This is a genomic window from Pontimicrobium aquaticum (genome assembly GCF_005047595.1).
Taxonomy (GTDB): Bacteria; Bacteroidota; Bacteroidia; order Flavobacteriales; family Flavobacteriaceae; genus Pontimicrobium; species Pontimicrobium aquaticum.
On the sequence record NZ_SUPL01000004.1, the window covers coordinates 346,029 to 402,144 of the forward strand.

General features: G+C 31.9%; 53 protein-coding genes and 1 rRNA gene (1 of these 54 running past the window's edge). 29 read left to right on the plus strand and 25 right to left on the minus strand.

Going from position 1 to position 56,116, the window contains the following annotated elements; all coding sequences use genetic code 11:
* The 13 genes from E5167_RS09445 to E5167_RS09505 all read right to left on the minus strand — a co-directional run.
* Positions 1–1,454, minus strand: the 5' portion of a protein-coding gene (locus tag E5167_RS09445; protein ID WP_136843393.1) for a sensor histidine kinase. It extends 112 nt beyond the left edge of the window; the window shows 1,454 of its 1,566 coding nt (coding positions 1–1,454); its start codon is at positions 1,452–1,454; its stop codon lies beyond the left edge, outside the window.
* A gap of 70 nt (positions 1,455–1,524) precedes the next feature.
* Positions 1,525–2,121 (minus strand): dephospho-CoA kinase, encoded by a 597-nt coding sequence (gene coaE / locus E5167_RS09450; RefSeq protein WP_136843395.1) that lies wholly within the window; start codon positions 2,119–2,121, stop codon positions 1,525–1,527.
* Positions 2,122–2,127: 6 nt separating this feature from the next.
* Positions 2,128–3,081 (minus strand): CdaR family protein, encoded by a 954-nt coding sequence (locus E5167_RS09455; protein ID WP_136843397.1) that lies wholly within the window; start codon positions 3,079–3,081, stop codon positions 2,128–2,130.
* Positions 3,082–4,089: a glycosyltransferase gene (locus E5167_RS09460; protein ID WP_136843398.1), complete on the minus strand. Its 1,008-nt coding sequence runs from the start codon at positions 4,087–4,089 to the stop codon at positions 3,082–3,084. It abuts the gene before it with no gap.
* Positions 4,090–4,191: 102 nt separating this feature from the next.
* A complete protein-coding gene (locus E5167_RS09465) occupies positions 4,192–5,772 on the minus strand; it encodes a T9SS-dependent choice-of-anchor J family protein (protein WP_136843399.1) in 1,581 nt (526 codons plus the stop codon).
* Between the two features lie 231 nt (positions 5,773–6,003).
* Positions 6,004–6,822, minus strand: coding sequence for an enoyl-ACP reductase FabI (locus E5167_RS09470; RefSeq protein WP_136843401.1), 819 nt, complete (start codon positions 6,820–6,822; stop codon positions 6,004–6,006).
* Positions 6,823–6,867: 45 nt separating this feature from the next.
* Positions 6,868–8,520 (minus strand): DNA repair protein RecN, encoded by a 1,653-nt coding sequence (recN, locus tag E5167_RS09475; RefSeq protein ID WP_136843403.1) that lies wholly within the window; start codon positions 8,518–8,520, stop codon positions 6,868–6,870.
* A 79-nt stretch (positions 8,521–8,599) separates the two neighbouring features.
* Positions 8,600–9,487 carry a type IX secretion system protein PorD gene (porD, locus tag E5167_RS09480; protein ID WP_136843405.1) on the minus strand — a complete coding sequence of 296 codons (888 nt, stop codon included), beginning with the start codon at positions 9,485–9,487 and terminating at the stop codon, positions 8,600–8,602.
* Entirely contained in the window at positions 9,480–10,691 is a 1,212-nt protein-coding gene (gene coaBC, locus E5167_RS09485; protein ID WP_136843407.1) for a bifunctional phosphopantothenoylcysteine decarboxylase/phosphopantothenate--cysteine ligase CoaBC, read from the minus strand. Before coaBC ends, porD begins: the two co-directional genes overlap by 8 nt.
* A gap of 6 nt (positions 10,692–10,697) precedes the next feature.
* Positions 10,698–11,027 carry a DNA-directed RNA polymerase subunit omega gene (locus E5167_RS09490; RefSeq protein ID WP_136843408.1) on the minus strand — a complete coding sequence of 110 codons (330 nt, stop codon included), beginning with the start codon at positions 11,025–11,027 and terminating at the stop codon, positions 10,698–10,700.
* 10 nt (positions 11,028–11,037) lie between these two features.
* Complete coding sequence (locus tag E5167_RS09495; RefSeq protein WP_136843410.1) at positions 11,038–11,850, minus strand: outer membrane protein assembly factor BamD; 813 nt, start codon at positions 11,848–11,850, stop codon at positions 11,038–11,040.
* A gap of 124 nt (positions 11,851–11,974) precedes the next feature.
* Positions 11,975–12,850 (minus strand): 4-hydroxy-tetrahydrodipicolinate synthase, encoded by an 876-nt coding sequence (gene dapA, locus E5167_RS09500; RefSeq protein WP_136843412.1) that lies wholly within the window; start codon positions 12,848–12,850, stop codon positions 11,975–11,977.
* Entirely contained in the window at positions 12,850–13,368 is a 519-nt protein-coding gene (locus tag E5167_RS09505; protein WP_136843414.1) for a DUF6913 domain-containing protein, read from the minus strand. The genes dapA and E5167_RS09505 overlap by 1 nt, the downstream gene beginning before the upstream one ends.
* A 132-nt stretch (positions 13,369–13,500) precedes the next feature.
* Here E5167_RS09505 and E5167_RS09510 point away from each other — a divergent pair, with 132 nt between their 5' ends.
* Positions 13,501–14,256: a 5'-nucleotidase C-terminal domain-containing protein gene (locus tag E5167_RS09510; protein ID WP_136843416.1), complete on the plus strand. Its 756-nt coding sequence runs from the start codon at positions 13,501–13,503 to the stop codon at positions 14,254–14,256.
* Between the two features lie 9 nt (positions 14,257–14,265).
* Positions 14,266–15,180: a bifunctional metallophosphatase/5'-nucleotidase gene (locus tag E5167_RS09515; protein ID WP_136843418.1), complete on the plus strand. Its 915-nt coding sequence runs from the start codon at positions 14,266–14,268 to the stop codon at positions 15,178–15,180.
* Positions 15,181–15,189: 9 nt separating this feature from the next.
* On the opposite strand, the gene E5167_RS09520 is transcribed toward E5167_RS09515, so the two are convergent.
* Together E5167_RS09520 and ligA are read right to left on the minus strand one after the other, a co-directional pair.
* A complete protein-coding gene (locus tag E5167_RS09520) occupies positions 15,190–15,972 on the minus strand; it encodes a hypothetical protein (RefSeq protein WP_136843420.1) in 783 nt (260 codons plus the stop codon).
* Positions 15,973–16,070: 98 nt separating this feature from the next.
* Positions 16,071–18,065 carry an NAD-dependent DNA ligase LigA gene (gene ligA, locus E5167_RS09525; protein WP_136843422.1) on the minus strand — a complete coding sequence of 665 codons (1,995 nt, stop codon included), beginning with the start codon at positions 18,063–18,065 and terminating at the stop codon, positions 16,071–16,073.
* A 96-nt stretch (positions 18,066–18,161) separates the two neighbouring features.
* Between ligA and E5167_RS09530 the strand changes: the two genes are divergently transcribed.
* The 3 genes from E5167_RS09530 to E5167_RS09540 are packed head-to-tail and all read left to right on the plus strand — an operon-like array spanning position 18,162 to position 23,542.
* A complete protein-coding gene (locus E5167_RS09530; RefSeq protein ID WP_239021972.1) occupies positions 18,162–20,426 on the plus strand; it encodes a beta-N-acetylhexosaminidase in 2,265 nt (754 codons plus the stop codon).
* 1 nt (position 20,427) lies between these two features.
* Entirely contained in the window at positions 20,428–21,117 is a 690-nt protein-coding gene (locus E5167_RS09535; RefSeq protein ID WP_136843426.1) for a copper homeostasis protein CutC, read from the plus strand.
* A 49-nt stretch (positions 21,118–21,166) separates the two neighbouring features.
* Positions 21,167–23,542 (plus strand): beta-mannosidase, encoded by a 2,376-nt coding sequence (locus E5167_RS09540; RefSeq protein WP_239021973.1) that lies wholly within the window; start codon positions 21,167–21,169, stop codon positions 23,540–23,542.
* Here the strand turns inward: E5167_RS09540 and E5167_RS09545 are convergent.
* The 3 genes from E5167_RS09545 to E5167_RS09555 are packed head-to-tail and all read right to left on the minus strand — an operon-like array spanning position 23,539 to position 25,459.
* Entirely contained in the window at positions 23,539–24,129 is a 591-nt protein-coding gene (locus E5167_RS09545; protein WP_136843430.1) for an LOG family protein, read from the minus strand. The two genes, E5167_RS09540 and E5167_RS09545, sit on opposite strands and share 4 nt — an antisense overlap.
* Positions 24,126–24,983 (minus strand): peptide chain release factor N(5)-glutamine methyltransferase, encoded by an 858-nt coding sequence (prmC, locus tag E5167_RS09550; RefSeq protein ID WP_136843432.1) that lies wholly within the window; start codon positions 24,981–24,983, stop codon positions 24,126–24,128. Before prmC ends, E5167_RS09545 begins: the two co-directional genes overlap by 4 nt.
* Complete coding sequence (locus E5167_RS09555; RefSeq protein ID WP_136843434.1) at positions 24,980–25,459, minus strand: GNAT family N-acetyltransferase; 480 nt, start codon at positions 25,457–25,459, stop codon at positions 24,980–24,982. Before E5167_RS09555 ends, prmC begins: the two co-directional genes overlap by 4 nt.
* 371 nt (positions 25,460–25,830) lie before the next feature.
* Between E5167_RS09555 and ribD the strand changes: the two genes are divergently transcribed.
* Genes ribD through E5167_RS09575 form a run of 4 tightly spaced genes read left to right on the plus strand, consistent with a single transcriptional unit; the run spans position 25,831 to position 28,900 of the window.
* Complete coding sequence (gene ribD, locus E5167_RS09560; RefSeq protein ID WP_136843436.1) at positions 25,831–26,814, plus strand: bifunctional diaminohydroxyphosphoribosylaminopyrimidine deaminase/5-amino-6-(5-phosphoribosylamino)uracil reductase RibD; 984 nt, start codon at positions 25,831–25,833, stop codon at positions 26,812–26,814.
* Positions 26,801–27,424, plus strand: coding sequence for an HAD family hydrolase (locus tag E5167_RS09565; protein ID WP_136843438.1), 624 nt, complete (start codon positions 26,801–26,803; stop codon positions 27,422–27,424). Before ribD ends, E5167_RS09565 begins: the two co-directional genes overlap by 14 nt.
* On the plus strand, positions 27,421–28,284 hold the full coding sequence (locus tag E5167_RS09570) for an EamA family transporter (protein ID WP_136843440.1): 864 nt from the start codon (positions 27,421–27,423) through the stop codon (positions 28,282–28,284). Before E5167_RS09565 ends, E5167_RS09570 begins: the two co-directional genes overlap by 4 nt.
* 1 nt (position 28,285) lies before the next feature.
* On the plus strand, positions 28,286–28,900 hold the full coding sequence (locus E5167_RS09575) for an IMPACT family protein (protein WP_136843441.1): 615 nt from the start codon (positions 28,286–28,288) through the stop codon (positions 28,898–28,900).
* Here the strand turns inward: E5167_RS09575 and E5167_RS09580 are convergent.
* On the minus strand, positions 28,897–29,295 hold the full coding sequence (locus tag E5167_RS09580; protein WP_136843443.1) for an acyl-CoA thioesterase: 399 nt from the start codon (positions 29,293–29,295) through the stop codon (positions 28,897–28,899). The genes E5167_RS09575 and E5167_RS09580 overlap by 4 nt on opposite strands.
* A gap of 205 nt (positions 29,296–29,500) precedes the next feature.
* Between E5167_RS09580 and dnaA the strand changes: the two genes are divergently transcribed.
* From dnaA to E5167_RS09605, 5 genes are read left to right on the plus strand one after another with little or no spacing between them, the layout of a single operon-like run.
* A complete protein-coding gene (dnaA, locus tag E5167_RS09585) occupies positions 29,501–30,928 on the plus strand; it encodes a chromosomal replication initiator protein DnaA (RefSeq protein WP_136843445.1) in 1,428 nt (475 codons plus the stop codon).
* A gap of 14 nt (positions 30,929–30,942) precedes the next feature.
* Positions 30,943–31,395: a low molecular weight protein-tyrosine-phosphatase gene (locus E5167_RS09590; protein WP_136843447.1), complete on the plus strand. Its 453-nt coding sequence runs from the start codon at positions 30,943–30,945 to the stop codon at positions 31,393–31,395.
* A gap of 53 nt (positions 31,396–31,448) precedes the next feature.
* Positions 31,449–32,936 (plus strand): PQQ-dependent sugar dehydrogenase, encoded by a 1,488-nt coding sequence (locus tag E5167_RS09595; RefSeq protein WP_136843449.1) that lies wholly within the window; start codon positions 31,449–31,451, stop codon positions 32,934–32,936.
* Positions 32,937–32,991: 55 nt separating this feature from the next.
* Positions 32,992–34,797 (plus strand): PQQ-dependent sugar dehydrogenase, encoded by a 1,806-nt coding sequence (locus tag E5167_RS09600; protein ID WP_136843451.1) that lies wholly within the window; start codon positions 32,992–32,994, stop codon positions 34,795–34,797.
* Positions 34,798–34,801: 4 nt separating this feature from the next.
* Positions 34,802–35,518, plus strand: coding sequence for an SAM-dependent methyltransferase (locus tag E5167_RS09605; protein ID WP_136843453.1), 717 nt, complete (start codon positions 34,802–34,804; stop codon positions 35,516–35,518).
* Here E5167_RS09605 and E5167_RS09610 read toward each other — a convergent pair.
* The 5 genes from E5167_RS09610 to dapF form a co-directional block, all read right to left on the minus strand.
* A complete protein-coding gene (locus E5167_RS09610) occupies positions 35,515–36,171 on the minus strand; it encodes a peptidoglycan-binding protein LysM (protein WP_136843455.1) in 657 nt (218 codons plus the stop codon). The two genes, E5167_RS09605 and E5167_RS09610, sit on opposite strands and share 4 nt — an antisense overlap.
* A gap of 111 nt (positions 36,172–36,282) precedes the next feature.
* Positions 36,283–37,191 (minus strand): DUF2279 domain-containing protein, encoded by a 909-nt coding sequence (locus E5167_RS09615; RefSeq protein WP_136843457.1) that lies wholly within the window; start codon positions 37,189–37,191, stop codon positions 36,283–36,285.
* 3 nt (positions 37,192–37,194) lie between these two features.
* A complete protein-coding gene (gene mltG, locus E5167_RS09620; protein ID WP_136843459.1) occupies positions 37,195–38,238 on the minus strand; it encodes an endolytic transglycosylase MltG in 1,044 nt (347 codons plus the stop codon).
* Entirely contained in the window at positions 38,238–38,762 is a 525-nt protein-coding gene (locus tag E5167_RS09625) for a GNAT family N-acetyltransferase (RefSeq protein WP_136843461.1), read from the minus strand. The genes mltG and E5167_RS09625 overlap by 1 nt, the downstream gene beginning before the upstream one ends.
* Positions 38,756–39,535: a diaminopimelate epimerase gene (gene dapF / locus E5167_RS09630; protein WP_136843463.1), complete on the minus strand. Its 780-nt coding sequence runs from the start codon at positions 39,533–39,535 to the stop codon at positions 38,756–38,758. The genes E5167_RS09625 and dapF overlap by 7 nt, the downstream gene beginning before the upstream one ends.
* A gap of 159 nt (positions 39,536–39,694) precedes the next feature.
* Between dapF and E5167_RS09635 the strand changes: the two genes are divergently transcribed.
* The 15 genes from E5167_RS09635 to E5167_RS09705 all read left to right on the plus strand — a co-directional run bounded on the left by E5167_RS09635 (position 39,695) and on the right by E5167_RS09705 (position 55,844).
* A complete protein-coding gene (locus tag E5167_RS09635; RefSeq protein ID WP_136843465.1) occupies positions 39,695–41,104 on the plus strand; it encodes a trypsin-like peptidase domain-containing protein in 1,410 nt (469 codons plus the stop codon).
* A 140-nt stretch (positions 41,105–41,244) separates the two neighbouring features.
* Positions 41,245–42,693 (plus strand): glyceraldehyde-3-phosphate dehydrogenase, encoded by a 1,449-nt coding sequence (locus E5167_RS09640; RefSeq protein WP_136843467.1) that lies wholly within the window; start codon positions 41,245–41,247, stop codon positions 42,691–42,693.
* 114 nt (positions 42,694–42,807) lie between these two features.
* Positions 42,808–43,416 (plus strand): tRNA (guanine-N1)-methyltransferase, encoded by a 609-nt coding sequence (locus tag E5167_RS09645; RefSeq protein ID WP_136843475.1) that lies wholly within the window; start codon positions 42,808–42,810, stop codon positions 43,414–43,416.
* An 82-nt stretch (positions 43,417–43,498) separates the two neighbouring features.
* Positions 43,499–43,936 (plus strand): GNAT family N-acetyltransferase, encoded by a 438-nt coding sequence (locus tag E5167_RS09650; RefSeq protein ID WP_136843478.1) that lies wholly within the window; start codon positions 43,499–43,501, stop codon positions 43,934–43,936.
* 46 nt (positions 43,937–43,982) lie between these two features.
* A complete protein-coding gene (gene nhaA, locus E5167_RS09655; RefSeq protein ID WP_136843480.1) occupies positions 43,983–45,278 on the plus strand; it encodes a Na+/H+ antiporter NhaA in 1,296 nt (431 codons plus the stop codon).
* Positions 45,279–45,358: 80 nt separating this feature from the next.
* On the plus strand, positions 45,359–45,667 hold the full coding sequence (locus E5167_RS09660; RefSeq protein ID WP_136843482.1) for a hypothetical protein: 309 nt from the start codon (positions 45,359–45,361) through the stop codon (positions 45,665–45,667).
* A 26-nt stretch (positions 45,668–45,693) separates the two neighbouring features.
* Positions 45,694–46,323 carry a S41 family peptidase gene (locus E5167_RS09665; RefSeq protein WP_262709582.1) on the plus strand — a complete coding sequence of 210 codons (630 nt, stop codon included), beginning with the start codon at positions 45,694–45,696 and terminating at the stop codon, positions 46,321–46,323.
* 50 nt (positions 46,324–46,373) lie between these two features.
* Positions 46,374–47,051, plus strand: coding sequence for a tRNA (guanosine(37)-N1)-methyltransferase TrmD (gene trmD, locus E5167_RS09670; protein WP_136843485.1), 678 nt, complete (start codon positions 46,374–46,376; stop codon positions 47,049–47,051).
* Positions 47,052–47,417: 366 nt separating this feature from the next.
* On the plus strand, positions 47,418–47,768 hold the full coding sequence (gene rplS / locus E5167_RS09675) for a 50S ribosomal protein L19 (RefSeq protein ID WP_136843487.1): 351 nt from the start codon (positions 47,418–47,420) through the stop codon (positions 47,766–47,768).
* 706 nt (positions 47,769–48,474) lie between these two features.
* Positions 48,475–49,044 carry a pentapeptide repeat-containing protein gene (locus tag E5167_RS09680; protein ID WP_136843489.1) on the plus strand — a complete coding sequence of 190 codons (570 nt, stop codon included), beginning with the start codon at positions 48,475–48,477 and terminating at the stop codon, positions 49,042–49,044.
* 200 nt (positions 49,045–49,244) lie between these two features.
* Positions 49,245–51,458 carry an NADP-dependent isocitrate dehydrogenase gene (locus E5167_RS09685; protein ID WP_136843491.1) on the plus strand — a complete coding sequence of 738 codons (2,214 nt, stop codon included), beginning with the start codon at positions 49,245–49,247 and terminating at the stop codon, positions 51,456–51,458.
* A gap of 111 nt (positions 51,459–51,569) precedes the next feature.
* Positions 51,570–53,945 (plus strand): TonB-dependent receptor, encoded by a 2,376-nt coding sequence (locus tag E5167_RS09690; RefSeq protein ID WP_136843493.1) that lies wholly within the window; start codon positions 51,570–51,572, stop codon positions 53,943–53,945.
* A 4-nt stretch (positions 53,946–53,949) separates the two neighbouring features.
* On the plus strand, positions 53,950–54,762 hold the full coding sequence (locus tag E5167_RS09695) for a DUF4249 domain-containing protein (RefSeq protein ID WP_136843495.1): 813 nt from the start codon (positions 53,950–53,952) through the stop codon (positions 54,760–54,762).
* 28 nt (positions 54,763–54,790) lie between these two features.
* A complete protein-coding gene (gene murQ / locus E5167_RS09700; protein ID WP_136843497.1) occupies positions 54,791–55,609 on the plus strand; it encodes an N-acetylmuramic acid 6-phosphate etherase in 819 nt (272 codons plus the stop codon).
* Complete coding sequence (locus tag E5167_RS09705; protein WP_136843499.1) at positions 55,599–55,844, plus strand: DUF6095 family protein; 246 nt, start codon at positions 55,599–55,601, stop codon at positions 55,842–55,844. The genes murQ and E5167_RS09705 overlap by 11 nt, the downstream gene beginning before the upstream one ends.
* Before the next feature lie 170 nt (positions 55,845–56,014).
* Here the strand turns inward: E5167_RS09705 and rrf are convergent.
* A 5S ribosomal RNA gene (gene rrf, locus E5167_RS09710) occupies positions 56,015–56,116 on the minus strand; the annotation flags it as partial.

Below are 56,116 nucleotides of genomic sequence, written 5' to 3' on the forward strand. Positions count from 1 at the left end.
AAACCATGACCTTTTACATTATGTACATCACCTGTGTGCTCTCTATAAAATTTTTCGAACACCCTTTTTTGAACGGATTTTGACATTCCGTTACCTTGATCTTGTATTTTTAATAAAATGTTGTTTCCAACATTTTCTGTATATATATCTATTTTAGGTTCGTCGTTAGAATACTTAACAGCATTGTCTAACATATTTACTATAACGTTAGTAAAGTGAGTTTCATTGGCTAACACATCACAATTTGGAGCTTCAAAATGTGTTTTAACATAACCATTTCTATTTTCTACAATCAATTCAATATGTGCTATAGCATCTGTTACTAAATCATGCAGCTTAACTCTTTCTTTACTAATATTTAGTTCGTTTTTTTCAAGTTTAGATATTCTTAGCACATTTTCAACTTGTGCATGCATTCGTTTATTTTCATCTTTAATCATTCCTAAGTAACGTTTTACCTTATCTTGATCGTTAATGATTTTAGGATTCCTAATAGCATCTAAAGCTAAATTTATAGTTGCTATTGGTGTTTTAAACTCATGGGTCATATTATTAATAAAATCGGTCTTAATCTGTGATATTTGACGTTGTTTTATTAACTGATATAGCGCGCTTGAATATGCAATGATGATAATAACTGTAAATATTATTGCTAGCAGTGTCATGCCTATTATTGATGACAAAATAAATTTATTTCTTTCAGGAAAATTAATATACAAGGTATATTCGCTTTCATCATTGTTATCTAAAAATATTGGAACACCTAATTTAGCTTGTTGCAATTCAAAATTATCCGACTGCACTTTTGTAGCTAGATCTTTATGATAAATAGAAAATTCAAAATCTATGTCGATATTGTTTTCTAACAGCTTTTTGCTAAGTAATTCGTTTATAGTGCTTTTTGATACTCGCAAATGAATTGGCGTGTTTTTAGCTTCCTCTCTATATTGAGCTTCAAAAGTGGCCATTTGTAATTTATTCAAAGAATAAATACTATTTATTGTTTCATCTGGTGCTATAGCTAAATCATTATCCAAATCTGTATTCTTAAATACTTGCTTGGTGGTAATTCCTGTATACTTACTAAAAGTTAAACTATCTAAACCTATGTCAATGAACGAAGGGATTTTAAAATTTTCTTCTAAAACTCCTGTGTTATATACTATAATTTGATTGGCACTTTCGTTTTGCTTGTAAACTAAAATACTTCTTAAATCTGTTGAATCTGGAACAGTTCCTTGAGCTAATAATTTTTTTAACTCATCAACATATTTTTCATATTCTAGCTTTACAACTTTGTCGGATGTGTAAGTGAGTGCTTTTTTTACATTAAATGTAAATTGCTCCTCTTCATTCTTAAACGTGTTATTAATAAAATAGGCTTGTACAAAAATAATTCCAACAAGCGATAAACTCATTAATATTACCAACAAGACGAATAGTTTCTTACCCATCACTCAAAATTAACATTTTAACATTTAGATAGAATACCATTTAACCTTACATTAACACAAATGTTAAAATTTACTTAGCACAAATAGTATTTAGTATTTTTTTATGGGTTTTTTCCACCTCTTTTCGAGTTTTTAACAAGGTAGTGTTATTTATAACAAATTGAGATAATGGCTTTTTCTTTTCGTCGGACCATTGGTTACTTATAATTGCTTTTACTTTCTCTTTTGTAGAATTATCTCTTTTTATAACACGTTGTATTCTAACTTCCTCATTTGCCACTACTAATATAATGGCATCATGGTTTAAATAACTATTATTTTCAAATAATATTGCAGCTTCTTTTATAACATAAGGCGCTTCTTGTTTAGCAAGCCAACGCTTAAAATGTGATGCTACTTTTGGATGAACAATAGCATTCATTTTCTCTAACAAGTTTTTGTTATTGAATATTTTTTGAGCAATAAAATGTTTGTTTAATATACCATCTATATATGCCTCCTCACCAAATAATTTTATAAGCTTTCTTTTAATTACTTTAGACTTATTCATTAATTTCTTAGCCTCAATATCTGCAATGTAAACTGGCACACCTAACTCTAAAAACATATTTGCAACAGTAGTTTTGCCGCTTCCAATCCCTCCTGTTAGACCAATAACTTTACTCATAGCTGTTTACTTAATAATAACAAACTCTATTTGTTTTACATTTAATTTTGCATATTTAATATTATCTGGTTGCTTTATAATTTCTGGAATTAAATGTGTATTGTTTTTTATCGTGTTGAAATCGCACTGCACTATAAAATTATTAGTAGAGATATTGTTAAAATTGCTTAAGCTGGTATAAAAAACTAGCGGAACAGATTTAGGGTAAAAGTTTATTTTAATATGTTCTGGAACATTAATAATATTAACAGGTACATTAAGTGTGCCTTCTGTAAACTTCTCTACTGTTCCGCTTACTTTAACTGTAGATTTTGACACCATTAAATTGTTACTATTAGGTATATCTAATTCAATTATTTCACTAAAAGATGTATTGACATTTTCTAATTTTACATTTTTAGTTTGAATTTGAGTTATTGAATCAATCATTATTTTAGGTCCAATAATTTTTACAGAATCTGGTTCTAACTTATAAGAGTTAATAACATCATACCCTGTTGAATATTTAATATTAGACAATAATTTTACAGGCACTTTTTTGATTGCATTTACATCATAACGAAATGCAATAGTGTCTGGAGTAATGTTCTCTACTCTAATATTTGTGTCAAATTGATTTATTATGTTTGGCAACCCATTAGATTCAATCCATTTATAATGCGTTCCTGTTTTATCTAATAAGCTAAAATCAATATCTATTGTTGGTTGCTTGAAATAATATTTAATATGCTTGAAACCATAAGTATTAAGTACAATATTCATTGTAGTATTAGAGTCGCTTAAAATAACATGGTTTTCAGGTACATTAATCTTATTTATTGTAAACACAAAACTGTGAGTATATCTCTGTGATAACTTTGAAAGCACTGAAAACAAAAAAGCAAGTATTAAAAACAGAAAAAACACATTGAGTCTTTTACTTTTTATATGTGAAATAATATTTTGTTTAAAAACTTTCATTTAAGATTTAAAAAATAAATTTGGAAATAACATTTCAGCATTCTTTTTAGAAAACATTAGTTTTAATGTTGAAGTTAAAAATCCTTTGCCATAACCATAAAACTGAATTCCTATTGCTAGAAGCGACAATAAAGCAACAACTATATTTTTAGTGCTTATAATGGCCAGTGTAAAACTTAAAGCGAAATATGCAAAAACCAAGTAAATTGGCAATGTTACATTGAAAAATAATGCAATTATTGATAGAACAAACCCTATACAAAATAAGCTAGGAAACCAATAAGTAATTTTTTTTGTATCAGGATGCCATACATTCAAAATAGGTCTTACAGAGCCAAATTTATAAACTTGTTTATAAAATTTAGACCACGATATTCTACGCTTATGATAGACAAATGCTTCTTGAATAAGCTTAGTTTCAAAACCAAGTTTCCATAGTCTTATAGACAAATCTGGGTCTTCGCCTGGGTGAATTCTTCCAAAGCCTTTAGTAGCCTCAAAAGCTTTTTTAGAAAGTCCCATATTAAAACTACGAGGTTGAAATTTATTAATACTAAATGCTTTTCCTCGAATACCTCCTGTGGTAATAAAAGATGTCATAGCAAAATTAATGGCCTTTTGTATATTACTAAAGGAACTATGAGCTGCATCTGGACCACCAAAACAATCTACATAGCTATTGTTTAAGCTCTCTAATACTTTTTGTAAATATTGATTAGGTAGAACACAATCGGAATCTAAAATTATAAAATAATTGCCTTTTGCTCGTTTCATTCCATAATTTCTAGAATCTCCTGGTCCAGAGTTTTCTTTAAAGTAATATGAAATATTTAATTGATGTGTATAGTTTTCTACTACAGCTTTAGAGGTGATTTTCGAACCATCTTCTATAATGACAATTTCAAAATCTTTTTCGCCATCTAAGGCAATAAAACTTTCCAGAAGTTCTTTAGCTTCTTCTGGTCTATTAAAAATTGGAATTATAAATGATATATCGCTTGCAGTCATATATGTGCAAAGGTAATTAAAGCAGTAAAATTAAATCACTAAATTTTGCATATAAAAAAAGCCTCGTAAAACGAGGCTTTAATATTATATTAAAAAAATATACTATCTTTTTATAATTTGTTTTGTTTCAGTTACACCATCAATGGTAACCTTTACAAAATAAGATCCTGTTTGTAACGCAGACATATTTACTTCTGCTTTATTGTTATTAGGAGCTTGACGTAATACTTCTTGTCCTAACATGTTATAAACTGAGATCTTTTGAATATTGTCTTGAGCTCTTAAGTTTAGCTTGTCTTGTACTGGGTTTGGATAAAATTTAAACTCAGCTAAGTCGTTATCATCTTCAACTGACAATGATTGATCAGACCAAATTCTAATAGTAAAACTTCCATCAGTTGGAGGTGCAGTTTGATATTGATACACTCTAACAAAATAAGTATCTCCAATAGTAAGACCTGTTCGAGTTAATACCTCTGTATCATTTCCAAACACATCATCTGCACAAGCTATACTTAGTGCGCTTAAAGTACCGCAAGTATCATCTGTAGTGGAAAACAGCTCAACAACACCATCAAAAGGTGTAAATACAGTAATGTTAACACTTTCTGTCCTAGCCACAAAACTATACCATACGTCATCATTTGGATCTCCTGCAAAACAATTTTCTGCAATTCCAGAGTCTGAAGCTCCACTAATACTTCCATTAACTATATTTACAGGATCTCCTAAAACTTCTTGTACTATAACTTCAGCTCCTGAACAATCATCATTTGTTCCTTGAGTAATAAAAGTAAAAGGTCCTGTCCATATACTTTTATCTCCACCACCACAATCTGCTCTTACATAAGCAGCATAAGTATTACCTGAAGTTAATGATGTAAACGAATATGGATTACTAGAAGTAGAAGTTATTGTTCCATCTACATCATGAGTTTCTCCTGTAGTTAAATTAACTAATTCAACATCCCATTGTGTTTCTGTTCCTTCTGGACCTTTAATCCATGAGAAATCAGCACTTGTTGACATTATATTAGAAATACTTCCATATGATGGCTCAACACAAGTCGGAGTTTCTCTTACTAATACTTCATCTATATACCACTCTATATCAATTGTTCCTCTATATCTAAATGCAATATAAACACTAGAATTACCATTTGCTGCTGATAAATCTTCTACTCTCTGTTTCCAGACAAAATCATCAGGTCCAGTAGCCCAACTATTAGGTGTATTTCCAAGATCAACCCATTGAGCTTCATTAAAATTAATTCCATCATGAGTTGTTGAGTAATAAACATGGAATTGATTAGAAGTAAGAAAATCACCAGACCTAGTTGTTTCGTAAAATCTAATTTCCGGATTTGATGCAGAAGTAAAATCCATTGAAGGTGATATCAACCATTTATCTTTAGCGTCAGGACTACCAGCATCTTCTGCATGAGTAAGATTAAATAGCTCATTATAAAAAGCAGAATATGTTCCGACAAGTGGTGTAAATGTCTTACCACTATTAGTATATTCATCCTGTTGTTGCCATGGGTATCCTCCCACATCACCAGATCCAGCTTCATCTGTCCAGCCTGATGGTGGGACACTAGTTTCAAAACCTTCATTTAGGTATTCTTGTCCATAAAATAAAGATGTCCACATAAGTAGGACTAGTAAAGTAATTTTTTTCATGCTATTACAATTTTGTTAAGTTTATATTTATTTGATTAAGGTAAATCAAGTGCATATTACTATAAAATTTAGAAGGAATAGAATATTAATCGTTAAACGATGAAAAAATTAGTTAAACCGATTAGTAACACACTTTTATTCGATGAAAATCAAATGGTTAAATGATGTTTATAACACAAAAAAAAGACCTTGAATATCAAGGCCTTTAATAAAAATTATTTTATTACAATTTTACTCGTCTCCAATAAAAGTATCCATGACAGCATCACTCACTCCCATATTGCTAAAGCCACCATCATTAAATAAGTTTTGCAAGGTTACACGCTTTGTTAAATCACTAAACAAAGTTACTGTGTAATTAGCGCAATCTAAAGCAGTTGCATTACCAAGTGGTGACATTTTATCGGCATAAGCTATAAAGCCATCAAAACCTTTCACACCTTTTCCTGCTGTTGTAGGTGTTGGTGATTGCGAAATTGTGTTGACACGCACTTTTTTATCACGCCCAAAAAAGTATCCAAAACTACGTGCTATACTTTCTAAATAGGCTTTATTATCTGCCATATCATTATAATCTGGAAATACACGTTGTGCTGCCATATATGTTAGTGCCACGATGCTTCCCCATTCGTTCATAGCATCATTTTTATACAATGTATGCATCACTTTATGGAACGACATAGCAGATACGTCTGTTCCTTTTTGAGTCCAGTCGTAATTTTGATCGGTATATGCTCTTCCTTTTCTAACGTTTACAGACATCCCAATAGAATGCAGCACAAAATCTATTTTACCACCAAGTACTTCCATTGATTTTTCAACCAAGTTTTGTAAATCTTCAAGTGATGTTGCGTCGGCTGGGATAATTTCAGATCCTGTTTTTTCAGCTAAATCGTTAATTTGTCCCATACGCATTGCGATTGGCGCGTTGGTTAAGACAAATGTTCCTCCTTCTTCGTGAACTCTTTCGGCGGTTTTCCAAGCAATTGAATTAGGGTCTAATGCTCCAAATATTATTCCTCGTTTTCCTTTTAATAAATTGTAAGACATATATAAATGTTTTTCTTTAGTTAGTTTGAGATAGCAAAGATACTATTAATTCAATAATTGTTTTGCATGTGCTATAGCAGAAGTTGACATTTCTTTACCTCCTAGCATTTGTGCAATTTCTACAATGCGTTCTTCTGTATTTAGTTTTACCATTTGTGTAATGGTTTTATTATTTAAATCTTCTTTAAAAACTTTAAAATGCGTGTCGCCTTTTGCTGCAATTTGTGGCAAATGTGTTATGGTAAAGACTTGCATAGACTTACTCATTTGCTGCATGATTATTGCCATTTTATTCGAAATTTCTCCAGAAACCCCTGTATCTATTTCATCAAACATAATAGATGGAAGCTGTACATATTTTGCTAAAATAGATTTTACAGCCAACATAATTCTTGATAATTCACCACCTGATGCTGCCTTCTTTAAAGGCTTAAACTCTCCTCCTTTATTAGCCGTAAATAAAAAATTTAGTTTATCATTTCCATTACTATAAAATGTATCTTGTTGAAATACTGAAATATTAAATTTAGCATTTGGCATTCCAAGTTCGGCTAAGATCGTTTCTAATTGTTTTGTTAGTTCTGGTATTACTTTACTTCTATTTTTATGTAACTCTTTAGCTAATTTGTTAAGCTGCTCTTCTAAATCTTTTTTTAAATTTTCTTTTTCAAAGATTGTATCGTCAATAGTTTGGGTTGCTAAAACTTTATTAGACAGTTCTGTTTTAATATCTATTAATTCAACAATATTAGAAGCTGAATGCTTCAACAGCAAATTATGAATCTTTTGAAGTTTTGTGTTGACCTCTTCTAGTCTATTTGGATTAGCTTCCAGGTTGTCTTGTGCTTTCTCTATATCGCCTACAACATCATCTAGCTCAATTAATACACTATTTACTCTATTAAATAACTCTGAGTAAGTTTTAGATAATTTAGAGAGCTTCTGTAAGCTGTTTTTAAGTTGCGTTAAATTGCTTAGTATTCCTATTTGTTCGTCGTTTAATAATTGATTCGATAAAAGTAGTTCCTCTTTTATTTCTTCTACATTATTTAAAGACTCATATTCATTTTCTAATTCTTCAAGCTCTCCAGAAACCAATTTAGCCTCTTCCAACTCATTGAATAAAAACAAATTATAATCATATTCCTTTACCGCTTCTGCTTTCTGGTTTTTTAATAGTTCCAGCGTTTTTTCAACTTGATTATAAGATACTAAAGTGGTATTATACGCCTCTAACAACTTAGTGTTTTTTGCTAAGGCATCAATAATTTGAAACTGAAAATCATCATTGGTTAACTCTAAAGTTTGATGTTGTGAATGAATATCGATTAAATAATTTCCAAGCTGAGTTAAAGTATTTAATGTTACTGGCGAGTCGTTAATAAACGCTCTTGATTTTCCTGAAGGCAAAATTTCTCTCCTAATAATTGTTTCTGCTTCATAATCTAAATCTTCGTTTTTAAAAAAAGATTTTAAATTGTAGTTTACAATATCAAAAGTGGCCTCAACGATACATTTTTTTGAGGTATTTTTTACACTGCTTAAATCTGCTCGCTTTCCTAAAATTAAAGATAATCCTCCTAAAAGAATAGATTTACCTGCTCCAGTTTCACCTGTTATAATGCTCAAACCATTATTGAAAGATATTTGTAAATCTTCAATTAATGCATAATTTTTTATGGATAGGTTGGTAAGCAAATGTATTTACTTTAAAATTTAAACGATACATTTCTATAGCATAGAAACGATATGTAAATGTAAGATAAAATGTGCTAGTTTAATAACTAATATTGCGCCATTTATTTGAATGGTTTGGAGCCATTTTTGTCAATGAAGCCACCAAATCGGTAATGCTTATACTTGGGCCATCGGTAAAAATTTCTTCTATTTCGTTAGCTTTAGCATCAAAAAACACTCTCATAATAAAAGAACTTGGTCGTCTCCTATTGATGGCTTCAAGATTATGAAGCGCATCAGAAATTTTTTGTTTGGCATTTTTCTGGTTTAAATGCATGGTATCTAAACCTCCAATATGATAGTTGTATAACGTACTTCTAAATTCTTTATAGGTTGGTGATAGTAAATTATCTATTAACACAAATCTAGACTGTAAACCATCTTCAGGTTTCCAACCTTTAAAATTACTTTGCTGCGAGTAACTTAAAATAGTTCTAGCTTGTTGATAATATTGATCTCCTCCATTTAATGCAAAAGAATCAGCATCCATACCCAAAATAACATTTATATGAAACGCCAACACAGAAACTAAATTAGATTGAAACTGATTAGGGTTGTAGTTTATATTTTGAAACTCCTGGTATCTAAATGAAAAATCCTTGTCATTAAAATTATAAATTGGTGTACTATAAGATGAATTAAAAACTGGTCTAGATGATAATATTTGAATAGATCCTTGAAACACATCGTTATTATAACCAGTAATATTAATTACCATACTACAATTTATGCGTTCTTTTTGGGAAAAATCCTTATTGGTCCATTTAGTATTATTGACAAACTCTTTTAACTGAGTCTCTAATGTTTTAAATACTTGAACATTTTCGTTACCTGTTTGTCGAGCATTTACAATTACATCGCAATTTAACTCTTGTGAAGTAGCAATAAACGAACAAAAAACTGAGGCTATAAGTAGTAGTTTACGCATGGTATTGTTTTAATATTTCTTGCATAATATCTTGAGCAACATCTGCTTTAGATTTTAGACTGTAATTAACACTATTTTCATTTTTGTCGATAATAGTAACTTTGTTGGTAACTCCACCAAAACCAGCACCTTCATCATTTAACGAATTTAATACAATTAAATCTAAATTCTTAGATTTTAGCTTTCCAATTGCATTTTCAAGCTCATTATTAGTCTCTAAAGCAAAGCCAACTAAAATTTGCTGATTCTTTATTCTTCCTAATGAGCCAAGAATATCTTTCGTCTTTTCTAACTCTAAAGTTAACGTAGAATCTTTCTTTTTTATTTTTTTATCGGCTACAAATTTTGGCTTGTAATCGGCAACAGCAGCAGATAAGATAGCAATATCACAGCTTTTAAAATTATCGTGTACAGCATTATACATGTCTTGTGCACTTACTACTGGAATAACATTAATTAAACTACTATTCACATTTTGATGAGTTGGTCCTGTAATTAAAACTACCTCAGCACCAAGCTTAGAAGCTGCTTTAGCAATTTCGAAGCCCATTTTACCACTAGAATGGTTACCAATAAAGCGTACAGGATCTATAGCTTCGTAGGTTGGTCCTGCAGTTATTAATACTTTTTTATTATGTAATGGAAGTCCTGAAAGTATATGGTTTTCTATAAACGTAACTATATCTTCAGGTTCTGCCATTCTGCCTTCACCAACTAAACCGCTGGCCAATTCACCACTAGTTGCAGGAATCATAACATTACCAAAACTTTGAAGTTTATCTAACGAGCTTTTGGTAGAATCATGCTTGTACATATCTAAATCCATTGCAGGTGCAAAATACACAGGGCACTTAGCTGATAAATAGGTAGCCAACAACATATTATCGCTGTTACCTGATGCCATTTTAGACAAGGTATTAGCAGTTGCCGGAGCAATTAAAAATAAATCTGCCCACAAACCCAACTCTACATGGTTATTCCATACATCATTTTCATCATCATCGTTTGTAAATGATGAAACTACTGGGTTTTTAGATAATGTTGATAAGGTTAAAGGGGTTATGAAGTCTTTAGAAGCAGGTGTCATGACCACTTTAACATGTGCACCTGCTTTTATAAATAATCTTACTAATGACGCTGTTTTATAAGCGGCTATACCAGCAGTTATGCCTAATAGTACGTTTTTGCCACTTAAAATAGACATCACTAATTATTCTTGAGAATCTTCCTCAGTATTTCTATAGTAAATTTTGTCGTTTAGCCATTCTTGAACAGCTAATGCATGAGGCTTAGGTAATTTTTCGTAAAATTTAGATACCTCAATTTGTTCTTTGTTTTCGAAGATTTCTTCTAAACTGTCATTATAAGTTGCAAACTCTTCTAACTTATCAATAAGTTCTTTTCTTATCTCAGTGTTAATTTGCTCTGCTCTTCTAGCAATAACTGATATTGCTTCATAAATATTATCAGTAGGCGCATCAATTTTGTTTCTATCGTACGTCTCTGTATTTACTGGAGCGTTAACTTTCTTTAAATCCATCTTTATATAATTAACCTTTGTTTTCGTATTGTCTTTGCAATTCTATTAACTCAGCATTCATTTTGTTAGCTTCTTCAAGAAACTCAGATTCTGCAAATCTACTTTTAAATGAATCATAATACTCAATTGCATTTCTTACTCGTTCTTCTTTTTTACTCTCCACACTGTTTACAGCTAGTTTATATGCTGAATCTAAGCGATAAAACATAGCCTTTTCTTTATGTGTAGCACCTGGGAAATCCAATATAAAATTATCGAATGCCTTAATAGCAGCCTCATAATCTCTATTATGAGGTCCTAATGTGTGGTATTGCTTAGCTATTTCATAAGCTTTTCTTTCTAATTTAAAATCTAATTCTTTAACCATTTTATTAGCTTCGGCTAAAAACTCTGAGTTAGGATAGGCATTGATAAATGATTGTATTTTCTCAATAGCTTCAACAGTTTCCTTTTGCTCTTTACTATAAACTGGTGGAAGATGATAGTAACTCTTTGCTGCTAGAAAAGCCATTTCTTCGGCTTTTTCACTTTCTGGATAAGAGTTTACAAAACGCTCCATATGATAATTAGAAGTATAATAATCTCCAACTTCATAATGTGCTTTAGCATTCATATACATAAGCTTTTGAGCTTGAGGCTTACCTCTATATTTAGGAACAATTTGATCGAATAAGCGCAATGCTTTTCTATACTTTCCAGATTCATATAGATCTGTTCCCATTTTAAACTTTACTGCAATATCTTCAGATTTTATAGCTTTTTGAAATTCACTACAAGAACTAAACGCTATTGCAATAATGAATATGTAAATTAGTTGTTTCATAGATTTTAAACAGGATGCAAAAGTAAACATTTATAACGTATTTTAAAAACAATTATTTTAAGCTAAAATATAACGACATTTCCCTACTTGATAAGGTTTAAGTAATATTTAACTTTTAAATAATTCAATACTGTTGTATGTAGTTTTTTATTCGCTGTTTTAAGCCACTAGTTGCGGGTACTAAAGGCAGCCTAACGGTATCTTGACACAAGTCCATGCATTCTAACACAGCTTTGATGCCTGCGGGATTATTTTCTTCGAAAATTAGATTAGTAATCTCAATAAATTTATTGTGAAGCTTGTATGCCTCAGTTGCTTTTCCTTGTAATCCTAATTGAATCATTTTCGAGAAATCCTTCGGAAACGCTTGTCCTAACACAGAAATAACTCCAGAACCTCCAGCTAAAGCAACTCCCAGAGCTAAATCGTCATCACCAGAAATTACTAAAAAGTTATCTGGTTTATTGCTTAAAAGATCTAAATATTGCTGTTGGTTATTACCTGCTTCTTTTACTGCTACTATATTTTCAAAATCATTTGCTAAGCGTAAAGTCGTTTTTGGCAGCATATTCTTTGCTGTTCTTCCAGGTACATTATATAAAATTATTGGAATTGGACAAACTTGGGAAATAGCTTTAAAGTGTTGATAAAATCCTTCTTGAGTAGGTTTACTGTAATATGGCGCAACTGATAGAATAGCAGCAAAATCAGATAAATCGGTGTTTTTAATTTCGTCTATTACTGCTGCTGTATTATTGCCTCCAATACCAAGTACTAAAGGTAATTTACCGTTATTTGCTTTTTTAACAGTGGCTATTATATTTTGTTTTTCTTGTTTGGTTATAGTGACACTTTCCCCTGTGGTTCCACTTATTACCAAATAATTGGTGCCATTATCAACATTGTATCTTACAATGTTAGTAAGTGCCTCATGATCGACATGTAATTCACTATTAAATGGAGTGACTAATGCAACTCCTGTTCCTGTTAATGCATTCATTATATTTTGTTAAGTACCTTTAAATATTTAATTAATTCCATTTTAAACAAATCTATTTGGTTTGTTGTCACATCAATAATAAAATCGTGTAGTCTTTTATCTTTTCCAGAAATACCTATCTTAAAATTTGCTTTAGATAGTGCTGTGACTAAGTTTAACTCTAAAGAATCTTCTTTATAGTAGCTTATTAGCGCATCGAACTCTGTATTAACAAATTCTTCAAGCTCCACATTATCAATTTTACCATTCCAACCAAAGTTTTTAGGATTAAAAAAAGCATCCCAATTGTTTGGCGTTAATTTTTCATCGGTTATAAAAGCAATAAACTTTACTTTATTTTCTAAGATTTTTATTTCTTTAAATAAAGATTTAAATGCTTCATAATTATTGAACTCATCAAAATTTAAAACAATTCCAACAGATTCTATTTTACGAGAATCGACAACATTTTGTCTTGAACTCAATAGAGTATTAATATATTTTTGATTTGATTTCTCTTTAAATCGTTTTAAAAACATTTATATTTATGCGTTTGTACAAATGTAGTAAACCACCAAGATTAAAACTATAACATTTAGTTTCTTTAGATGCATTTGTCATAGAAAATAACATCTTTATATTAAATTGTAACAGAAATAACAATTAGGTTAATGAATAACAGATTTTTTTTAAGCATTATTGCCTTTATTTTACTTATGTCCTGTAAACAGGATTACCATCTTACTAGAATTGAAGGCAAAAGAATTGAAATAAACGACTCTCTAACTGGAAATCAAGATATTGAAAATTTCATAAAACCTTTTAGAGAGCATGTAAACAACGATCTTGATAGTGTTTTAGCATACGCTGTTGATACCTATACAAAAAACGATGGCGAATTAAACACAGCCATTGGTAATTTTATGGCTGATGCTGTTAAAGAAATGGCAAGTCCTATTTTTAAAAACAGAACTGGAAACGCTATTGATATTGTTATGTTAAACCATGGTGGTATTCGTTCTATTCTTTCAAAAGGCAATGTAACCAGTAGAACTGCTTACCAGATTATGCCTTTTGAGAATAGTGTTGTTGTAACAGGTTTAAAGGGCACTTCCGTAAAAGAGATGGTTAATTATCTCCAAAAATCCAAGCGTGCACATCCAATTTCCGGAATAAGTATTAAGTTAAATAGTGATTTTGAGTTAATGGAAGCAACGGTTAAAGGCGAAGCTATAGATAATGACAAAACATATTATGTTGCTACAAACGACTACCTGTATAATGGTGGCGATAATATGAGTTTTTTTAGGCAAGGTGATTCGCTCTACAAACTCGATTACAAAATTAGAAATTTGCTTATTGATTACTTTAAAAAAGTGGATACTTTAGATTTACATGCTGACGATAGATTTATTAAAACCAATTAATCCTAAAAAATGAAACGAAGAAAATTTATACAGCAAACAGCCGCAAGTAGTGCGTTTATTGGGTTAGGTGGTTTAACATTATCATCGTTTAACAGTGTTACACAGAAAAAAATTACTATTTTACATACTAACGATGTGCACAGCCACATAGACCCTTTTGGTCCAGACGATGGTAGAAATGCCAATAAAGGTGGGGTCGCTAGAAGAGCTAGCTTAGTAGAAACTATCAGAAAAGAAAACCCTAACACCTTATTACTTGATGCAGGCGATATTTTTCAAGGCACACCGTATTTTAATTATTATGGTGGTGAACTAGAATTTAAGCTTATGAGCATGCTTAAGTATGATGCTGCCACCATTGGAAATCATGATTTTGATAATGGTATAGATGGCTTATATGCGCAATTACCACATGCTAAATTCGATTTTATATCTGCTAATTACGATTTCTCGAATACTGTATTAGATACGCATGTAAAACCTTATAAAACTTTTATTAAAGATGGCATTAAAATAGGTGTGTTTGGTTTAGGTATTGAGTTAGACGGTTTGGTGACTAAAGAGTTATTCAAAGAAACCATATATTTAAACCCAACCGAAATCGCTCAAGACATGAGTCGTATTCTAAAAGAAGAAGAGCATTGTGATTTGGTAATTTGCTTATCACATCTAGGATATAATTATAGAAATAACGAAGAGAAGCCTTCCGATTTAACACTTGCAAGAGCCACAAAAGATATTGATCTTATCATTGGAGGACACACACATACCTTTTTACCTAAGCCAACCATTGAAAAAAATAGCGTTGGCAAAAATGTATTAGTAAATCAAGTAGGCTGTTATGGGTTGTATTTAGGAAAGATTGATTTTTATTTTGATAGCGATAAAAATAAATCTGCTGATGGCACTACAATAATTGTTTAAAACTTAAAACTATAATTTTGCGTTTTCAAGCCTTTCACGACGAATCTCTTGCTTTTTAGCTTTCATATAACTCATACTTGACTGAATATAGAAAAGTGTAAATGCCAATACTAATAACACAGAATAAACAACACCTAAAACTATTCTCTCAGACACGTAAAAATAAGCTACTTGAATAACCTCTGAAAATACAATACAGAGTGATCCAATTAATAAATTCATAGCCTTTTTGGAATCTCTACTAATATAGTTTACTAGCGCCATTGTAAGAAGTAACATAATCACAGTATTATACACAATTTCTATAACAAAATCTAACGTAGATGATAAATAACCGCTCTTTAAGGAAATATCAGAGACCAAAATTACACTATACACATCTAATGCTATTAACACTATTAAATGTATTGGAAAGCGCTTAATAATTTTATTTAGACGTACATTCTTATTTATTTCAAGAAACAATGATGAATATGACAAGATAAAACACAAATTACCACCATAAAATTGTAAATAGTCAATAAACTCACTTTCATTAATATAATATAGAATACCTATTCCTGCTAAAAGCTCTCCTATTGCATAAAAGCATAAAAACCAAAAGAAAAAGCTCTTGGTATCTTTAGACTTTAACACATATAAATATGTTAGTAACGGAACAATAGGAAATCTTACCATTTCTGTAGCTATATCTAAATCTAAAATTTGAAAAGATATAAATGCTATAGTAAGTATAACGATAAAACTACCTAGTAGCTTTGCTTTTTTTATAATGACACTGTTTTTGCTCATAGATTTGGGGTCTATTTGTGAGACAAATATAACAAAATATTACAATTAAACGATAAAATATTACTTTTTATCGATAAAAGAGTTTATTTAAAATAATTCTAAATAATCATTCGTAAGAAATCTTTCTCATTAACTATAGGAATATTTAAATTATTAGCCTTATCTCTCTTACTAGGTCCCATCTTATCTCCAGCTACTAAATAAGACGTTTTTGAGGATATAGAGGAGGATACTTTACCTCCATTATCCTCAATAAGTTTCTTTAATTCAGTACGCGATACTGTTTCAAACACACCAGAAACCACAAAGATTTGCCCCTTTAATTTATCGGTTTGATTGGCTAAAACATCTTCAGAAAGTGTTAGTTGCACTCCAAAACTCTTTAATCTCTCAATAATATGTATATTTTCTTCAGAAGCAAAAAAGTCAACAACACTTTCAGCAATTTTAATTCCTATCTCATCAACAGTCACTAAGTCAATAATAGTCGCTTGAGATAGAACATCAATGTTTTTATAATGTTTTGCTAGTTTTTTTGCAACCGTCTCTCCAACATAGCGTATTCCCAAGGCATATAAAACCCGTTCAAAAGGAATTTTCTTTGAAGCCTCAATACCTTTTACAAGGTTATCCGCACTTTTTTCAGCCATTCGCTCTAAAGGCATTACTTGTTCTTTGGTTAATTCATATAAGTCAGAATAATTAGTTATTAAGCCTTCATTTACTAAAAGCGCAACTGTTTCGCCTCCTAACCCTTCAATATCCATCGCTTTTCTGGATATAAAATGCTGTATGCGACCTATAATTTGAGGATTACATCCATTGTAATTAGGGCAATAATGCTGTGCTTCGCCTTCTTGCCTTACCAATTTAGTATTGCATTCTGGACAATGGGTTATATATTGTGTTGGTTGAGAATCTGCTGGTCGTTTAGTAAGGTCTACGGCAATTATTTTAGGGATAATCTCACCTCCTTTTTCAACAAATACCTCGTCTCCTACTCTAATATCCAACTTCTCAATCTGGTCTGCATTATGTAAAGAGGCTCTTTTTACAGTTGTTCCAGCCAATTCTACAGGTTCTAAATTCGCTACAGGCGTAATAGCTCCTGTACGGCCAACTTGATAAGTAATTTCATTCAATCGTGTAGAAACTTGTTCTGCTTTAAATTTATAAGCTATTGCCCAACGTGGTGCTTTAGCTGTGTAACCAAGTTCTTCTTGCTGTTGCAAGTCGTTTACTTTAATGACTACACCATCAGTTTCGTATGGCAAATCATGACGATGTACATCCCAATAATCAACAAACTCTAGAACATCATCAATAGAGCTTACCAATTTTGCAGCATCAGGAACTTTAAAGCCCATTTGTCTTGCAAGTTCTAAACTTTTAAACTGTGTATTAATTCCCAAATTTGAACCTGTTATATTATATAGTAAGCATTCCAAGGGTCGTTTAGCAACTTCTGCACTATCTTGTAGCTTCAAGCTTCCAGAAGCTGTATTTCTTGGGTTTCTGTAGGGTTCTTCTCCTATTTCAATCCGTTCTTCATTCATTTTGTTAAACCCTTCAAAAGGCAGAACGATTTCACCACGAATATCAAATTTTGGTGGATAATTTCCTTTTAATTTTAAAGGTACTGACTTAATCGTCTTGATATTAGCAGTCACATTATCTCCTTGAGTACCATCACCTCTGGTTACAGCTCTTAGCAAAACACCATTTTCGTAGGTTAAGCTAATGGATGCGCCATCATATTTTAACTCACACACATATTGCACCTTTCCATCAACCAGCTTTTTTATACGTGTTTCCCAATCCAATAAGTCCTCTTTTGAATATGAATTATCCAAAGAATACATTCGGTGTTCATGAACAACAGTTTCAAAGTTTTTAGTCACTTCACCACCAACACGTATTGTAGGAGAATCAGTTTCTGCAAATTCTGGGTGTTTAGCTTCCAACTCTTGAAGTTGTTTTAGCTTTATATCAAATTCGTAATCACTTATGGTAGGATTATCAAGTACGTAGTAATTATAGTTATGCTGACGAAGTTCTTCGCTTAGTGTTTTTATTTGTTGTTGAATATCCATTAAATAATTTAAGAAAAAGTTATCTTTTTAGGCTATATTTAAAGCATCTAATATACTAAAATGCATTACAAGAAAATACTCGTTGCTCTGCTTTTTATGAGCATTTTATTCAACTGTAAAGAAAAAGAAATATTAACTACAGATGTATTAGTAATTCCGCAACCATTAGAACAAACTATAAATAAAGGGTCGTTTATTTTAAACGCTTCAACTGGGATTCAATACGATGATGTTTTTAAAATTTCTGCAGAATTTCTAAAATCATATATTGAAGAAGGTGGTAATATAAAACTAGTAGGCAGTAACCTAATTTCCTTTATTAAAGATGATACTTTAGCTGATGAAGGATATTCACTTGAAATTCTTCCAAACACCATAAAAATTAAAGCCAAAACAGACCAAGGTGCTTTTTATGCAATACAATCTTTAAGGCAACTACTACCTCCAGAATTTGAAAATGGTACATTTCAAGAAAATGATATAGCAATACCTTGCACAACTATCAAGGATGAACCACAATTCTCTTATCGTGGTATGCATTTAGATGTAGGTCGCCATATGTTTTCAGTAGATTTCATAAAAAAATACATCGATGCTCTTGCCTTGTTAAAAATGAACACCTTTCATTGGCATTTAACCGAAGATCAAGGTTGGCGTATAGAAATCAAGAAGTACCCTAAACTTCAAGAAATTGCTGCTTTTAGAAACGAAACTTTAATTGGACATTACAACGACCAACCGCATCAGTTTGATGGTAAACAATATGGTGGTTATTACACACAAGAAGAAGTTAAAGAAGTGGTTGCTTATGCCCAAAGTCGTTTTGTAACTGTAATTCCAGAAATTGAACTTCCTGGACATAGTCAAGCTGCTATTGCAGCATATCCAGAATTGGGTTGTACAGGAGAACAGGTTAACGTAGCAACGAAATGGGGTGTTTTTGAAGAAATTTATTGCCCTAAAGAAGAAACATTTGCATTTTTAGAAGATGTTCTGGATGAAGTTTTAGCATTATTCCCAAGTGAATTTATTCATATTGGAGGTGATGAGGCACCAAAAACCCGATGGAAACATTGTAACCATTGTCAAGCACTCATAAAAAAAGAAGGCTTAAAAGACGAACACGAATTGCAGAGTTATTTTATTTCTAGAATTGAAACTTATCTCAACAGTAAAGGAAGACAGATTATTGGTTGGGATGAAATTCTAGAAGGTGGATTAGCTCCTAATGCTACTGTGATGTCATGGAGAGGCATAAGTGGAGCAATTGAAGCAGCCAAACAACATCATAATGTAGTGATGACACCAACAAGTCATTGCTATTTTGATTATTATCAAAGTGAAAATGACAACGAACCTATTGCTATTGGTGGCTATTTACCCTTGGAAAAAGTGTATAATTTTAATCCAATTCCTGATGAACTAACTAAAGAAGAAGCAAAATACGTGTTAGGTGCACAAGGCAATATTTGGACTGAGTACATGAAAACCTCTGAACAAGTTGAATACATGGCATTTCCACGCATACTTGCTATGAGCGAAGTGGTCTGGTCGAAACAGGAAAATAAAAACTATCCTGACTTTGTAAAACGCGTTGAAAACTTTCACAAGAGATTAGATGCTTTAAACATTAATTATGCAAATCATCTTTATGAAATTGAAGGCGATTTACTTTCTGATAACAATGGATTGCGTTATCAATTACAAACCTTAACCGATGGTAAAAACATTCGGTTTACTTTAGATGGCTCAGAACCAACTATAAATTCAGAAGCTTATACTAAACCTATTCCAATTACTGAAAGCGTTAGTATTAAAGCATCTGTATTTAATTCAGATAAAAAATTAGGAACTACATTTTCTCAGGATATTAATCTGCATAAAGCCGTTGGAAAAAAAATTACAATAAACAAAGAACCTCACAAATCTTATCCTGGAAGTGGTGCTGAAGGACTTGTTAATGGCATTTCTGGAAGTGATTCACGTTATGGCGACAAAGAATGGCTAGGGTTTTGGGGAGAAGATATCGAAATCACCATTGATTTAGGTGAAGAAACCGAAATCAATTCCATTGAAACAAGATTTCATAATGGACAAGGACAATGGATTTATGCGCCAAAGGAAATACATTTTCTTTTTGAGTTAGACGATGATTCTTTTCTTTCAAAAAAAGTTTTTTTTAGCGACCAATATGACGATAAGATTTTAAATTTCGATTATGAACTACCAATCCCAGAAGGTATGAATGTAAAAATCAAGACCATTACTTTGAAAATCCTAAATTATGGAACCATTCCAAAAGGTAAACAAGGTGCTGGTAATAAAGCTTGGACGTTTATTGATGAAATAATTGTGAATTAAGATGCTTTTAGAAATCTGTGCCAACTCCTATCAATCAGCTAAAAATGCTCAAGAAGCAGGAGCACATCGTGTTGAATTATGTCAAGAGCTATCGGTTGGTGGTGTGACACCAAGTTATGGTTTATTAAAACAAGTTACAGATACGCTTTCAATTCCAGTGTTTGTATTAATCAGACCACGAAGTGGAAATTTTGTCTATACAGAAGAAGAGTTTGACATCATAAAACAAGACATTCAACTATGCAAAAATTTAGGTTGTGCTGGAATTGTTTCTGGTGTTTTAAATAAAGACAATACGATTGATATAGAAAGAACGAAAGAATTAGTAGAACTTTCAAGACCATTGCAGTTTACCTTTCATCGCGCTTTTGATTGTGTTGACAATCCTTCAAAAGCGTTAGAACAATTAATCGTCTTAGGTGTTGATAGAGTATTGACTTCTGGCTTGGAAACCTCAGCAGAAAAAGGCTTGAATCTATTAAAACGATTAAACGAACAAGCAAATGGCAGAATAACCATTCTTGCAGGAGGAGGGATTAATTCAGACAATACAACGTTGTTTAAAGATGTTGGTTTAAACGAAATTCACGCGTCTGCCTCAACTGAAATAGAAAGTGATGGCTCATTATTTTCAACACCTCTCACCTATTCCGATCCAAAAAAAATTAAAGCCATTTTAGATGCGATATAGTCTGTTACTTTTAATTCTCGTTTGTTGGAGTTGTCAAACCAAACATGATGTGCCTCAAACTATTGAGCTACATAGAAATTGGGAGTTCAAAAAAGTTAACGATTCAAACTGGAATCCAGCAACAGTTCCTGGAAATGTACATTCTGATTTATTAGAAAACAACCTTATTGAAAACCCATTTATTGGAAATAACGAACACAATTTACAATGGATTTCAGAATCCGATTGGGAATACAAAACTACTTTTTCAATAGATAAAAAAACGCTTAAAAAACAAAATATTAGTTTATTCTTTGAAGGCCTAGATACTTACGCATCTGTTTACCTAAATGATAGCTTAATATTGAAAAGCAATAATGCCTTTCGTAAATTTCACGTTGATGTAAAACCTTTATTAAAACCTGAAAACACATTGCGAATTCTATTCGAAAATACAACGAAATTTGAAGAACAAGAAAAAACAAAACTAGGTTATTCTCTACCAGAAGGCAATCGTATTTTTACAAGAAAAGCACAATTTCAATATGGTTGGGATTGGGGACCAAAATTAAATACTAGCGGAATTTGGCGACCTGTAAAATTAGTGACTTGGAATGATTATAAAATCGAAGACATCTATATTAAGCAAGTTACTTTAAACGATTCAATTGCAAGTTTGAAACTTGACATCACTGATTCTAACTTAGATGGCTTAACATATCAAATCCTAGTTAATGACACGTTAATTCCCTTTGAGAAATCTGATTTGACATTTCAGATAAAAGACCCAAAACGTTGGTGGCCACATAATTTAGGAGAGCCCTATTTATATGATATTAAAGTTGTTGTTAAAAAAGGAAATGCCATTTTAGACAGCATCTCCACAAAAATAGGCTTGCGAACCATTGAACTCGTCACAGAAAAAGACAGCATAGGTGAGTCCTTTTATTTTAGAGTCAATGATGTGCCTGTGTATGCAAAAGGTGCCAATTACATTCCGCAAAACAGCATGCAAAACAAAGTTACAGATGCTCATTATGAAACATTACTTGATGATGTTGTTGATGCTAACATGAATATGCTGCGCGTTTGGGGAGGAGGTATTTATGAAAACGATATCTTTTATGACTTTTGCGATGAAAAAGGCATCCTCGTTTGGCAAGATTTTATGTTTGCTTGTGCCATGTATCCTGGAGATAAAAACTATTTACAAAACGTCCAACAAGAAGCCATTGACAATGTAAAACGCTTACGAAATCACGCAAGTATTGTGCTTTGGTGTGGCAATAATGAAAATAGTGAAGGTTGGCATCGTTGGGGCTGGCAAGATGGACGTTCTGAGATAGAAAAAGAAGAAATCTGGAATAACTATCTAAAAGTATTTGATTCTATTTTACCAAATACAGTTGCAGATTTAACCAATACTGATTATTGGGAATCTTCTCCAAAATATGGTCGTGGTAATCCTAACTACGAATTTGAAGGTGATGCGCACGATTGGTGGATTTGGCATGATGCCTACCCTTTTGAGCATTTAGAAGAAAAAGTTCCGCGCTTTATGAGTGAGTTTGGAATGCAATCATTCCCTAGTTATGAAGTGATTAATTACATCAATCAAAGTGATCCATTGGAGTTTAACTCTGAAGGATTTAAAAACCATCAAAAACATATTCGCGGTTTTGAGTTGATTTATGAATACATGAAAAGAGATTTTCCAGTGCCAACAAAGGCTGAGGATTATGTATATATGAGTCAGGTAGTTCAAGCCTATGGTATTACCAAAGGCATAGAAGCACAACGACGTGCAAAACCTTATAATATGGGAACTTTGTATTGGCAGTTGAATGATTGTTGGCCATCTATTTCTTGGTCTAGTATTGACTTTTTTGGAAATTGGAAAGCCTTACATTATAAAGCTAAAAAGAGTTTTGAGAATATCTTAGTATCATCTAAAGCTGAAGATAATGTTCTTAAAACATTTATTATAAATGATAATTTAGAAGAAGTGACTGATACGCTATATTTAAAACTCATTGATTTTTCCGGAAAAAAACTCTGGTCATATTCAAAAGAAATTACAGCATCCAAAAATAGTAGTGAACTTGTGCACGAGCTAAACTTAAAAGGCTTCGACAGAAGAAATACAGTTTTAGTATCAAGTTTCAAAAACTCAACATCAACATATTATTTAGCAAAACCAAAAAAATTAAAATTTCAACAAGCAGAGATAACTAAAAAAATCACAAAAACAAAAACTGGTTTTAATATTAAGTTACTAAGCTCATCCTTGCAGAAAGATGTGTTTTTGTATTCAAAAGAAAAAGGACATTTTAGTGACAACTATTTTGATTTATTACCAAATGAAACTGTGGAAATAGAATTTGAAACTAAGTCAAGTACTTTAGAAGATTTAAAGATTAAAACGATGAATGAATTTGTAAATTAAGTTCTATCTAGTTTTAACCACTTTGGAACATCTTGAGGTTTGAAGTGTCTCATTTTATCAAGCAACTTGTTAATGTCATTATCAACAATTAATAGCTCAAAATTTTCCATTTTTAAAAGTCCTTTAGCAACCATGGTTTCCAGCATGCTGATTAAATCATCATAAAACCCATTAATATTTAATAACCCAATAGGTTTTTGATGCAAGCCTAATTGTGCCCAAGTAATAATTTCAAACAATTCTTCAAACGTACCAAAACCACCTGGAAGCGTAATAAATCCATCTGAAATCTCATGCATTTTTAGTTTACGTTCATGCATGTTTTCTGTGGTTATTAGTTCTGTCAACCCTAAATGCACCACTTCTTTTAGTTTTAAGAATTCAGGGATGACACCAATCACTTTTCCGTGATGATCAAGTGAAGATTGAGCAATTTTTCCCATAATGCCGATTTTTGCAGCACCATAAACTAAGGTGATATTTTCTTTTGCCAAAGTTTTCCCTAGGGCTTTAGCTTCAGAAATTATTTTAATATCATTTCCTTCACTACTTCCACAAAATACTGCAATAGTTTTTAACGCTTTCATCGTTTTATGGCTTTAATCATTCTGTCTTTATCAAAAATATCTCTTTTTAGTTCAATACTTTTAAAATCATTATTGACTAATAAGTCTTTTGTACGCTCGCCTAAACTTTCATTGATTTCAAAATACAACTGACCATTGGGTTTTAAAATAGTTTTAGAAATCTCAGTAATGTTTCTATAGAACAATAAGGCGTCATCATCTTTAACAAACAGCGCTAAATGTGGTTCATGTTCTAACACATTCGCGCTCATCCCTTCTTTTTCCAATTCACGTACATAAGGTGGATTGGACACTATGATGTCAAATTCCAAATTACCACAATCCCAATCTAAAATATCAGCTTCAATAAATTCAACCTCTACTTCATTATTAACAGCATTTTGTTTGGCTGTTTTTAAAGCGTCGTTACTAATATCCAAGGCAAAGACTTTTGCATTTGACAAGTTTTTAGCTAGGGAAATAGCAATACAACCACTTCCTGTGCCTATATCTAAAATATTTAATTCAGTTTCTTTGTTTTGCTCAGAATGACAGTTGATTATCCATTGTACTAACTCTTCGGTTTCTGGTCGAGGAATCAACACTGAAGGATTTACCTTAAACACCAATCCGTAAAACTCAGTATCACCAAGTATATATTGAATGGGTTCGTATTTTTTAAGTCCATCAATCGCTTTTTGAAATTTATCGTATTTCTTCCCGGACACAACTGCATATAAATTCTGTGAAATGTCTATACGCTTCATTTTTAGAACTCGCTCGGAAAGCAAGTGAAAAAATGATTTAATTTCAGTATCAGGATAGTATCCTAAAAGTGCATTGTTAAAATAGGTTCGTAATGATTTTAGTATCATGTTAATTCTTTTAGCATATACACGCCACAAATAACGTGTCCTGTGTTTCCTAACGGTTTATCCAGGTGTTTAAATCCATTTTTTTTATAAATCTTAATAGCATTTTTTAATTGTGAAGCTGACTCGAGATAGCAAAATTTATAGTCAAAATCTTTAGCAGCTTTTATGCACAGATCGAACATCATTTTCCCAAAACCTTTTCCACGAGCATCAGGATGAAAATACATTTTTTGCAATTCGCACGTGTCATTAGTAGCACCTTGTAATTGCTTTACACCTCCTCCACCTAATACTTTTCCGTTCTCCTCTACCACATAATAGATAGCTCTTTTTCCTTGAAATCCTTCATACATCTGTTTGACATCCTCATCTTCAAGTGACGATCCAGAAATTGGCATCCCAAACTCTTTAAAACAATTGGTCATAATTGTTTCTATGGACTTATTATCATCAGGCTGAATTTCTCTAATAATCATGCTACTAGCACCTATTTTTTTAATCTTATTTTTATGTTGTGAAGATACGTAATTAAGAGGTGATTTGAATGAAAAAAAACTAAGAGAGAATCTATTTTCATATTTAGAAAGATAGCCCTTTAAAAGACTAATCAAATCATTAATTATATAAGACAAAGGGAATGATATAATTAAAAGTCCTGTATAATTGTGAACTAACCAAGATGAATAAAGTTCTTCAAAACCTTTGGGTATTGAATTAATATAAGAATAACCAATCATAATAATAAAGCCACAAACGAAATAGGCTAGTAAACGAAAAAATAAACTTTTCAATATTATTTTAATTTTCTATAAATATAAATTATAATATTGTCAAACATTAAAAGTTTTTGAAACAACACGAAACATACATACAACGTTGCATAGACATTGCTAAAAATGGATTAGGCTCAGTAGCTCCAAATCCTATGGTTGGTTGTGTCATTGTTAGTAGTGAAAAAATCATAGGTGAAGGTTTTACAAGTCCTTATGGTGGTGCTCATGCCGAAATAAATGCAATTAATTCAGTTAAAGACAAATCATTATTAAAAAAAGCTACATTATATGTAACACTCGAACCGTGTTCACATTTTGGAAAAACGCCTCCTTGTGCTGATGCAATAATTAAATATCAAATCCCAAAGGTTATTATTGGAACTATCGATACTCACAGCAAAGTTGCTGGACAAGGTATTACTAAATTGCGAGCAGCTGGTTGCAATGTTATTGTTGGTGTTTTAGAAGACGCTTGTAAAGAACACCATAAACGTTTTTTTACGTTTCATAATAAGCAACGTCCTTATATTATTTTAAAATGGGCAGAAACTGCTGATGGCTTTATTGCTCCATTGTCTAAAGATGAACAAAAACCTGTTTGGATTACTAATGAATATTCTAGACAAATAGTACACAAATGGAGAGCAGAAGAACAAGCCATTTTGGTTGGCACTAATACGGTTATAGAAGATAACCCGAGTTTAACCACAAGAGATTGGGAAGGAAAACACCCTATTAGAATCGTTTTGGATAAAAAGGAAGCACTATCGAAAGGTTTTAATGTATTTGATGACAAAGCCAAAACAATAGTAATTAAAGAGAAAACTGTTAAAAATATTTACAACGCACTATTTAAATCAAATATCAATTCTGTCATTATTGAAGGCGGCTCTAAAACGCTACAACTTTTTATTGACTCAGGTATTTGGGACGAGGCTAGAATATTCACTGGTAAATCCTTTTTTAAGGAAGGAGTTAAAGCCCCTAAATTAAAAGGAAAATTAATCGCTGATGAACAAATATTAGATGACACATTAAAGGTATATGTCAACAATTAAAACCATTATATTCGATTTTGGTGATGTATTTATCAATTTAGATAAACCAGCCATTAAAAGAGAACTTATAAAGTTAGGAATACCAAAAGCTATAAGCCTTGATATGTATCATATTGCTTCGGAATATGAAAAAGGATTGATTTCTACCGCTGAATTAATTACGCATTTCAATGAGAAGTTCCCAAACGTTGCTACCCAAGATTTCATAAAAGCATGGAATTCAATTATTCTGGATTTTCCAGAGCATCGTCTTGAGTTTGTTGAAAAACTATCTAAAGAAAATAATTATCAACTCATTCTATTAAGCAACACCAACGATTTGCATATAGAACAAGTTATAAAAAATATGAGTTTGCCGCGTTATAAGCGATTTAAAAACTCATTTAACAAATTTTATTTATCACAAGAAATTCATTTAAGCAAACCAAGTCCTTCTATTTATGAGTTTGTGTTAAACGATAACAACTTACAAGCTAGACAATGTTTATTTATTGACGATTTAAAAGAAAACACAGAGTCAGCATCAAAACTTGGCATCCGTACTTGGAATATAATTCCTGGTAAAGAAGATGTTACCCAATTATTTACCATTAAGAACGATTTGTTTTGATTTATCTCTTACTAAGTATTCTCGCATCAACAGCAATTTTTATAGTATTTAAACTTTTTAGTCGCTATAAAATAAATACGTTTCATTCAATTGTTGCTAATTATATAACGGCTTGTATTTGTGGGCTTATTAGTTATGAATCTTCAATAAATCCTTCCGAAATTTTTAACTCAAGATGGTTTATAGGTGCTGTGTTATTAGGGTTTTTATTTATTTCTGTCTTTAATTTAATGGCATTAACTGCTCAACGCAATGGATTATCAGTAGCATCAGTTGCGAGCAAAATGAGTGTGGTTATTCCAGTTATTTTTGGAATATATGTCTATAATGAGAGTTTAGGCTTTCAGAAAATATTTGGTATTATTTTAGCACTCATTGCCGTTTATCTTACGGCTATAAAAGCTAAATCGTCTATTAACATAAGGCAAGGATTATTTCTTCCCTTTATACTCTTTATAGGTTCTGGAGTTATTGATGCATCTATAAAATATTTAGAAACAACATATGTCCCTAAAAATGGCATTCCCATATTTTCGGCTACCATTTTTGGCTGTGCAGCAATTATAGGGTTACTAATCTTGACGTATAAGGCAATAAAACAAACATTTAAATTTGAAATCAAAAATGCTATTGGAGGTGCTTTTTTGGGTGTTATTAACTACTACTCGATTGTTTTCTTATTAAAAGCATTGCAGTTTAAAGGCCTTGAAAGCTCTACACTATTTACGGTTAATAATGTAGCCATAGTAATGGCTTCGACACTAGTTGGCTTATTTTTGTTTAAAGAATCTATATCTAAAAAGAATTGGATAGGCATAAGTTTAGCAATTATTTCCATTCTATTAGTAACTTTGGCATAATTTGGAAACTAACGATACATATAAAACTATTGTAAAGGCTTCAGAAGAAGTATTATTTAAGGACAAAAACAGTAAGTTTTATGGTTACGCCTTTCCTGTAAACTCTGAAGATAGCATAAAATCAAAACTTGAGCTATTAAAAAAGGAGCATCACTCTGCAAGACATTGGTGTTATGCGTATCAAATTGGCACTGAAAACATAATCTATAGAGCCAATGATGATGGAGAACCTAACAACAGTGCTGGAATGCCAATTTACGGTCAAATTCAATCTTTTGATGTTACAAATATATTAGTTGTTGTTGTTAGATATTTTGGCGGTGTAAAACTAGGTGTTGGCGGCTTAATTAATGCCTACAAAACCACAGCCCAACTTGCTTTGGAAAACTCAAAAATTGTTACCAAAACTATAAACAAGAATTACCTTATTACCTTTGATTATAAAAATATGAATAAGGTAATGCGAATTATAAAAGAGAAACAACTAAAAATTGTCAATCAAAAGTTAGAATTGAATTGTCAAATACAAATTTCTGTAAGAAAAAAAGATGCCGAATCCATTTTTGCAATTTTTGAGCAAATTTTCGAAGTTGAAATACGTGAGTTTAACGATTAATTTTGCAGTTTGTCTAAAATAAATTTTGGGCATCTTGTAGGGCGATTCGTTTTCATATTAATAAAAGCCAAAATTGTATTTCCTAATGTTAAAATTTCACCTGCTTCATTTGTGATTTCATAATCAAATTCTATAGTGGCGGTTGGCATTTTTTTCAAGATTGTTTTTACAGAAATTACATCGTCATAACAAGCAGGTTTTTTATATTTTAAAGATAAAGAAATTACCGGAAGCATGATTCCATCTAGCTCCATCTGCTTATAAGACACTCCTAACGTCCTTAACCATTCTATTCTTCCTATCTCTAAAAAATTTGAATAATTACCATGATAGACAACACCCATTTGGTCTGTCTCTCCATATCTAATTCGAATCTTAGTTTCAAAGCTTTTCATAAAAAATAAAAGGATGTTTTAAAAATAATTTTGTATTTTCATGCGGATTTAAACATGCGAAAAAAAAACTTAAAATTCAATAGACATCTATTTTTTTTTTTAGAATTTTGTTCACATATTTGTCATGTAGAAAGCAAACAAGAAAATCCCCATTTTTCTTAATTTCTACAAACCAACTAACAAACTATTAATTTTACAACAAATAATGAGTGTAACTGCGCAATCGGTCTGGAATAACTGTCTTGAATTTATAAAGGATAACATCCAACCGCAAGCATACAAAACTTGGTTTGAACCAATTGTTGCAGTAAAGCTAACTGATAATGCTTTAAGCATACAAGTTCCAAGTAAATTTTTCTACGAATGGTTAGAAGAACACTACGTTAAAATTTTAAAAGTTGCACTAACTAAAGAACTTGGAGAAAGTGCAAAATTGGTATATGTCATAAAAATGGAAAACACTTATGGCAACAAACAACCTTTTACCGAAAAAATACCTAGTTCAAATAGAGGCGCTGTTAAATCGCAAGATGTAGATATTCCATTTAATAATAAAAGCCCTGAGCTAAAAAATCCATTTGTAATTCCTGGAATTAGAAATGTAAAAATTGAGTCTCAGCTTAATCCTAACTATAGTTTTGAAAACTTTTTAGAAGGTGATTCTAACAGGTTAGCTAGAAATGCAGGTTTAGCTGTAGCAAATAAACCTGGAGGCACCTCATTTAATCCTTTATTAATTTTTGGTGGTGTTGGTTTAGGAAAAACACATTTAGCACACGCTATTGGTGTTGATATTAAAGATAAATATCCAGAAAAAACAGTTTTATATATTTCAGCTGAAAAGTTCACTCAGCAATACATAGATTCAGTTAAAAAGAATAATAGAAACGATTTTATTCATTTCTATCAATTAATCGACGTATTAATTATTGACGATGTTCAATTCCTTTCTGGAAAGTCCGGAACACAAGATGTGTTCTTCCATATTTTTAATCATTTACATCAAAATGGTAAGCAAGTTATTTTAACAAGTGACAAGGCTCCTGTTGATATGCAAGATATTGAGCAACGTTTACTATCCAGATTTAAATGGGGACTTTCAGCCGAATTACAAAATCCAGATTTTGAAACCAGAGTATCCATTCTTAAAAACAAACTCTACAGAGACGGTGTAGAAATGCCTGACGACATTATAGATTATGTTGCAAAGAATATTAAAACCAATGTAAGAGAATTAGAAGGCGCTATTATTTCGTTAATTGCACAATCTTCTTTTAATAAAAAAGAAATCACAATAGGTCTAGCAAAGGATATTGTTGAAAAATTTGTAAAAAATACTAAGAGAGAGGTTTCTATAGATTACATACAAAAAGTTGTATCTGATTATTTCCAAATGGATGTAGATACATTACAATCTAAAACTAGAAAGCGTCATATTGTACAAGCAAGACAATTAGCCATGTTCTTTGCGAAAAAGTTCACAAAAGCATCGCTAGCCAGTATTGGCTCGCAAATAGGAAAGCGCGATCATGCTACGGTATTACATGCCTGTAAAACAGTCGATAATTTGTCTTCTACAGACAAACAATTTAGAAAGTATGTTGAAGATCTTTCAAAGAAACTTTCTCTATAAAAAATAGCATAAAAATGACTAAAATTCTAATGGTATGCTTGGGCAATATTTGTCGATCCCCATTAGCAGAAGGCATTTTAAAACATAAACTCCCTAAAAACAGATTCGTTATAGAATCGGCTGGAACTAGCAATTACCATATTGGTGAGCTTCCAGACAAAAGATCTATTGATATAGCTAAAAAATATGGAATAGATATTACTGACCAAAGAGGCAGACAATTTACTGTATCTGATTTTGATAAGTATGATTACATATACGTTATGGACACATCTAACTATCAAAATGTGATGCGACTAGCTCGAAATTTGGATGATGAAAAAAAAGTAAAATTGATTCTTGATGAATTGGCAAGTGATATTATAAATGTTCCTGATCCATATTATGGTGGAGTCTCAGGCTTTGATGATGTATTTCAACTATTAAATAAAGCCTGTGATAGAATTTATGATAGACTAATAGAGTAATTATTACGATTTCTTTTAAAAAAATATATTTTTATAACCACAATACCCTAACTATGAGGAAACTCTACACTTTAATTCTATTTAGTTTTATTTCAACATCAATTTTTTCACAAATTACTTTAGAGGAATTTGGTCCCTCATTCGATAAACCAGTAAGCATCAAAAATGCAGGCGATAGTCGTTTATTTATTGTTGAACAAGAAGGCTACATACGTATATTGAATGCAGATGGAACCTCTCCATCCACTCCTTTTTTAGATATCACATCAAAAGTCAACACCTCAGGAAGTTATGAAAAAGGACTTTTAGGATTGGTTTTCCACCCTAATTATGCTTCAAATGGATATTTCTATGTACACTATAGTGGCGACGATACGCTTACTGAAATTCCAGGTGGTATAGATACTCCAGGAGCTGATGGCCAAGCAGATACTTATGTTGTGAGATACACCGTAAGTGCTAATCCAGATATTGCAGATCCAAGCTCTGAATTGGTAATCATGTCTATTTCTCATCCTTATGATGCGCATTATGGAGGTGATATGGCTTTTGGATTAGATGGGTATTTATATATAGCAAAAGGCGATGGTGGCAATAGTGCTGGTGATCCTGACAATCGAGCACAAAACTTAAGTGAACCAAATGGGAAAATTTTTAGAATAGATGTAGATTCTCCAACAACTACCAACACTTACGGAAATAATTATAGCATCCCTCCTACAAATCCTTATGTTAGCTCACCTGATGGAGCAAATGACCCTCGTAAAGAAATATGGTCCTATGGTCTTAGAAATCCAGCAAAGTTTTCTTTTGACAGCAGTGGTAATATGTGGATTGCCGATGTTGGCCAAGATAGCTATGAAGAAGTTAATTTAGATTTAGGAAATACTGGTAACAAAAATTTTGGATGGAGTTGCTACGAAGGAAGCGCAACGTTTAATTCTTTCCCAGGGTGTAGCTCTCTCTCTTACACTTCAGCAGCTTACGAATATCCTAGAATAGGTGTTTGTGCAATAATTGGTGGATATAGATACCAAGGAACAACTCAAACCGACTTGATTGGTACCTACTTTTTTGCCGACTGGTGTAGCAACGAAATATTTTTGCTTACCGATGCTGGAGGAGGTAGCTGGAACAGAACAACTTATACACCAAGTATAACAGTACAAAGATGGACAGGTTTTGGTGAGGGTCATGACAAAGAATTATACATCGTAGGAAATAGAGGTGGTTTTTCAAAAGTTCATAAAATAAAACAATCCATTCCTTTATCAAACAACAAAGTGGATGTCAATCAAAAATTTAGTATTTATCCAAATCCTTCAAAAAATGGAAAAGTCACTCTAAATTTTTCTAAAGATGTTTCTATTAAAAATATCAATACATACAATTTACAAGGACAACTTATAAAATCTAATCTCCACAAATTGAATAATAAAACAATTCAGCTTGAATACAACAGATTATCTTCAGGTATTTATATCGTTGAAGCTGTTTCTACCTCTGGAGAAAAATCAATAAACAAGCTAATTATCAAGTAATTATTACATCTTATTTTGTTATTTTATTCGTACATTTAAGTAAATAATGTACGCTATGAAAAGTATAAATACATTTATTTTAAATATTTGCTTATTAACCGCTTCTTTTACTTTTGCACAAACAATAGACATACAAAGTTTTGCAACAGGCTTAGATTTACCTGTGAATATAAAAAACGCTGGTGACAACAGACTTTTTGTTGTAGAGCAAAGAGGTTATATTAGAATAGTTAATACTGATGGCTCCATAAATACCACTCCTTTTTTAGATATAGACAACCTTGTTTTAAATATAAATGGTAGTGGAGATGAAAGAGGATTACTTGGTTTAGCTTTTCATCCAAATTACAATTCAAACGGGTTTTTCTATGTTAATTATATTAATAATGATGGAGACACTGTTATCTCAAGATTTGAAGTAAGCACTACTAATGCCAATGTGGCTAATCCAAATTCAGAATTAATAATTCTTACAATACCACAACCCTACAGCAATCATAACGGAGGTCACATGGCTTTTGGACCAGATAACTTCTTATACATTGCCTCTGGTGATGGAGGAGCTGGAGGAGACCCACAAAACAGAGCTCAAGATTTAAGTACGCTACTTGGCAAAATAATTAGAATAGACATTAACAATACAGCCAACGGAAATAATTATGACATTCCAAATAATAATCCTTTTTATAATGATGACGATACAAATACTTTAGATGAAATTTGGGCTTATGGCTTGAGAAATCCTTGGAAATTTTCTTTTGATAGACAAACAGGTGATATATGGATTGCTGATGTTGGTCAAGGAGAGTATGAGGAAATCAATATGGCTTCTCCAACTGATGCTGGATTAAATTATGGCTGGAGATGTTACGAAGGAAATAGCACTTTTAATGATACTGGATGTCCAGATGATAGTGTCCTTACATTTCCAATAGGTGAATATTCGCATTCTAATAGCGGTAATTTTAAATGTTCTATTACTGGTGGCTACCGTTATAGAGGCTCTAATTATCCTAATTTTGCTGGCTTATACTTTTTTGCAGATTATTGTAGCAATGAAATTGGTACACTTCAGGAAAATGGTGGCACTTGGAATATGACTTTTAGTTCTCCTTTTGATGGTAATAGGTGGACATCATTTGGAGAGGATATAAATGGCGAACTTTACATCACTGGAATAGGTTCTGGAACCGTTTATAAAATTATAGATACAGATACACAATCAACAAATACTTGGTACGAAGATGCGGATAATGATACTTTTGGAAATCCTAATGTTAGTCAAGAAGCAGTAAATCAACCATCTGGATTTGTTGCCGACAATACAGATTGTGACGATACTAACGCTAATATTAATCCTAGTGCTACCGAAATACCTAATAACGGAATTGACGAAAATTGTGATGGTTTTGATGCGTTAATATGGTATCAGGATGCTGATAGCGATACTTTTGGAGATCCAGATATTAGTATGACTCAGGAAACTCAACCAGCTGGTTATGTTGACAATAATTTAGACTGCGATGATACCAATGCAAATATAAATCCTAACGCTAGTGAAATTCCAAATAACGATATTGATGAGAATTGCGATGGTGAAATAGAAACAGAAACCAGTGAATACAGTTTTTTAATGCATCCAAACCCTGCCAAGGACGAAGTATATTTTGTTTTTGATGAAAATGAAATTCCGTTCTCTATTGCCTTGTTTGATTTTACTGGCAAACATATTAAAACCGAAACTAATTTTTCTAATCATATTATTTCAATTTCAACAAGAAATTTAGCCTCAGGATTGTATCTTGTGTCCTTATTTAAAGCTAATAGTAAGCTTTCAAACAAAAAACTAATAATTCATTAGCAACATGAATGAGCACTTAGGAAAACTCTATTTAATACCAACAAGATTAGGCGAGAATCAACCCTTAGAAGTATTACCTATTTCAGTAAAAAAAACTATTGAGATAGTGAATGATTATATTGTTGAAAACGAAAAAACAGCACGACGTTTTATTAAAAAAATATGCTCTGGAAAATCCCAGCAATCACTAAATATTCATGTGCTAAATAAATATACTGAACCTACAGAATTGCCAAGTTTTCTCAACGCCTGTTTAGAAGGCAAACCTGTTGGTTTATTATCTGAAGCTGGATGTCCTGCCATTGCAGATCCTGGATCAGACATTGTAAAAATAGCACATCAAAAAAATATTCAGGTTGTACCACTTGTTGGGCCATCATCAATTTTATTAGCTTTAATGGGTTCAGGAATGAATGGTCAGAGTTTTACTTTTAATGGCTACTTGCCTATTGACAAACAAGAAAGAAAAGCGGCATTAAAAAGATTAGAACGCATATCGTTTGAGCAAAATCAATCTCAGTTATTTATAGAAACTCCTTACAGAAATAACAAAATGCTTGAAAATATTTGTGCAACACTACAAAACCATACAAGAGTATGCATAGCTTGTGATTTAACACTGTCAACCGAGTATATTAAAACAAAAACAGTAAGTGAGTGGAAAAAGTCAAATGTTGACTTTCACAAAAGACCAGCTATATTTATTGTACATAAAGATTAAAGCAATGAAGCTTTTGCTTTTTGATCTGCTTTAATAAAAGAGGTGTCGTAGCCAGAGAACTTTTTCATGTAATATCTTATAGTAGTGCCATAAGCATCAGCAAATCCAATAGCTCCATAACTACGCAAATATTTTTTAACACTTCCTGGTCCAGCCAAATGTGCAGCTGCTAAAATTCCAGATTCAGTAACCAGAACACCATCAATTCTTTTACCGACAAATCGTTTAATATCTCTACGTAATATCCACTTATTTCGCATCGCGTTAGCAATAAAAGCCTTTTCTTGAAGTTCAGGATTGTTTAAAAAATCTATAGTATTATAGATGCCAATAAGTTTTAACGTGTTTTTTCCAAACTGATACTTCCCTAAGTACCCTAAAGTATTGACTGTAAAATAGTTTCTTCGGGATTCTTTAAAAGCTAAAGCTTCTTTAAAACCAACAAAACACTTCTCTAAAATTGGCAGATTGTAATTAACATCTTCCTCAATAGCTTCATCAATTTCTGTAAAAGCTGGAGTGTTATAAGCAAGCTCTAACCCTTGTGTAGAATACTTTTCTATATCTAAACTATTGGTTGTTTTAAAAGCAGAAAAAAATGCTATAAAAACGACAACTGGAATAATCGAATATGCTACTAATCCTTTGTACATAATTTAAAATTTAAGAGCTCAAAAAAAAACGTGTTTTTATCCTCAAAATTTCAGCGTGCAAAATTACACAATTTTCTAATATTTTCAAAATTAATCGTTTAAGTGCATTTCTTATTGGAGCAAAAGATGAAATACAACCTTTTTTTTGCTATTAAATTCAACCGTTGGGAGCGGTATTTTTATAACATTTAATACTGAAAATATCGTTTTTAAAACATTAGATTTAGTATTAATGTTGTTCAAATTTACGTCAAAACTTAAATAAAACTGTCGATACCTATCTTGATTTGTAAACATATTATTAACAACTTCATTTTCACCAGTTAACATGCCGTTTGCACCATACCCAATAGCTAGATTTAACCACTTTGGAAAATTAGCTTCCTTAAAAAACGCATTCAAATTCATACTTAACCAGTAAGTTTGACCATTATAATCTTTAAACATTTGCTCAATAAACGAATCGCCCAATTTATCTGGACGCCTATTTGCATATGGAGATTTACTAAACGAATATTTTAATTGCATACGCTGCTCCTGCCAAAGCAACTCTTGTCCAATATACAGCCCTGTCCCTAGAGAGTTAGCAGCAATATCTGACCAGGAAAACCCCCATTCTTTAGAAAACCCATCAAAAATTTCGACTGCTGAGAGAAATGTAAAACCTAAAGTTGCACCATAAATAAGCTGATCCTTTTTACTTACGCCACTCCAATTTAAAACATCAGCTCCTACTCTAGCCAGTTGATATGCTGAAAAAGCATGACCAACCTTATCCATTTGCATCCATTCATTTAAATCGTTAATTGTATGGAATTTTGATTGCTTATAGCCTTGGTACCACAAAGAATTAAGACTAATTAACGCTGAAGTGCCTATAATTGTTTCAGAAATAACAACAGCATTTCTTCTTTTAACATTTAAAGTATCACTCGGTTTTAAAAATGTATTTAATTGTTGCCCTAAAGCGGAAAGACTTATAAAAACAAATAGAAAAGTGAACGTAATTTTATTGCTCACAGTTTAGCGTCTTATTCCTTGTTGCGATAGATAACGTTGATATTCTCTTGCATTTTGATTATGCTGAGATAAAGTTCTAGCAAACTTATGATACCCTGGTTTTTTAGCATCTGCTGCAAAATAAAAATAGTTGTGAGTTTCAAAATTTAATACCGCATCGATAGCCGAAATATCAGGCATAGCGATTAATCCTGGAGGCAACCCCACATTTTTATAAGTATTATAAGGTGAATTGATTTCTTTATGTACGTTAAGAACACGTTTTATAACAGTGTTTTTATATTTTGGCAATCTGTACGCTGCAAATTTTAATGTTGGATCTGCCTGCAAAGGCCAATTATTTTTTAATCTATTTATATAAACTCCAGCAATACGTGCTTGTTCGCTTTTTTGTTTAGATTCTTCTTGTACAATAGATGCCAATGCAATAACCTCGTCAGGCGTTAAGTTTGCTTTACGTGCTTTTTCTAACCTGGAGTCATTCCAAAACTTATTATACTCAGTTAACATTCTATCTCTAAAGCTTTCAGCTGAAGTATTCCAGAAAAACTCATAACTATTAGGAATGTACATTCCTAATGCAGTGGCTTCATTAAAACCATTTTTTTCTAAAAATGATCTATCATTAAAGACCTCTAAAAGCGAAACACTATCTGTTTCAATTTGTTTGGCAATTCTTCCTGCTAAAAGCTCAAGCGAATTTTGATTGTTAAAAGACACTTTTACAGGAATATTATTACTTCTAATAGAGTTAATAATATCATTATTAGTCATATCTTTTTTTATGATATATCTTCCAGCTTTTACATTTGCTACATACTTTTTACGCTTAGCAAGTGCATCAAAAGTATTTATGTTTTTTAAAAGAGGTATTAAACTTTCTCTTACTTTGTTATAATCTGCATCAGATTCAATATAAATATAGGCTTCACTATTATTAAAAGCTGTATTTGGTACAAACATTGCCGAATACACATAATAAGCAAAATATCCAGCTATTACTAACCCTATTAGTGCTACTGCTAAAAGAATTTTTTTAAAGTACATTAGTCGTTTATTAGTTGAAACAAATATTCGTTTTTATAACTTCCGTTTACAATATTCCAGTCTTTTTTTAATCCTACTTCCTTAAAGTTATAACGTTTAAAAAGTTTGATACTAGGTACATTATCTTCCGAAATATTACAATATAATTGATGAAGGTTTAAGTGTGCAAAACAATAGTTAATTAATAATTGTAATGCCTCAGCACCATAACCTTTATGCCTATTATTAGGATCTTTAATCAAGATACCAATGCCAGCGCGTTTATTGTGAAAATCGAAATCAAAAATATCAATTAAACCAATAGCTTTATTTTTTAAAGTTGAAATTACCAAACGTAATTGTTTTACTTCAAAAATATCTTTGTGCGCATTTTCAAGATATTGCTTTATCAAAAACCTAGAATAAGGCGTAATTGTATTACTTATTTCCCAAATATCTTGATTGTTTTCAATCTCGTAAATAAAATCAAAATCCTCAGGCTCTAAAGCTCTTAAAAAAATATGTTCACCCTTTAAAGTCACCATGCAATCTTCCCTTTATAAACCATAGTAGCTGGACCTATTAACCAAACGTCTTTAAAACCATTGCCTTCTTGCTTAAAAGCTACTTTTAAATCGCCTCCTTTTGTTTGTAGTGTAATAAGGTTGTTGTTAGTTCCACCTGTTGCATACATTGCAATTCCAACGGCAGTTACTCCAGTACCACATGACAAGGTTTCATCTTCAACACCTCTCTCGTAAGTTCGCACTGCAAAAATTGAGTCACTTATTTTTTCAACAAAATTCACATTAGTACCTTCTTCATTATAAGGCTCTCCATATCTGATAGACGATCCTTCATTTTTAATATCAATAGCATTAATATTGTCTCTAATTTCAACGTGATGTGGTGACCCTGTATCTAAAAACACATGATTTTTAAAAGCTTCAATGTTAGATACATCCTGCATTTGAAGCTTTACAATATTGTCTTCAATTTTAGCGTGATGTATTCCATCTATTGCTAAAAAAGTAGCTTCATTATTTATAACTCCAATTCGTTTTGCAAAAGCAACCAAACAACGCCCTCCATTACCACACATGGTGCTTTCATTCCCATCAGAATTGTAATACACCATTTTAAAATCTACATCATCATGATTTTCTAATAAAATCAATCCATCAGCTCCAATGCCAAAACGTCTGTCACATAATTGCGCAACGAGTTTGGTATTATTTTTGTCAAAAACATTTTGACGATTATCGATAATTACGAAGTCGTTTCCTGTTCCTTGATATTTATAAAAAGTGTGTGTCATTTTGAATGACAAATATAGAAATATTAAACCGTTTTTTACGCTGTTAAATCATCGTTAAAAATGATGCAAAATTTCGTTAAAATAGATTTTGAAATTCAATATTTTATTAATTTTATTCGTTATCAAATCGTAAAACAATTAAAAACAATAGCTAAGATTATGAAAAAGATTTTTTCACTTGTTTTAGTATCAGCCCTAGGAGGAGCTCTTACATTAGGAACTTACAAAGTATTCATTGAAAAAGAAGATCGTACTACATTACAGGAAACAAAAACATCTCCTTATACAATACCTGTAAGTTACAAATCTGTTAATACAAAATTACCAATGGGAGAATCGGTAGATTTTACTACAGCTGCCGAAAAAACAATTCATTCAGTGGTACACGTAAGAAATACCACAACCAGTTCTGGTATTATGACTTTTGAAGATTTATTTTTTGGAAGACGTTCACAAAGACCGCAAATTGGAACAGGGTCTGGTGTTATTATTTCTCCAGATGGAATGATTATTACCAACAATCATGTTATTGATGGTGCCGAAGAAATAACCATTACACTTAACAATAATAAATCGTATGAAGCCGAATTGATAGGAACCGACCCAAAAACCGATATTGCACTTTTAAAAATTGAAGCAGATGAAGATTTACCATACACAACATTTGGCGATAGTGACACATCAAAAGTTGGTGAGTGGGTGCTCGCCGTTGGTAATCCTTTTAATTTAACCTCTACGGTTACCGCAGGAATTATTAGTGCCAAATCACGTGACTTAACTGGTGGCGATGATGCGCAATCGTTTATCCAAACAGATGCAGCCGTAAATCCAGGAAATTCAGGAGGTGCGCTTGTAAACACGCATGGCGAACTTATTGGCATTAATACTGCCATTACTTCACAAACTGGATCGTATGTTGGCTACTCGTTTGCGGTCCCTAGTAATATTGCCAAAAAAGTGATAGAGGATATCATGGAGTTTGGTAATGTACAAAATGGTATTCTAGGAGTTAGAGGAGGTGCTCTTAACAGTGCTAGTGCAAAAGAATTAGGTGTAAACGATACCGAAGGGTTTTATGTAAGCACCGTAGAAGACGACTCTGGAGCTAAAAAAGCAGGCATCCAAGAAGGAGATATCATTAAACAGCTAGATGATGTTAAAATTTCGAAATTCTCGGACCTAAAAGGCTTTTTAAACACCAAAAGACCTAACGATGTTGTCTATGTAACTGTTGTTAGGGATGGCGATGAAAAAACACTTCCTGTAACTTTAGCAAAAATAACCTCAGTAAGAGTACCAATAATTGGCACCTTAAAAGAAGCTTCTCGAAAAGAACTTAAAAATCTTAAAATAGACTATGGACTAAAAATAACTGACCTCAACATTGCAAATAGAGAAGAATTTAAATCTGATGGTGTTGATGAAGGGAGTATTGTTACAGCTATTAATGGCGAAAAAGTAAACTCAATTGAGGATGCAAATGCTGCTATTACTAAATATTCTGGAAGAATTTATAGAGTAGAAATAGTTAAAACAAATGGCGAAAAAGTTAACTACCGATTTAGATAGTTTTTGCTCAAACTAGAAATAAAACCCTCATCCTAATCTTTGGATTTGAGGGTTTTATTTTTTTATAAAAATTGGGTACGAAAACGTTTGAAATATGCTATTTTTGCAAAAAATTTAACAACACACTAAACTAAATTACAATGAGTTTTAATGAAACTTATGAAAAAGAGTTAGCATTTCAAGCAGATCGCAGAAGAGCTACCGTAGAATTTATTAACATCATTAGCGACCTTTGGTACGACAAGTCTATTGAATTGGTGCTTTTTAGAAACCCTTTAATAGATAGAAATGTTAGTGAAATTCTAAACCTGCATGAATATGCTGGAGAATTTGTACAAAAACCAATCTCTATTTTCGACTCTGTTGAAATTGCTCAAGCAATTAAAACCTTAGACATTCCTCCAGCCAAACTAGATATTGGCAAACTTACTTACGAGTATCATTTAGAAGACGATAAATATAGTAATGCCATCGCCTTTGTTGCAGACAAACTAAAAGACGCCAATAAAAATGAGAGCATTCAACCTAAAGATGTTATTCTTTACGGTTTTGGTCGTATTGGTCGTTTAGTAGCTCGTGAGTTAATGACAAAAACTGGAAAAGGAAGTCAGTTACGTTTAAGAGCCATTGTAACTAGAGGTGCTATTAATGAAACCGTTTTAGAAAAAAGAGCGTCTTTATTACGTAACGACTCTGTTCACGGAGATTTTTTAGGAACCGTTACTGTAGATGTTGAAAATGAAGCCTTATTAATTAATGGGACTACGGTTAATATTATTTCAGCAAATGCTCCAGAGGATATTGACTACACAAAGTATGGTATTAACAATGCTTTAGTTATTGATAATACAGGTGCATTTAGAGATAAAGAAGCTTTAGGTCGTCACTTAAAAGCTAAAGGCGTAGATAAAGTATTATTAACAGCTCCAGGAAAAGGTGTTCCTAATATTGTACATGGTGTTAATCAATTTGAAAACGATCCTGAAAAAATCGATATATTTTCTGCTGCATCTTGTACTACAAACGCTATTACACCAATTTTAAAAGTAATGGAAGACTCTTTTGGTGTTAAAAGTGGACATTTAGAAACCATTCACGCTTACACTAACGATCAAAATTTAGTTGACAATTTTCATAAAAAATACAGACGAGGTAGAGCTGCAGCACTTAACATGGTAATTACCGAAACTGGTGCTGGAAGTGCAGTGTCTAAGGCATTACCAAGTTTGGAAGGAAAGCTAACTTCTAATGCTATTAGAGTGCCTGTACCTAATGGGTCATTAGCAATTTTAAACCTTGAGCTAGAGAATGCAACTTCTGTCGATGGTATCAACTCAATGATAAAAAAATACGCTCTTGAGGGAGATTTGGTTGAGCAAATAAAATATGAATTAAGCGACGAATTAGTTTCTAGCGATATTGTTGGTAGCTCAGCGCCTTCAATTTATGATAGTAAAGCAACGATTGTTAGAGCTGATGGTAAAAATGTAATACTATATATTTGGTATGATAACGAATATGGTTACAGCCACCAAGTTATTAGACTTGCCAAATACATATCAAAAGTGAGACGTTTTACATATTATTAATATATAAAACATCCAATTTTTTGTTATCATCGTATATATTTAAGCCTCACAAATTTGTGAGGCTTAAAAATTTAATTTTATCTTTACAAATAACCACACAAATCAGCCATAACAATGAAAGTTTTAAAATTTACTTTTTTTATTTTTTTAGCCTCTTTTGCTACAAGCCTACAAGCTCAAGAACAAACTGAATCTATTAACGAAGGTACTATCGACCAACAGTTTGAGTTTGTATTACGGAAATCGGGTAATTTTAGAGGCACTGATGGACAATCATACGAAGCTGTAAAACGAAGCATGTTACTTACACTGCAAGCACATACTATCGACTCTTTAAACACACTTCAAGGAAAATTAAATACCACAAGAAATACGGTTATAACCCAACAAAATGAAATAAACGAGCTAAAAACCAATCTTGAAAACACCCAAAATACATTAAACACCACAAATGCCGAAAAAAATAGTATGTCGCTCTTTGGTTTACAAATGAGTAAAACTGGTTATAATATTTTAATGTGGTCCATCATTGCTGGATTATTTGCTTTACTATTAATTTTTATTTATAAATTTAAAAACAGCAATGCCATAACAAAATCTGCTAAAAGTGCGCTTGCTGAAGTAGAAACCGAATTTGAAGAACACCGAAGAGTAGCACTGGAAAGAGAACAGAAAGTACGCAGACAACTGCAAGACGAAATAAACAAACAAAAAGGGAATTAAACGCTTTGTAATATTACTTCATAAAAAAAATCTGTAAATTGCATACTGAGCTTGTCGAAGTATAGTTTACAGATTTTTTTTTATGGAAATAGTTAGAGCCACTTTACAGCACCTTGACGATTTAGCACCATTATTTGATGCTTATAGAATGTTTTACAGGCAGTCATCAAATATTGAAAAATCTAAAACGTTTTTAACCAACAGAATTAAAAACAACGAATCTGTAATCTATATCGCTTATATAGATAATAAAGCAGTTGGTTTTACACAATTATATTCACTGTTCTCATCAGTCTCTATGGAACCAATGTACTTATTAAACGATTTATTTGTTAACGCAAACGTTCGCAACAAAGGGGTTGGTCAACAACTTATACAAGCTGCAAAAAGTTTATGTATTGAAAAGCATTACAAAGGCTTAGCTATTCAAACAGAAGTCACTAATCCTGCGCAACATTTATACGAACGTGTTGGATTTATAAAAGACCCAGACTTGCATTTGTTTTGGAAAAATAAATAGTTCAAAAAATTAGTAACTTAGCTATACGCACAAATTTTTATAAACTATGATAAAAAGTAGCATCCTTACACCTTTCCAAAAGTTTGTTAAAATTGAAAGCTTAAGCGGACTCTTATTATTAGCTGCTACCATTTTAGCATTAGTTTGGGTTAACTCTCCTTTTGGCGATAGCTACCAAGCCATTTGGCAATACGAACTTGGTTTTAAAACCGAAAGTTTTGAATTAAGCAAACCACTCATACTTTGGATTAACGATGGCTTAATGGCTATTTTCTTCTTCCTTATAGGATTAGAAATTAAACGCGAATTCCTTATTGGCGAATTAAACTCGCTAAAAAAAGTAGCCTTCCCTCTTTTTGGAGCACTTGGTGGTATGTTGGTACCAGTGTTATTATTTATGGTACTTAACCAAAACCCAGAAACCTTTAAAGGTTGGGGAATACCAATGGCAACAGATATTGCCTTTTCATTAGCCATTTTAAAAGTATTAGGAAATCGTATTCCGTTGAGCTTAAAAATATTTTTAACCGCCTTTGCCATTGTGGACGATTTAGGTGCAGTGTTGGTGATTGCATTGTTTTATAGTGGTAATTTAAACGTTATGTTATTGGTATATGCCTTATTAATACTAGCATTTTTATACCTCCTATCCTACAAAGGTATTTACTCAAAATTCTTACTCATTTTTTTAGGAGCCATTGTATGGTTACTGTTTTTAAAAGCTGGGATACATCCAACATTGGCTGGTATTTTATTGGCGTTTTCGGTACCTGTGAGACAACGTGTAAAAACACCAGAGTTTATAAATAATTTGGTAAGCATTACAAACAACATTAAAAAAGCCGAAGTCATTGACAAACCTATTTTATCTAAAGAACAAATTAGCGAAATAGATGATCTTGAAGATTGGACCAACAAATACCAATCGCCATTACAACATCTAGAACACAGCTTACACGATTGGGTAGCCTATGTTATTATACCAATATTTGCATTAGCAAACGCAGGTGTTTTAATTAGTGGTGATATGACTTTGGATACTGCTTTAGTACAAAACATTGTTATTTGTTTAGTAATTGGTAATAGCATTGGTATTAGCTCTATCATTTTTATAGCCAAAAAATTAAAGCTAATAGAAATACCTAAAGACATTGCTTTTAAACAAATAATTGGAGTCTCGTTTTTAGCAGGTATTGGGTTTACCATGTCTATTTTTATTGCCAGTTTAGCCTTTGCCGATAACCCAATGTATATAGACTCCGCTAAAATTGGCATTTTAATTGGCTCGTTAATCTCGGCAGTTACTGGGTTTATTATTTTGAGGTCGAGTGCAAAGCAGTAGCTTTATACGTAGAACTACGTATTGATTTGCCAACTAAAAACCTTTACATTCGTAAATTCTTAAATATTATTAATCAAATTATGAAAAAAGTAATATTACTCACTTTAATGTTCTTTTTAAACTCAAACTTAATATTTTCTCAAGAACAGAAATTAAATAGCGAAGATTTAAAATTTTATAAAGAACTTATAAAACACTTTAAGAAAAACTCTCTTAATAAAGATTCAATCGATTGGGAATTATTTGAAAGCAAAGTATTAGAAAAAGCTAAAATCTCAAGAGATTCGGCTATAGTAAAAGCTTTATCAATAAATGGAGAAGAGCATTCATCATATTTCAAAAAAAATCTCAAACTTCTCTGTACGGCAAATATAAATCAAAAACAGTAATTGATGATATCAATAACATTGGTTATATCAAAATTAATACATTTACAGCATCAAGAACTAGTTTAAAAGAAACAATCAGTAAAGCTAAGATTTATATAAATAAACGGATTGAAGCGATCACATCACAGGATCAGAAAAGCCTTAAAGCTTGGGTAATCGATTTAAGGAATAATAGTGGTGGAGATATGTGGCCAATGATTATTTCTCTAACTCCCTTCTTAAAAGATGGAGTTTTAGGCTACACTATCAAAAATGACAAAGAAAATATTTGGAAAAAAGAAAATGGTCTTATTTATTATAAAGGCATAAATAAAACAAAAAAATACCTAGGCAAAGATAAGTCTTTAGACTATAATCTTAAAAATAAGAATCTAAAAATTGCTGTTTTAGTAAACGAAAGAACCTCAAGCTCTGGAGAGGCAACTGCTATAGCATTAATGAATAATCAAAATATTAAGTTTTTTGGAACTAAATCTAGAGGTTTAACTACAAACAATACTTCTATTAAAATGAAGAATGGTGATTTTCTAGTTCTTACCACTGGAATATGGAAAAACTTCAAAAGAGAAGAATTTAAAACTGGGATTATTCCTGATTTTGAATCCGCTAATGAACAAGAGTTAAAGAAAAATATAGAAAACTGGATTAATAAATAACCTTAAAACTAATCCTTTTCTTTTTCTGGGAATAGTTGCATCTTTGCAGTATGCGTATAGACATTATCACCGTTTTACCCGAATTATTAAAAAGTCCGTTTGAAGCCTCTATTTTAAAACGCGCTATAGATGCTGGTTTGGTAGAAGTACATTTTCACAACCTTCGTGATTATACAACCGATAATTACAAAAGTGTTGACGATTATCAATTTGGTGGTGGTGCTGGTATGGTCATGCTAATAGAACCTATCGATAAATGCATTTCTGGTTTACAAGCCCAACGTAAATATGACGACATTATTTATATGACACCAGATGGTGAAACCCTAAACCAAGGTATTACCAACCAATTATCGCTTAAAGAAAACATCATCATACTTTGCGGACATTACAAAGGTGTGGACCAACGTGTAAGAGATATGTTTGTAACTAAAGAAATTTCTATTGGCGATTTTGTACTCTCAGGTGGCGAATTAGGAGCAGCTGTATTGTGCGATGCAGTTATACGATTAATTCCAGGTGTACTAGGTAACGAAACCTCTGCCCTAACTGACTCGTTTCAAGATAATTTATTAGCACCACCTATTTATACACGACCAAGAGAATACAAAGGCATGAAAGTTCCAGAAGTGTTGTTTAGTGGTAACTTTCCTGAAATAGAAAAATGGCGCGAAGAACAAGCCTACCAGCGTACAAAACAACGACGCCCAGATTTGTTGGAAGATTAATTAAAATTTCAAAATAAAGAGAGAGAGAGAGAGAGAGAGAGAGACAACTCTCCTCCTTTTTAAGGAGGAGTGGATTTCAATTTTAAAAAAATTGAAAGACGAGGTGGTTACCGTGTTAAGGATAGTAGCGGCATCCTTTTTATGTCAGTCTGAGCTTGTCGAAGATACATAAAAAGATATAGCGAATAGCCTGACCAAGACAAGTGTTTTACACGTCGTCTTGGAAACACCAAAAACAACCTTAAACTTTTTTACTTTTTACTTTTTACTTTTTACTTTTTATGTATCTTTGCACCCACTTTCGGGTCAACCTCTGGCGATAATCGTGAATGTTGTTTCGAGACAATCATTAAAAAAAAGATTAACATGGAATCTTTAGTAAAATTTGTACAAGACGAATTTGTAACAAGAAAAGACTTACCAGAATTTTCAGCTGGTGATACAATTACAGTGTATTACGAAATTAGAGAAGGTGAAAAAGTACGTACTCAGTTTTTTAGAGGTGTTGTTTTACAACGTAGAGGAACAGGTGCTTCTGAAACCTTTACCATTAGAAAAATGTCTGGATCAATTGGTGTAGAGCGTATCTTCCCAATTAACTTACCAGCATTACAAAAAATTGAAATAAACAAAAGAGGTAAAGTACGTCGTGCACGTATATTCTACTTTAGAGGTCTTACTGGTAAAAGAGCAAGAATTAAAGAGAGCAGACACTAGGTCTAACCACTTTTTAAAAAACTATAAAAGCCTTGACAAATGTCAGGGCTTTTTGTTGTTAACAATTGTTCATAACCTAAGTTCATAAATGGTTGATATCTAAATCTTTAAAAAGTTTTATTTTTTAAAAGCTTGTAGTATCTTAGTAGAAGAGTTAGGGATACATCATGAAAATTGATGTAATGTTACGAAAGTAATGACTCTAATTTGGTAAAGTAACGTTCTTTATTATAATTGTTTTTTGAGGTTTGGAGACAGCATGTGTAGGCATGTGGAAGTTGAAAAATCATGATATTTTAAAAAGTGCTGTATGTTATGCAGACAGTAACTAGTGAAATTGAAAGTTTCTAAAAATAGTAGAAGTGAAAGTAACTATTATTAGCAGAAGCAATGCTTTAGAAGTTGTAAACCATGCAAATGAGCTATAATTGATAAAGTATCAAGAAAAGCGATTACCATGAAACATTTTGTAGCAGGTCAATACATTTTGAAAGTTACAATGTTTCAATTAAAATGGTGAAACTTGAATTGAAAAGGTTAAGCAGACGTAAGAATGTTTAATTGAAGTTAGCAGCAATGTTAAATAAATCACGTAGCACTGTTTTAAAGAAAGCCATGTCATCATAGATTAATTTCTAAGTGATATGGCTTTTGTTTTTTATATACTTGCTATAAAAAAGTTATATTCGTACTACATTTATGCAATATGCTGCCACTTATTCTAGACAAAACCTTTAGCAATAAAAATTATACCAAAACTGGTTTACCAAAAGCCGAATACGACAATTGTGCATTTGTTAATTGTGTGTTTGAAACATGCTATTTATCTACTATAAGCTTCTTAGAGTGCGTGTTTACTAATTGTAATCTTACCAATACAAAACTAAAAGAAACAACCTTTAAAGATGTAATCTTTACAGACTGCAAATTGGTTGGAATGCCTTTTTATGAGTGTAATTCGTTTTTATTTTCAGTAAGTTTTAATCATTGTAACTTAGATTTAGCAACATTTAATACTCTTAAACTTATTGGCACTTCTTTTAATGAGTCTAGTTTACAAGAAGTAGATTTTACTGAAGCCGACTTAACAAATTGCAGTTTCAATAATTGCAATTTAAAAAATGCTGTTTTTGAGAATTCAGTATTAGAGTCTGCAGATTTTAGATCAGCCAATAACTTTAGTTTTAACCCAAGCAATAATAAAATGAAAGGCGCTAAATTTTCAAGAGCAACTGTTGATGGATTATTAGCAGCTCACCAAATTATAATTGAATAATTTTCAACCTGTTTTTTTACGAAATTGATAAAAAACAAACAGCTAATTTAGTTAAGTACTAATTATAGGCTTTCACTTACACTTAGCCATTTTATAAAAAGGCATTACGCTTCAAATTTCGTATATTCGCAAGACGAAAAAATCAATGACTTTTATTGATGCTTTCAACCTTCAATAACAATAAAAAAACCTCGTATAAAATGTCAAAAATTATTTATACTAAAACTGACGAAGCTCCAGCATTAGCAACCTATTCCCTACTTCCAATTGTTAAAGCGTTTACAAAGTCGTCAGGTATTTCTATAGAAACAAAAGATATTTCATTAGCTGGAAGAATTCTAGCAAGCTTTCCTGACTTTCTAAACGAAGATCAAAAGCAAAATGATGCCTTATCGGAATTAGGAGAGATGGTAAAAACACCTGAAGCTAACATCATTAAATTACCAAATATTAGTGCATCAATTCCTCAATTAAAGGGTGCTATAAAAGAATTACAATCAAAAGGTTTTGCTTTACCTGATTATCCAGATGAACCTATAAACGATGAAGAAAAAGCTATTAAATCGCGTTATGATAAAATTAAGGGAAGTGCTGTGAATCCTGTACTTAGAGAAGGTAACTCTGATCGACGTGCTCCAAAAGCAGTAAAAAATTATGCAAAGAAGAATCCGCATTCTATGGGAAAATGGAGTGCTAGCTCAAAATCGCATGTAGCAACGATGACTGAAGGTGATTTTTGCCACAATGAAAAATCAGTAACGCTTTCTGAAGCAACAACAGTCAACATTGAACATACTGATGCTAATGGAAAAAAGACCATTTTAAAAGAAAATTTAGCATTACAAGCAGGTGAAATTATCGATGCAGCAGTAATGCAAAAAAATGTATTATTACGCTTTTTAGAAGCTCAAGTACAGGATGCTAAAGATAAAGGCGTGTTATTTTCATTACACATGAAGGCTACCATGATGAAAGTATCCGACCCAATTATTTTTGGTCATGCAGTACGTGTATTTTTTAAAGATATATTTGAAAAACATGCAGAAACATTTGATAAAATTGGTGTTGATGTTAATAATGGTTTTGGAAATTTATTATCTAATCTAGCAGAAGTTTCAGAAGAAAAACGCAATGAAATTCTTAAGGATATTGATGCTTGTTACAAAAACAATCCAGATTTAGCAATGGTTAATTCCGACAAAGGCATTACCAATTTGCACGTACCAAGTGATGTAATTATTGATGCTTCAATGCCTGCAATGATTAGAAATTCTGGGCAAATGTGGAATGCTAAAGGAAAATCGCAAGATACTAAAGCAGTAATTCCTGATAGTAGTTATGCTGGAATCTACTCAGCAACCATTGATTTTTGTAAAGAACATGGTGCTTTTGATCCAACAACAATGGGAACAGTTCCAAATGTTGGGCTTATGGCACAAAAAGCTGAAGAATATGGATCGCATGATAAAACATTTGAAATCACTTCAAACGGGACTATAAGAGTCGTAGATACAAATGGCAATACTTTAATTGAACACAACGTTGAAGCAGGTGATATTTGGCGTATGTGTCAAGTAAAAGACGCTCCAATTCAAGATTGGATTAAGCTAGCAGTATCAAGAGCTAGAGCTACCAATGTCCCAGCTGTTTTTTGGTTGGATGAAGACAGAGCACATGATGCCGAATTGATTAAAAAGGTAGAGATTTACTTACCAAACCATGACACAACAGGTTTAGATATTCAAATTCTATCACCTTTAAAAGCAACACAATTCACTCTAAAAAGAATTAAGAGTGGAAAAGACACCATTTCAGTTTCTGGAAACGTACTACGTGATTATTTAACAGATTTATTCCCCATTTTAGAATTAGGAACAAGTGCAAAAATGCTCTCAATTGTACCTTTAATGAATGGTGGAGGGTTATTTGAAACTGGTGCTGGAGGTTCCGCTCCTAAGCACGTACAACAGTTTGTTGAAGAAAATCATTTGCGTTGGGATTCCTTAGGTGAGTTTTTAGCTTTAGCTGTTTCACTTGAGCATTTATCTGAAACTACTAACAATACAAAAGCCAAAATTTTGGCTGATACTCTAGATGCAGCCACAGAAAAATTATTGGAAAACAAAAAAGGTCCTTCACGAAAAGCTGGAGAGTTAGACAATAGAGGAAGTCATTTTTACTTAGCCATGTATTGGGCTCAAGAATTAGCTGCTCAAAACGAAGATTTAGAATTAAAAAATGAGTTTGAAAAAATTGCCAAAGACCTCATACTTAATGAAGCTATTATTGTAGACGAATTAAATAAAATTCAAGGAGTACGAGTAAACATAGATGGTTATTACGAGCCAAATGAAACATTGGTATCTCAAGCTATGAGACCAAGTAGCACTCTTAATAAAATTATAAAAACTTAGTAATTATTAAAATAAAATAATTATATTTGTTTAATGTTTTTAATTAATAATTAAACAATTTAAAAGCTCTTTATGTTTAAGGAGCTTTTATTTTTTCAACCATGATTGCTAATGAATTCATTTTATAAGATTTTTTTATTTGTATTGCTCTTGCTACCAACAGCAATAGTATCACAAGAAAAATTTACGTTAAGTGGTACTATTACTGACCAGAGCAGTAATGAAACACTTATAGGTGCTAACATTATTGTTCCATCTCTACAAACTGGCACAACTAGCAATGAGTATGGCTTCTACTCCATTACTTTAGATAAAGGTGAGTATGAATTTCAAATTAGTTATTTAGGTTTTAAGAGTATTGTACAGACCATAAATCTTGACAAAGACCAAACCTTAAACTTTAAACTAGTAGAAGATAGTCAAAGCTTAGATGAAATTGTTATTGTTGAAGATGTTGAAAAGCTCAACATCAGAAAACCTCAAATGAGCTTAAACTCGTTAACTATTAACACAATTAAACAAATTCCTGTGGTGCTTGGTGAAGTAGATTTAATAAAGTCTATTACTCTACTTCCAGGAGTCACGACTGCTGGCGAAAGTGCTTCTGGTTTTAATGTTCGTGGTGGAGCTGCTGACCAAAATTTAATTCTTCTAGATGAAGCTACTATTTTTAATTCATCACATTTATTTGGTTTGTTTTCAGTGTTTAATCCAGACGCTATAAAAGATATAAAGCTATACAAAGGTGGAATTCCAGCAAAATATGGTGGTCGAGTATCATCAGTTTTAGATATTTATCAAAAAGAAGGCAATAGTAATCAATTTGGAATGAATGGAGGCATTGGTTTGGTATCAAGCAGACTATTAGCCGAAGGACCTCTTAAAAAAGAAGAAGGGTCTTTTTTATTTGGAGGAAGAAGTAGTTATGCGCATTTATTTTTGCCTTTATTCGATATTGATAATATTGCTTTTTTCTATGATTTAAACACAAAATTAAGCTACAGATTAAACGATAGAAATAATATTTATCTATCTGGATACTTTGGTAGAGATGTGTTTAATATTTCTGATAGCTTTGAAAATACATATGGAAATTCTGTTATAAACTTTAGATGGAATCATTTATTCTCAGATAAATTATTTTCAAACTTATCACTTATATATTCTGATTATGACTATGATCTAAAACTAAATTTTGTTGAATTTGATTGGACTTCTGGGATAAGAAACTTCAACATAAAGTACGATTTAAAGCACTATATATCAAATAACTTTAAGCTACAATATGGATTAAATAGCATTTACTACAAGTTTAATCCTGGAGATATTAAACCTACAACTAAAACTTCTGGAATTAATCCGTTCAAATTGATTGATAAATATGCTTTTGAAAATGCGGTTTATGCAGATGCTGAACATCAAGTAACAGATAAACTAGCCTTAAGTTATGGCTTACGTTTTAGTTCATTTTTAAGATTAGGTCAAGACGAGTTAAATATGTATGAAAACGACAATCCATTGATATTTAATCCAGAGCTTAAAATTTACCAAAAAGCAGATCCTGTTGGCACAAAAAATTTCAAGCGAAGTGATGTTATTGAATCATTTTCTAATCTAGAACCTCGTGTGGCATTAGCTTATCAATTAAACGACCAAAGTTCCATTAAAGCAAGTTATAACAAAATGAGTCAGTATTTGCATTTGCTATCAAACACAAGTTCTCCAACGCCTTTAGACGTTTGGACACCTAGTGGTAAGTATGTAAAACCTCAAATTCTACATCAATTTGCTCTTGGTTATTTTAAAACAATAAATGATAACACTTATAATCTAGAAATTGAAACCTTTTATAAAACCATAAAAAATAGAATAGATTATATAGATGGAGCCGATTTAATTGCCAATAATGCCATAGAACAAGTCATCCTAAATGGAAGAGCAAGAGCTTATGGTCTTGAAGTTTTATTTAGGAAAAATGAAGGTGATTTTCAAGGTTGGATAGCTTACACTTTATCAAAATCTGAGCAACAAACTAAAGGAAGAACTCCTGAAGAAACAGGAATTAATAACGGTTTATGGTATAACACACCTTACGATAAAACGCATGATGTTTCGGTTACTGCTTCCTATAAACTAACAGACAAATGGAGTTTTAGTTCAAACTTTTTGTTTCAAACAGGATTGCCTGCTACGTTTCCAAATGGACAATACGAATATAATGGCATATCTATTCCAACCTATGAAGCAAGAAATTCAAGTAGAATTCCAACCTATCATAGGCTAGATGTATCAGCTAAATACATACCAAAACCAAACTCAACTAAAAAATGGAAAACCGAATGGGTTTTCAGTATTTATAATGCATATAATCGTAATAATGCATCATCCATAAGTTTTAGAGAAGACCGAACAACGGGAGTTAATGAGTCTTTCAAACAGTCGCTTTTTGGGGTCATTCCATCAATATCTTATAACTTTAAATTTTAAACAAATGAAGAAGTTACTATTAATACTAACAAGTTTTGCTATTTTTTCTTGTGAAGAATCAATAGACTTAGATTTAAATACATCAGAGCCTAAATTAATTATTGAAGCATCAATAAACTGGATTAAAGGCACTAGTGGGAACGAACAAGAAATAAAATTGTCTTTATCTGCACCCTACTACAATTTAGAAACACCTCCTGCAAATAACGCAACAGTTTCTATTTTCGATTCTAGTAATAACAAGTACATGTTTATTGAAGATGGCTTAACTGGTAATTATAAAAACAATGGTTTTATTCCACAGTTAGATGAAGAATATACGCTTATCATAAATTATGATGGAGAAATATATTCTGCATCAGAGACTTTAAAATCTGTTGTTCAAATAGATTATGTTGAGCAAATAAATGATGGAGGATTTACTGGGGAAGAAACAGAATTAAAAGCTTATTACACAGATCCAGTAAACATAGAAAACTACTACTTCTTTGAATTTAAAAATAATTTCACTGCAATACCTACTTTAGAAGTTTACAAAGATGAGTTTACAGACGGAAACCAAATATTTGGTTTCTATACTGAAGAAGATTTAACTACTGGAGACGAAGTAACTATCAGGAATTATGGTATTTCAGAAGCCTTTTACGAATATATGTTTATTCTTTTACAACAAAATAGTGAAGAAGGTGGTGGTCCATTTGAAACAACGCCTGCAACAGTAAGAGGTAATTGTATAAATGAAACTAATCCAAGTAACTTCCCATTAGGATATTTTAGGTTATCTGAAGTTGATGAAATTACATACATAGTTCAATAACTCATCACAAATTGTGTATTTTTGACGAATGGATTTCACAAAAACAACCGAACAAGATTCTAATTACAATCATCTAGAAAAGATGAGTGTTTCAGAATTACTGGTTAATATTAATAACGAAGATAAAACTGTTCCATTTGCTGTAGAAAAATCACTACCTCAAATTGAAAATTTAGTTGTACAAATAGTAGCAAAATTAAAATTAGGTGGTCGCTTATTTTATATTGGTGCAGGTACAAGTGGTCGTTTAGGCATTGTAGATGCTAGTGAGTGCCCTCCAACTTTTGGTGTGCCCCACGAACTAGTAGTTGGGTTGATTGCTGGAGGCGATACTGCTATTAGAAAAGCTGTGGAATTTGCTGAAGATTCTACTACTCAAGGCTGGAAAGATTTACAAGAGTATAACATTTCAAATAATGATGTTGTAATAGGAATAGCTGCTTCTGGCACAACACCTTACGTCATCTCAGCAGTTGAAGAATGTAATAAAAATAATATCATTACAGGCTGCATTACATGTAATAATAACAGTCCATTATCACAGACAGCAAAGTTTCCAATAGAAGTTATTGTTGGCCCTGAATTTATAACTGGAAGTTCAAGATTGAAAGCAGGAACAGCACAAAAACTAGTGCTAAATATGATTACTACAGCGACTATGATTCAATTAGGAAAGGTAAAAGGAAACAAAATGGTTGATATGCAGTTAAGCAATAATAAACTAGTTGATAGAGGAGTGAAAATGGTAATGGATGAATTGAATATTACAGCCAAAGAAGCATCTAAATTACTTGACAAGTATCAAAGTGTTAGAGCATCAGTAAAAGCATGGAGAAATGGAAACTAAAAGAACAAATAAAGAACTATTAGCAAAAGGTCTAAAAAAAATGGTTGTCTCATTAGTTATGATGTTTGCTGGACCAACATTATTTTATATCGTTACAACAAATAAAGACAAGCCACTTTATATTCCATTATTAATTATTAGTCTTATTATCTGTGTTGGAGCAATATTCTTTGCTTTTAAAGGTCTTAAGATTATTATGAATAGTATGTTTGGTGAAAAGTCTAGTTCAAATTAATTTCACGTTTTGGAGTTGTAAGATTATATCCAAAAAATGCCTTCTTCTATAGTTATTCCTAATCTGTCTAAAATATAATTTATTATAGCATAATGATGAATAACATATATCCCTTCCTCTTAAAATTTCAACAAAAAAAACCCTTACTAAAAAAAATAGTAAGGGTTTAAAAAAGGCGGCGACCTACTCTTCCACAAATGTAGTACCATCGGCGCTAATGGGCTTAACTTCTCTGTTCGGAATGGTAAGAGGTGAGCCCCATTGCTATAACC

Coding starts and splice junctions, on each gene's coding strand:
- coaE (WP_136843395.1), bottom strand. CDS start 2,121: ATGAGTAAAGTTATTGGTCTAACAGGAGGGATTGGAAGCGGCAAAACT.
- E5167_RS09455 (WP_136843397.1), bottom strand. CDS start 3,081: ATGAAAGTTTTTAAACAAAATATTATTTCACATATAAAAAGTAAAAGA.
- E5167_RS09460 (WP_136843398.1), bottom strand. CDS start 4,089: ATGACTGCAAGCGATATATCATTTATAATTCCAATTTTTAATAGACCA.
- E5167_RS09465 (WP_136843399.1), bottom strand. CDS start 5,772: ATGAAAAAAATTACTTTACTAGTCCTACTTATGTGGACATCTTTATTT.
- E5167_RS09470 (WP_136843401.1), bottom strand. CDS start 6,822: ATGTCTTACAATTTATTAAAAGGAAAACGAGGAATAATATTTGGAGCA.
- porD (WP_136843405.1), bottom strand. CDS start 9,487: ATGCGTAAACTACTACTTATAGCCTCAGTTTTTTGTTCGTTTATTGCT.
- coaBC (WP_136843407.1), bottom strand. CDS start 10,691: ATGTCTATTTTAAGTGGCAAAAACGTACTATTAGGCATAACTGCTGGT.
- E5167_RS09490 (WP_136843408.1), bottom strand. CDS start 11,027: ATGGATTTAAAGAAAGTTAACGCTCCAGTAAATACAGAGACGTACGAT.
- E5167_RS09495 (WP_136843410.1), bottom strand. CDS start 11,850: ATGAAACAACTAATTTACATATTCATTATTGCAATAGCGTTTAGTTCT.
- dapA (WP_136843412.1), bottom strand. CDS start 12,850: ATGAATGCATTAACAGGAACAGGAGTTGCATTAGTCACTCCATTTAAT.
- E5167_RS09505 (WP_136843414.1), bottom strand. CDS start 13,368: ATGTTTTTAAAACGATTTAAAGAGAAATCAAATCAAAAATATATTAAT.
- E5167_RS09510 (WP_136843416.1), top strand. CDS start 13,501: ATGAATAACAGATTTTTTTTAAGCATTATTGCCTTTATTTTACTTATG.
- E5167_RS09515 (WP_136843418.1), top strand. CDS start 14,266: ATGAAACGAAGAAAATTTATACAGCAAACAGCCGCAAGTAGTGCGTTT.
- E5167_RS09520 (WP_136843420.1), bottom strand. CDS start 15,972: ATGAGCAAAAACAGTGTCATTATAAAAAAAGCAAAGCTACTAGGTAGT.
- ligA (WP_136843422.1), bottom strand. CDS start 18,065: ATGGATATTCAACAACAAATAAAAACACTAAGCGAAGAACTTCGTCAG.
- E5167_RS09530 (WP_239021972.1), top strand. CDS start 18,162: ATGAGCATTTTATTCAACTGTAAAGAAAAAGAAATATTAACTACAGAT.
- E5167_RS09535 (WP_136843426.1), top strand. CDS start 20,428: ATGCTTTTAGAAATCTGTGCCAACTCCTATCAATCAGCTAAAAATGCT.
- E5167_RS09545 (WP_136843430.1), bottom strand. CDS start 24,129: ATGAAAGCGTTAAAAACTATTGCAGTATTTTGTGGAAGTAGTGAAGGA.
- prmC (WP_136843432.1), bottom strand. CDS start 24,983: ATGATACTAAAATCATTACGAACCTATTTTAACAATGCACTTTTAGGA.
- E5167_RS09555 (WP_136843434.1), bottom strand. CDS start 25,459: ATGATTATTAGAGAAATTCAGCCTGATGATAATAAGTCCATAGAAACA.
- E5167_RS09565 (WP_136843438.1), top strand. CDS start 26,801: ATGTCAACAATTAAAACCATTATATTCGATTTTGGTGATGTATTTATC.
- E5167_RS09580 (WP_136843443.1), bottom strand. CDS start 29,295: ATGAAAAGCTTTGAAACTAAGATTCGAATTAGATATGGAGAGACAGAC.
- dnaA (WP_136843445.1), top strand. CDS start 29,501: ATGAGTGTAACTGCGCAATCGGTCTGGAATAACTGTCTTGAATTTATA.
- E5167_RS09590 (WP_136843447.1), top strand. CDS start 30,943: ATGACTAAAATTCTAATGGTATGCTTGGGCAATATTTGTCGATCCCCA.
- E5167_RS09595 (WP_136843449.1), top strand. CDS start 31,449: ATGAGGAAACTCTACACTTTAATTCTATTTAGTTTTATTTCAACATCA.
- E5167_RS09600 (WP_136843451.1), top strand. CDS start 32,992: ATGAAAAGTATAAATACATTTATTTTAAATATTTGCTTATTAACCGCT.
- E5167_RS09605 (WP_136843453.1), top strand. CDS start 34,802: ATGAATGAGCACTTAGGAAAACTCTATTTAATACCAACAAGATTAGGC.
- E5167_RS09610 (WP_136843455.1), bottom strand. CDS start 36,171: ATGTACAAAGGATTAGTAGCATATTCGATTATTCCAGTTGTCGTTTTT.
- mltG (WP_136843459.1), bottom strand. CDS start 38,238: ATGTACTTTAAAAAAATTCTTTTAGCAGTAGCACTAATAGGGTTAGTA.
- E5167_RS09625 (WP_136843461.1), bottom strand. CDS start 38,762: ATGGTGACTTTAAAGGGTGAACATATTTTTTTAAGAGCTTTAGAGCCT.
- dapF (WP_136843463.1), bottom strand. CDS start 39,535: ATGACACACACTTTTTATAAATATCAAGGAACAGGAAACGACTTCGTA.
- E5167_RS09635 (WP_136843465.1), top strand. CDS start 39,695: ATGAAAAAGATTTTTTCACTTGTTTTAGTATCAGCCCTAGGAGGAGCT.
- E5167_RS09640 (WP_136843467.1), top strand. CDS start 41,245: ATGAGTTTTAATGAAACTTATGAAAAAGAGTTAGCATTTCAAGCAGAT.
- E5167_RS09645 (WP_136843475.1), top strand. CDS start 42,808: ATGAAAGTTTTAAAATTTACTTTTTTTATTTTTTTAGCCTCTTTTGCT.
- E5167_RS09650 (WP_136843478.1), top strand. CDS start 43,499: ATGGAAATAGTTAGAGCCACTTTACAGCACCTTGACGATTTAGCACCA.
- nhaA (WP_136843480.1), top strand. CDS start 43,983: ATGATAAAAAGTAGCATCCTTACACCTTTCCAAAAGTTTGTTAAAATT.
- E5167_RS09660 (WP_136843482.1), top strand. CDS start 45,359: ATGAAAAAAGTAATATTACTCACTTTAATGTTCTTTTTAAACTCAAAC.
- trmD (WP_136843485.1), top strand. CDS start 46,374: ATGCGTATAGACATTATCACCGTTTTACCCGAATTATTAAAAAGTCCG.
- rplS (WP_136843487.1), top strand. CDS start 47,418: ATGGAATCTTTAGTAAAATTTGTACAAGACGAATTTGTAACAAGAAAA.
- E5167_RS09680 (WP_136843489.1), top strand. CDS start 48,475: ATGCTGCCACTTATTCTAGACAAAACCTTTAGCAATAAAAATTATACC.
- E5167_RS09685 (WP_136843491.1), top strand. CDS start 49,245: ATGTCAAAAATTATTTATACTAAAACTGACGAAGCTCCAGCATTAGCA.
- E5167_RS09690 (WP_136843493.1), top strand. CDS start 51,570: ATGAATTCATTTTATAAGATTTTTTTATTTGTATTGCTCTTGCTACCA.
- E5167_RS09695 (WP_136843495.1), top strand. CDS start 53,950: ATGAAGAAGTTACTATTAATACTAACAAGTTTTGCTATTTTTTCTTGT.
- murQ (WP_136843497.1), top strand. CDS start 54,791: ATGGATTTCACAAAAACAACCGAACAAGATTCTAATTACAATCATCTA.
- E5167_RS09705 (WP_136843499.1), top strand. CDS start 55,599: ATGGAAACTAAAAGAACAAATAAAGAACTATTAGCAAAAGGTCTAAAA.